Annotated in this window: 48 protein-coding genes, 2 tRNA genes and 1 other RNA gene (2 of these 51 cut by a window edge); 17 read left to right on the top strand and 34 right to left on the bottom strand. The window is 70.5% G+C overall.

The window, feature by feature from the left end; translation table 11 throughout:
• The 3 genes from ACWA15_RS02040 to ffs all read right to left on the bottom strand — a co-directional run.
• Positions 1 to 489, bottom strand: partial view of a methionine ABC transporter ATP-binding protein gene (locus ACWA15_RS02040; protein ID WP_464057760.1) — the 5' portion only. 606 nt of this gene lie to the left of the window's left edge; 489 of the gene's 1,095 nt are visible here — the first part of the coding sequence; it begins with the start codon at positions 487 to 489; its stop codon lies beyond the left edge, outside the window.
• 149 nt (positions 490 to 638) lie between these two features.
• Positions 639 to 1,550 carry a MetQ/NlpA family ABC transporter substrate-binding protein gene (locus tag ACWA15_RS02035; RefSeq protein ID WP_464057758.1) on the bottom strand — a complete coding sequence of 304 codons (912 nt, stop codon included), beginning with the start codon at positions 1,548 to 1,550 and terminating at the stop codon, positions 639 to 641.
• A gap of 425 nt (positions 1,551 to 1,975) precedes the next feature.
• Positions 1,976 to 2,072: signal recognition particle sRNA small type (gene ffs, locus ACWA15_RS02030), an RNA gene on the bottom strand.
• A gap of 203 nt (positions 2,073 to 2,275) precedes the next feature.
• On the opposite strand from ffs, the gene ACWA15_RS02025 reads away from it, so the two are divergent.
• From ACWA15_RS02025 to ACWA15_RS02010, 4 genes are all read left to right on the top strand, one after another.
• Positions 2,276 to 2,363, top strand: a tRNA-Ser gene (locus tag ACWA15_RS02025).
• 106 nt (positions 2,364 to 2,469) lie between these two features.
• Positions 2,470 to 4,518 carry an alpha/beta-hydrolase family protein gene (locus tag ACWA15_RS02020; protein WP_464057757.1) on the top strand — a complete coding sequence of 683 codons (2,049 nt, stop codon included), beginning with the start codon at positions 2,470 to 2,472 and terminating at the stop codon, positions 4,516 to 4,518.
• 57 nt (positions 4,519 to 4,575) lie between these two features.
• Positions 4,576 to 4,887 (top strand): type II toxin-antitoxin system VapB family antitoxin, encoded by a 312-nt coding sequence (locus ACWA15_RS02015; RefSeq protein ID WP_464057755.1) that lies wholly within the window; start codon positions 4,576 to 4,578, stop codon positions 4,885 to 4,887.
• Positions 4,888 to 4,896: 9 nt separating this feature from the next.
• Positions 4,897 to 5,577 (top strand): LytR C-terminal domain-containing protein, encoded by a 681-nt coding sequence (locus ACWA15_RS02010; RefSeq protein ID WP_464057753.1) that lies wholly within the window; start codon positions 4,897 to 4,899, stop codon positions 5,575 to 5,577.
• Between the two features lie 13 nt (positions 5,578 to 5,590).
• On the opposite strand, the gene ACWA15_RS02005 is transcribed toward ACWA15_RS02010, so the two are convergent.
• The gene (locus tag ACWA15_RS02005) at positions 5,591 to 6,922 is read right to left on the bottom strand and encodes a uracil-xanthine permease family protein (protein WP_464057751.1); all 1,332 of its coding nucleotides are present in this window, start codon (positions 6,920 to 6,922) and stop codon (positions 5,591 to 5,593) included.
• A 142-nt stretch (positions 6,923 to 7,064) separates the two neighbouring features.
• Here ACWA15_RS02005 and ACWA15_RS02000 point away from each other — a divergent pair, with 142 nt between their 5' ends.
• Positions 7,065 to 7,418, top strand: coding sequence for a DUF4190 domain-containing protein (locus ACWA15_RS02000; protein WP_464057749.1), 354 nt, complete (start codon positions 7,065 to 7,067; stop codon positions 7,416 to 7,418).
• Between the two features lie 19 nt (positions 7,419 to 7,437).
• Here ACWA15_RS02000 and ACWA15_RS01995 read toward each other — a convergent pair whose 3' ends face one another.
• From ACWA15_RS01995 to ACWA15_RS01965, 7 genes are all read right to left on the bottom strand, one after another.
• Complete coding sequence (locus ACWA15_RS01995; RefSeq protein WP_464057747.1) at positions 7,438 to 9,525, bottom strand: glycosyl hydrolase; 2,088 nt, start codon at positions 9,523 to 9,525, stop codon at positions 7,438 to 7,440.
• Complete coding sequence (locus tag ACWA15_RS01990; RefSeq protein ID WP_464057745.1) at positions 9,525 to 10,256, bottom strand: acyl-CoA carboxylase biotin carboxyl carrier protein subunit; 732 nt, start codon at positions 10,254 to 10,256, stop codon at positions 9,525 to 9,527. The genes ACWA15_RS01995 and ACWA15_RS01990 overlap by 1 nt, the downstream gene beginning before the upstream one ends.
• A complete protein-coding gene (locus ACWA15_RS01985) occupies positions 10,253 to 11,989 on the bottom strand; it encodes a glycosyltransferase family 2 protein (protein WP_464057743.1) in 1,737 nt (578 codons plus the stop codon). The genes ACWA15_RS01990 and ACWA15_RS01985 overlap by 4 nt, the downstream gene beginning before the upstream one ends.
• 519 nt (positions 11,990 to 12,508) lie before the next feature.
• Positions 12,509 to 13,426: an LLM class F420-dependent oxidoreductase gene (locus ACWA15_RS01980; RefSeq protein ID WP_464057741.1), complete on the bottom strand. Its 918-nt coding sequence runs from the start codon at positions 13,424 to 13,426 to the stop codon at positions 12,509 to 12,511.
• 95 nt (positions 13,427 to 13,521) lie between these two features.
• Positions 13,522 to 14,781, bottom strand: coding sequence for a hypothetical protein (locus ACWA15_RS01975; RefSeq protein WP_464057739.1), 1,260 nt, complete (start codon positions 14,779 to 14,781; stop codon positions 13,522 to 13,524).
• Between the two features lie 43 nt (positions 14,782 to 14,824).
• The gene (locus tag ACWA15_RS01970; RefSeq protein WP_464057737.1) at positions 14,825 to 15,406 is read right to left on the bottom strand and encodes an NADPH-dependent FMN reductase; all 582 of its coding nucleotides are present in this window, start codon (positions 15,404 to 15,406) and stop codon (positions 14,825 to 14,827) included.
• A gap of 375 nt (positions 15,407 to 15,781) precedes the next feature.
• Positions 15,782 to 15,871 (bottom strand) — tRNA-Ser (locus tag ACWA15_RS01965).
• A 176-nt stretch (positions 15,872 to 16,047) separates the two neighbouring features.
• On the opposite strand from ACWA15_RS01965, the gene ACWA15_RS01960 reads away from it, so the two are divergent.
• Complete coding sequence (locus ACWA15_RS01960) at positions 16,048 to 16,725, top strand: hemerythrin domain-containing protein (protein WP_464057735.1); 678 nt, start codon at positions 16,048 to 16,050, stop codon at positions 16,723 to 16,725.
• Positions 16,726 to 16,785: 60 nt separating this feature from the next.
• Here ACWA15_RS01960 and ACWA15_RS01955 read toward each other — a convergent pair whose 3' ends face one another.
• Positions 16,786 to 18,366 (bottom strand): peptide MFS transporter, encoded by a 1,581-nt coding sequence (locus tag ACWA15_RS01955; RefSeq protein ID WP_464057732.1) that lies wholly within the window; start codon positions 18,364 to 18,366, stop codon positions 16,786 to 16,788.
• A 65-nt stretch (positions 18,367 to 18,431) separates the two neighbouring features.
• Here ACWA15_RS01955 and ACWA15_RS01950 point away from each other — a divergent pair, with 65 nt between their 5' ends.
• Positions 18,432 to 19,250, top strand: a complete 819-nt coding sequence (locus tag ACWA15_RS01950; protein ID WP_464057730.1) for a Sir2 family NAD-dependent protein deacetylase — start codon at positions 18,432 to 18,434, stop codon at positions 19,248 to 19,250.
• 50 nt (positions 19,251 to 19,300) lie between these two features.
• Here the strand turns inward: ACWA15_RS01950 and tadA are convergent, their stop codons facing one another.
• Entirely contained in the window at positions 19,301 to 19,735 is a 435-nt protein-coding gene (gene tadA, locus ACWA15_RS01945) for a tRNA adenosine(34) deaminase TadA (RefSeq protein ID WP_464059374.1), read from the bottom strand.
• Positions 19,736 to 19,861: 126 nt separating this feature from the next.
• Here tadA and upp point away from each other — a divergent pair, with 126 nt between their 5' ends.
• Both upp and ACWA15_RS01935 read left to right on the top strand, forming a co-directional pair.
• Positions 19,862 to 20,500 carry a uracil phosphoribosyltransferase gene (gene upp / locus ACWA15_RS01940; protein ID WP_464057728.1) on the top strand — a complete coding sequence of 213 codons (639 nt, stop codon included), beginning with the start codon at positions 19,862 to 19,864 and terminating at the stop codon, positions 20,498 to 20,500.
• Positions 20,501 to 20,783: 283 nt separating this feature from the next.
• Entirely contained in the window at positions 20,784 to 21,353 is a 570-nt protein-coding gene (locus ACWA15_RS01935; protein ID WP_464057726.1) for a winged helix-turn-helix domain-containing protein, read from the top strand.
• An 18-nt stretch (positions 21,354 to 21,371) separates the two neighbouring features.
• Here the strand turns inward: ACWA15_RS01935 and ACWA15_RS01930 are convergent, their stop codons facing one another.
• Entirely contained in the window at positions 21,372 to 26,000 is a 4,629-nt protein-coding gene (locus ACWA15_RS01930) for a sigma-70 family RNA polymerase sigma factor (protein WP_464057724.1), read from the bottom strand.
• 188 nt (positions 26,001 to 26,188) lie between these two features.
• Here ACWA15_RS01930 and ACWA15_RS01925 point away from each other — a divergent pair, with 188 nt between their 5' ends.
• A complete protein-coding gene (locus ACWA15_RS01925) occupies positions 26,189 to 26,977 on the top strand; it encodes a hypothetical protein (protein ID WP_464057722.1) in 789 nt (262 codons plus the stop codon).
• 23 nt (positions 26,978 to 27,000) lie between these two features.
• On the opposite strand, the gene ACWA15_RS01920 is transcribed toward ACWA15_RS01925, so the two are convergent.
• Positions 27,001 to 28,209, bottom strand: a complete 1,209-nt coding sequence (locus tag ACWA15_RS01920) for an MFS transporter (RefSeq protein ID WP_464057720.1) — start codon at positions 28,207 to 28,209, stop codon at positions 27,001 to 27,003.
• 58 nt (positions 28,210 to 28,267) lie between these two features.
• Here ACWA15_RS01920 and ACWA15_RS01915 point away from each other — a divergent pair, with 58 nt between their 5' ends.
• On the top strand, positions 28,268 to 29,287 hold the full coding sequence (locus tag ACWA15_RS01915) for a LacI family DNA-binding transcriptional regulator (RefSeq protein ID WP_464057718.1): 1,020 nt from the start codon (positions 28,268 to 28,270) through the stop codon (positions 29,285 to 29,287).
• A 67-nt stretch (positions 29,288 to 29,354) separates the two neighbouring features.
• On the opposite strand, the gene ACWA15_RS01910 is transcribed toward ACWA15_RS01915, so the two are convergent.
• A complete protein-coding gene (locus ACWA15_RS01910; RefSeq protein ID WP_464057716.1) occupies positions 29,355 to 29,660 on the bottom strand; it encodes a DUF1540 domain-containing protein in 306 nt (101 codons plus the stop codon).
• A gap of 244 nt (positions 29,661 to 29,904) precedes the next feature.
• Here ACWA15_RS01910 and ACWA15_RS01905 point away from each other — a divergent pair, with 244 nt between their 5' ends.
• A complete protein-coding gene (locus ACWA15_RS01905; protein ID WP_464057714.1) occupies positions 29,905 to 30,681 on the top strand; it encodes a phosphotransferase in 777 nt (258 codons plus the stop codon).
• A gap of 54 nt (positions 30,682 to 30,735) precedes the next feature.
• On the opposite strand, the gene ACWA15_RS01900 is transcribed toward ACWA15_RS01905, so the two are convergent.
• The 10 genes from ACWA15_RS01900 to ACWA15_RS01855 form a co-directional block, all read right to left on the bottom strand.
• Positions 30,736 to 31,209, bottom strand: coding sequence for a heat shock protein transcriptional repressor HspR (locus ACWA15_RS01900; protein WP_464057712.1), 474 nt, complete (start codon positions 31,207 to 31,209; stop codon positions 30,736 to 30,738).
• A gap of 5 nt (positions 31,210 to 31,214) precedes the next feature.
• The gene (locus ACWA15_RS01895; RefSeq protein WP_464059372.1) at positions 31,215 to 32,213 is read right to left on the bottom strand and encodes a DnaJ C-terminal domain-containing protein; all 999 of its coding nucleotides are present in this window, start codon (positions 32,211 to 32,213) and stop codon (positions 31,215 to 31,217) included.
• Positions 32,214 to 32,332: 119 nt separating this feature from the next.
• Positions 32,333 to 32,887 (bottom strand): nucleotide exchange factor GrpE, encoded by a 555-nt coding sequence (gene grpE / locus ACWA15_RS01890; RefSeq protein ID WP_464057709.1) that lies wholly within the window; start codon positions 32,885 to 32,887, stop codon positions 32,333 to 32,335.
• Positions 32,884 to 34,737 carry a molecular chaperone DnaK gene (gene dnaK, locus ACWA15_RS01885; protein ID WP_464057707.1) on the bottom strand — a complete coding sequence of 618 codons (1,854 nt, stop codon included), beginning with the start codon at positions 34,735 to 34,737 and terminating at the stop codon, positions 32,884 to 32,886. The genes grpE and dnaK overlap by 4 nt, the downstream gene beginning before the upstream one ends.
• 210 nt (positions 34,738 to 34,947) lie before the next feature.
• Positions 34,948 to 35,817, bottom strand: coding sequence for an ANTAR domain-containing protein (locus ACWA15_RS01880; RefSeq protein ID WP_464057705.1), 870 nt, complete (start codon positions 35,815 to 35,817; stop codon positions 34,948 to 34,950).
• 88 nt (positions 35,818 to 35,905) lie between these two features.
• A complete protein-coding gene (locus tag ACWA15_RS01875; protein ID WP_464057703.1) occupies positions 35,906 to 36,607 on the bottom strand; it encodes a GAF and ANTAR domain-containing protein in 702 nt (233 codons plus the stop codon).
• A complete protein-coding gene (locus ACWA15_RS01870; protein WP_464057701.1) occupies positions 36,604 to 37,314 on the bottom strand; it encodes an ANTAR domain-containing protein in 711 nt (236 codons plus the stop codon). The genes ACWA15_RS01875 and ACWA15_RS01870 overlap by 4 nt, the downstream gene beginning before the upstream one ends.
• Before the next feature lie 268 nt (positions 37,315 to 37,582).
• Positions 37,583 to 38,623, bottom strand: a complete 1,041-nt coding sequence (locus tag ACWA15_RS01865) for a hemolysin family protein (protein ID WP_464057699.1) — start codon at positions 38,621 to 38,623, stop codon at positions 37,583 to 37,585.
• Positions 38,620 to 39,999: a hemolysin family protein gene (locus tag ACWA15_RS01860; RefSeq protein ID WP_464057697.1), complete on the bottom strand. Its 1,380-nt coding sequence runs from the start codon at positions 39,997 to 39,999 to the stop codon at positions 38,620 to 38,622. Before ACWA15_RS01860 ends, ACWA15_RS01865 begins: the two co-directional genes overlap by 4 nt.
• Positions 40,000 to 40,114: 115 nt before the next feature.
• Positions 40,115 to 40,627, bottom strand: coding sequence for a hypothetical protein (locus ACWA15_RS01855; RefSeq protein WP_464057695.1), 513 nt, complete (start codon positions 40,625 to 40,627; stop codon positions 40,115 to 40,117).
• 88 nt (positions 40,628 to 40,715) lie between these two features.
• On the opposite strand from ACWA15_RS01855, the gene ACWA15_RS01850 reads away from it, so the two are divergent.
• From ACWA15_RS01850 to ACWA15_RS01840, 3 genes are all read left to right on the top strand, one after another.
• Positions 40,716 to 41,132: a VOC family protein gene (locus ACWA15_RS01850; protein WP_464057693.1), complete on the top strand. Its 417-nt coding sequence runs from the start codon at positions 40,716 to 40,718 to the stop codon at positions 41,130 to 41,132.
• A gap of 9 nt (positions 41,133 to 41,141) precedes the next feature.
• Positions 41,142 to 41,723 (top strand): TetR/AcrR family transcriptional regulator, encoded by a 582-nt coding sequence (locus ACWA15_RS01845; RefSeq protein WP_464057691.1) that lies wholly within the window; start codon positions 41,142 to 41,144, stop codon positions 41,721 to 41,723.
• 156 nt (positions 41,724 to 41,879) lie between these two features.
• Complete coding sequence (locus ACWA15_RS01840) at positions 41,880 to 44,165, top strand: exo-beta-d-1,3/1,6-glucosidase (protein ID WP_464057689.1); 2,286 nt, start codon at positions 41,880 to 41,882, stop codon at positions 44,163 to 44,165.
• Here the strand turns inward: ACWA15_RS01840 and ACWA15_RS01835 are convergent.
• Positions 44,155 to 45,078: a diacylglycerol kinase catalytic domain-containing protein gene (locus ACWA15_RS01835; protein ID WP_464057687.1), complete on the bottom strand. Its 924-nt coding sequence runs from the start codon at positions 45,076 to 45,078 to the stop codon at positions 44,155 to 44,157. The two genes, ACWA15_RS01840 and ACWA15_RS01835, sit on opposite strands and share 11 nt — an antisense overlap.
• The gene (locus ACWA15_RS01830; protein WP_464057685.1) at positions 45,075 to 46,139 is read right to left on the bottom strand and encodes an SPFH domain-containing protein; all 1,065 of its coding nucleotides are present in this window, start codon (positions 46,137 to 46,139) and stop codon (positions 45,075 to 45,077) included. The genes ACWA15_RS01835 and ACWA15_RS01830 overlap by 4 nt, the downstream gene beginning before the upstream one ends.
• Before the next feature lie 98 nt (positions 46,140 to 46,237).
• On the opposite strand from ACWA15_RS01830, the gene ACWA15_RS01825 reads away from it, so the two are divergent.
• Complete coding sequence (locus tag ACWA15_RS01825; protein WP_464057683.1) at positions 46,238 to 47,032, top strand: NUDIX hydrolase; 795 nt, start codon at positions 46,238 to 46,240, stop codon at positions 47,030 to 47,032.
• Positions 47,033 to 47,041: 9 nt separating this feature from the next.
• Here ACWA15_RS01825 and ACWA15_RS01820 read toward each other — a convergent pair whose 3' ends face one another.
• Both ACWA15_RS01820 and ACWA15_RS01815 read right to left on the bottom strand, forming a co-directional pair.
• Positions 47,042 to 47,905, bottom strand: a complete 864-nt coding sequence (locus tag ACWA15_RS01820) for an NAD-dependent epimerase/dehydratase family protein (RefSeq protein ID WP_464057681.1) — start codon at positions 47,903 to 47,905, stop codon at positions 47,042 to 47,044.
• A gap of 89 nt (positions 47,906 to 47,994) precedes the next feature.
• Positions 47,995 to 49,758: a SpoIIE family protein phosphatase gene (locus ACWA15_RS01815; protein WP_464057679.1), complete on the bottom strand. Its 1,764-nt coding sequence runs from the start codon at positions 49,756 to 49,758 to the stop codon at positions 47,995 to 47,997.
• A 155-nt stretch (positions 49,759 to 49,913) separates the two neighbouring features.
• Here ACWA15_RS01815 and ACWA15_RS01810 point away from each other — a divergent pair, with 155 nt between their 5' ends.
• Positions 49,914 to 51,026: an N-acetyltransferase family protein gene (locus ACWA15_RS01810; RefSeq protein WP_464057677.1), complete on the top strand. Its 1,113-nt coding sequence runs from the start codon at positions 49,914 to 49,916 to the stop codon at positions 51,024 to 51,026.
• A gap of 145 nt (positions 51,027 to 51,171) precedes the next feature.
• Here the strand turns inward: ACWA15_RS01810 and narI are convergent, their stop codons facing one another.
• The 4 genes in view from narI to ACWA15_RS01790 are tightly spaced (each overlapping or abutting the next) and all read right to left on the bottom strand, a layout consistent with a single transcriptional unit that may run on beyond the window.
• Positions 51,172 to 51,987 carry a respiratory nitrate reductase subunit gamma gene (gene narI / locus ACWA15_RS01805; protein WP_464057675.1) on the bottom strand — a complete coding sequence of 272 codons (816 nt, stop codon included), beginning with the start codon at positions 51,985 to 51,987 and terminating at the stop codon, positions 51,172 to 51,174.
• A complete protein-coding gene (gene narJ, locus ACWA15_RS01800; protein WP_464057674.1) occupies positions 51,984 to 52,697 on the bottom strand; it encodes a nitrate reductase molybdenum cofactor assembly chaperone in 714 nt (237 codons plus the stop codon). The genes narI and narJ overlap by 4 nt, the downstream gene beginning before the upstream one ends.
• Positions 52,697 to 54,382 carry a nitrate reductase subunit beta gene (gene narH, locus ACWA15_RS01795; RefSeq protein ID WP_464057672.1) on the bottom strand — a complete coding sequence of 562 codons (1,686 nt, stop codon included), beginning with the start codon at positions 54,380 to 54,382 and terminating at the stop codon, positions 52,697 to 52,699. Before narH ends, narJ begins: the two co-directional genes overlap by 1 nt.
• A protein-coding gene (locus tag ACWA15_RS01790; RefSeq protein ID WP_464057671.1) for a nitrate reductase subunit alpha crosses the window boundary here: on the bottom strand, positions 54,382 to 56,006 show its 3' portion. The gene runs 2,152 nt beyond the window's last position; 1,625 of the gene's 3,777 nt are visible here — the last part of the coding sequence; the start codon falls outside the window, past its right edge; its stop codon occupies positions 54,382 to 54,384. The genes narH and ACWA15_RS01790 overlap by 1 nt, the downstream gene beginning before the upstream one ends.

Raw genomic sequence — 56,006 nt, 5'->3', positions numbered from 1 at the left:
CGCCAGGGCACGGGCGATACCGACACGCTGCTTCTGCCCGCCGGAGAGCACGGCAGGGTAGCGACGCGCCTTGTCGGAGATGCCCACGAACTCGAGGAGCTCGGCGACCCGCGCACGACGCTTGTCCGCCGGCCATCCGGCGACCTTGAGCGGATAGGCGACGTTCGAGGCCACGGTCCGGGAGCTCATCAGGTTGAACTGCTGGAAGATCATCCCGATCTTCGAACGCACGCTGCGCAGCTGCCCCTCGCGCAGCGTCGTGATGTCGACGCCATCGACCACGATGGACCCTGCCGTCGTGCGTTCCAGCGCGTTGATGAGCCGTACCAGCGTGCTCTTGCCCGCTCCGGAGTAGCCGATCACGCCGAAGATCTCGCCCGGCGCGATGTCAAGGGTCACGCCGTCGACGGCGCGAACCTCTTGTTTGCCGGTGACGAACACCTTGGAGACGTCACGGAACGTGACGATCGCATCGGGGGTCTCGCTCATCGGGCTCCTCAGCAGGCGGGGTCAGGTCGGGTGGGTCAGATCAGGCTGGTCAGGCGGGCCGGGCCGGGTCGTGCGGTCGAGCTGCGGACGTGCAGCGGGGCGGCACGGTCACTGCACCGTACCGCCCCACCCCGAGGTTGTCCGAGCGATCAGCTCGTCGCCTTGAAGTCCGCGACGATGCCGTCGAGGATCGTCTGCAGCTCTGCCGCGGTGTTGTCCTTGAAGACGGCCGTGCCGCCGGACTCCTCCAGGGCTGCGGCCTCGACCTCGGCCGAGTGGTAGATCTCGACGAGCTTGAGGTAGGTCGCGTTGTCCGCGTCGTCCGCGCGGGAGACCCAGATGTTGATGTACGGCTCAGCCGCCGACGCGTCCGGGTCGTCGGCGTAGAGGCGCTCGTCGGTGGTCAGACCGGAGGACGTCACATAGTCGTTGTTGATGACGGCACCGTCGAGGTCGGGCAGCGCCGCGGCAGTCTGGGCGGCGTCGACCGCGGTGACCTTGACGGTGGACTCCTCGGCGATGACGTCGGCGGTCGTCGAGAAGGCGCTCCCACCGTCGACCAGGCTGATGAGGCCGGCCTCCTGCAGCACGAGCAGGGCTCGGGCCTGGTTCGTGTCGTCGTTCGGGATCGCGATCTCGCCGCCGGCCGGGATGTCCTCGACCGACTCGTACTTGGTGGAGTACAGCCCGAGCGGGAACACCGCGGTCGCACCGATCGGGGTGAGGTCCTGTCCCGTCCCGACGTTGTTCTTCGCGAGGTACTGCAGGTGCTGGAACTCGTTGAGGTCGAGGTCGCCGTTCGCGAGGGACTCGTTGATGAGCGGGTAGTCGCTGAAGTTCACCAGCTCCACCTCGATGCCGTCCTCGGCAGCCGCCTTCGTGAACAGGCTCCAGGACTCCTCTGCGGAGTTCACGACACCGATCTTGATCGGGTCGCCCTTCTCCCCGGTCGCGCTCGTGTCGGTGGAGTCATCCGCACCGCACGCGGTCAGGGAGACGCTGAGGACAGCGGCGAGAGTGAGGGCGCCGAGGCCCTTGGCGGCATGGGTCTTGCGGATCATGAGGGGTTCCTTCCGGTGTGCGCCTGGGGCGGCGCATCGATCTCGGCGGTCAGCCGATGGACAGGTCGAGCAAGGGTGTGGGACGAGACCCGCCGAGGGCGGGTAGCTCACGTGCAGTCAGCACGGGCCAGGCAGGAGCGCCGCAGCAGCGGCAGGCACCGGGAGGAGATCCCGATCCGGGTGAGTCGCCAGGTCAGCGACAGCACCCGCCGGGCATGAGGCCCACACGGCAGCACATCATCGGGCGGCGCGAGGCGCGGGCCCGGATGTCGGCGGCGTGGGACGTGGTGAACATGGGATCAATCATGCGCAGCACCGATGGGATATCTCAACCTGAGAACCAGAAAGTCTCAAGGAGCGGACGATCGGCTGGTCACATCGCGAGATCGAGAGGGCAAAAGAGGGCAAATGCCCGTCCCGGACGCGCAAAGGACCCCCCGCACACCCATCAGAGCTCACCTGCCCTTGCTGCCTTCCGGCCCTGGGGGAGTTCAGTGAGATGACGCCGTACGAGGGGTCTGCCCACAGCGTAACGCAAGCAGGGTGCCCGACGTGAAACGCGCCGTCGGGCAGGTGGGAGCAGGTTCGCGGGAGCCGACGGCCCGCTCCGGACGCCGCGCTCCGAGCAGCGCCGAGCGCCGCCGGCTCACCCTCCCGGGCACCGGATTCGGTGGGACGCCATCTGTCGGCTATCCTCATCAGGCTGGGTTCAACCAGTGCTTGCTGGAGGATTCGCCTAGTGGCCTATGGCGCCGTCTTGGAAAGGCGGTTGGGTTAACGCCCTCGGGGGTTCGAATCCCCCATCCTCCGCCAGCTGCGAAGGGCTCGTGACGGTCACCGTCACGAGCCCTTCGTCATGTCCTCCCGTCACGAGCAGCGACACGAGCGGGGTCACGGGGCGCGCTCGCACGTGCGGTGCTTGAATGACGAGGTGGAAGCCACGTTCATCACGCCACTCCCACCCCGTCCCAGCTCCGCGCAGACGGGTCTGCTCATCGCGTCGGCGCTCGTGTCGGAGACCTTCGTCCCGTCCCTCGCCCCGCGCAGCTCCCTCGACCAGGGGATCATCACCGGGCTGTCCATCGGTTCGCACTACCTCCTCGCCGTGGTCGCCCAGGACCTGCTGTCCGACGCCGCACAGCGGCTCGTCGGCTCGACCTTCCTGCGCGGGGCGAGCTGGCTCGACGACGCACAGCGGGTCCGGTTCCTCGAAGGAGCCGTCGACCTGTGCGCCGTGCCGGCCGGCTGCGCGGTCGGGCTGGCCTTCTTCGCCCGGCCCGACGAGCGGCCGCTGCGAGCGGTCGCCCGCTTCACCGGCCGCCGCTTCGCGCTCGCCGGCGCGGGCGGCGCATCGCTGCTGATCGGACGCGCGCTGCTGACCGCGGTCGACGAGAACGTCGGCGCCCGGGGCACTCTCGCCCGGTTCCCCCTGTCCATCCCGCTCGGGGGTGCCGTGGCCTACGCGGTCGAACGTCGCCGCTCCCACCGCTCGCTGCCCACCACCGAGGTGCGAGCGTTGCGGGCGAACTCACGCCTGGCCTCGGTCGCGATCGCCGGGGGTGTCATCGCGACCCTGACGAGCTTCGCGGCCGCCGAGAGCCTGCTGACAAACCACCTCGGTGACGCCCTGGACCGGCGCCTGCCGGGGTCACGGAAGATGTGGCACCTGGCCGCCCGGGCCGCGAGCCTGGCGGGACTGGGCACGGCGATGGTCGGGGTCTGGGACGGCGCCATGCAACGCATCGAGGCCGCGGCCCAGACTGACGAGGTGCTGCTGCCCGGGCGCACCTCCTCCCATCTCGCGCGTCCGACGGTCAGCGGCAGCACCGGAAGCCTCGTGCCGTGGGAGACGCTCGGACGCGAGGGGCGTCGACACGTCCTCTCCCAGCTCCCGACGTCCCCCCAGCGCATCCACACGGTCCAGCCAGCCCTCCCCGACTTCTCCATCGAGACCGTGGTCGGTCAACCGGCCCTGGCCGAGCCGGTCCAGGTCTACGTCGGCCTGGACAGCGCGCCGTCGGCCCGGGAGCGGGTCGACCTGGCGCTCGCGGAGATGACCCGGCTGGGCGCCTTCGAACGCTCGCTGCTGGTGCTCATCTCCCCGACCGGGACCGGGTACGTCAACTACGTCGCCCTGGCGGCCCTGCAGTACCTCAGCCGCGGCGACGTGGCGACCGTGACGATGCAGTACTCCAAACGGCCCTCCCCGCTGTCCCTGGCCAAGGTGCCCGGGGCCCGGGAGCAGAACCGCCAGCTGTGGATGGAGATCCTCGTCCGGCTACGGGACATCCCCGAGGCCCGCCGTCCTCGGGTTGTCGTCTTCGGTGAGAGCCTCGGTGCCCACACCAGCCAGGACGTCTTCCTCAACTGGGGCACCCTGGGGCCCTCCGCACTCGGAATCGACCGCGCGCTGTGGATCGGGACGCCCTACACGAGCGGGTGGATGCACGAGGTGACGCGCAGCGACCAGCTCGACGTCGACCCGCAGGCCGTCGCCGTGGTCAACGACTTCGGTCAGCTCGAGGACCTCGGCCCCGAACGTCGCAGCCGGCTGCGGTACGTGCTGGTCAGCCACGACAACGACGGCGTGACCAAGCTCGGCCTCGACCTCGCCGTCAGCGAGCCGCGCTGGCTCGGTCCCGACGCCCTCCGCAGCACGGTGACCGCGCCACCGCCCCACACGCACGTCCCGATCAGCCCCCGCGGCACGCCGCCCTGGATGACCTGGCGGCCGATCACGACGTTCTTCCAGACCATGGTCGACATGAAGAACGCCCAGCAGCCCGGCACCTACCGGGCCTGGGCCCACGACTACCGCGCGGACCTCCCCCGCTTCATCAGCGAAGTCTTCGACCTGCCGACGTCCGCCGAGGTCATGAGCCGCCTCGACACCGTGCTGGCGGCCCGGGAGACGTTCCGCGAGGCGCTCTTCGCCGATGCCTACCAGCGCCTGGAGCCCGAGGGGTAGGTCAGGAACCCGGCGCCAGGATGCCGAGCAAAAAGGACAGCGGGTTACAGTGGCCCCATGATCTTCAAGCGCGTGGGTGACGGTCGCCCCTACCCAGAGCACGGGCTGGTGACGGCCAAGGACTGGGCGACGGTCCCACCCCGCCAGGTCCGCCTGGTCGACCTCGTCACGACCAAGGTGACGCTCAACCTCGACAACCTCCTCGCCGAGGACTCCACGTTCTACGGGGATCTCTTCGCCCATGTGGTCCAGTACGAGGGCGTGATGTACCTCGAGGACGGTCTGCACCGCGCGGTCCGGGCGGCCCTGGCACAACGCGCACTGCTCCACGCGCGCGTGCTCGTCCTCGACCCGCAAGAACAAGGGTAAATTTCTCGGATGACCACCCCGGAGGAAGCCAAGCGCGCTCGCGCAGCGCGTCGTCGTCACAAGCACGAGCGACAGGCGGTCGTCTTCGGCGTGCTCATCGCGTTCCTCGCGGTCACCGGGCTCGCTGCCGCCGCGGTCTACACCGGCGCGATCGACCCGCCCTTCGAACGCGACTTCTCCTCCAAGGAGTCCTCCGACGACAAGGTGACCCCGCAGCCCTGCCTGCCGGCCGAGACCCTGCCGGTGCCCTACTCCTCCATCACGCTCCGGGTGCTCAACAGCACCGACCGGGCCGGCCTCGCGTCCTCGGCGACCGAGGACCTCGTCACGCGCGGGTTCGTCGTGGAGTCGACCGGGAACTCGAAGAAGTCCTACTCCGGCGTCCAGGTCGCCTTCGGCGCCGCGGGGCTGTCCTCGGCGTACACCCTTGCCGCCCACCTGCCCGAGGCCCGGTTCATCTACGACGACCGTGAGGACGCCAGCCTCGATCTGTACCTGGGAGCGAGCTTCAGCGGTATCGCCGACATCGACTCCGTCAGCCTCGACCCGACCGTCGCGATGGCCTCGGTCGAGGGCTGCACGGTGATCGAGAGCCTGACCCCCACCCCGCGCACCACCACCGCCCCGCCGGTCGCCCCCGCCGAGGAGGCTCCGGCGGAGGCTCCCGTGGACGAGGCGCCGGCGGGCTGAGCAGGCCTGCCGCTCAGGGCTTCTGGGGCTCCGCGACGGTCGTCTCGAGCTCGGTTCCGGCCGGGGCAGACGCCGGTGAGGCGGCTTCCTGGCTCGTCCCGCGCCAGCGCGAGATCGTCCGCATGACGTGGTAGACGACGAGGGCCACGGTGGTGCCGATCGCGATGCCGGCGAAGGTCAGGTCCCCGACCACCCAGGTGAAGTCGGCGATGCCGACGACGAGCGCGATCGCGGCCGTGGTGAGGTTCACCGGGTCGGAGAAGTTGACCTTGTTCTGCACCCAGATGCGGGCGCCGAGCATGCCGATCATGCCGTAGAGGAGGGTCGCCGCGCCGCCGAGCACACCGAGCGGGACGGAGGCGATGAGCGCCCCGAACTTGGGGGACATGCTCAGCACGAGGGCGCCGCAGGCCGCCACCCAGTAGGCCGCCGTGGAGTAGACCCGGGTCGCCGCCATGACACCGATGTTCTCGGCGTAGGTCGTGGTGCCCGAGCCGCCGCCGACGCCCGCGAGCGTCGTCGCGATCCCGTCCGCGAGCAGCGCCCGCCCGGCCAGGTGGTCGAGGTTCTCACCGGTCATCGCGGCCACGGACTTCACGTGCCCGACGTTCTCGGCGATGAGCACGAGGACCACCGGGACGAACAGGCCGAGCACCGAGACGTGGAAGGTCGGCGTGACGAACTCCGGCAGGCCGAACAGGGAGGCGTCCTCGAAGGGCTTCAGGTCCACCTCGCCGCGGAGGTAGGCCGTGACGTAGCCGACGAGCACGCCGAGCAGGATCGCCAGACGCCCGATGATCCCGCGGAACAGCACCGTGATGAGAACGATCGCCGACAGCGTGACGACCGCGGTGACCGGCGCCTGGCTGAAGTTGTCCCAGGCAGCCGGGGCGAGGTTGAACCCGATCAGCGCGACGATCGTCCCGGTGACCACCGGCGGCATGATCGCGTTGATCCAGCGCGCTCCGGCGTAGTGCACGACGACACCGACCACGGCGAGCGTGACGCCCGCGACGAGCACACCGCCCACAGCCGCGGACTGCCCCCCGGACGCCGTCGCGGCACCGATCGGGGCGATGAAGGCGAAGCTCGACCCGAGGTAGCTGGGGAGCCGGTTCCCGGTGATGATCAGGAAGAGCATCGTCCCGACCGCGGAGAAGAAGAGCGTGGTGGCCGGGGAGAACCCGGTGATGAGGGGGACGAGGAAGGTCGCGCCGAACATCGCGACGATGTGCTGCAACCCGATCCCGATCGTCAGCGGCCAGATGAGCCGCTCTCCCGGTCCGACGACGTCGGTCGGCCCCATCGTCTTGCCGTCGCCATGAACTGTCCACCCAAGGTTCACCGTGCTGCTCCAGATCTGTGGCCCCACCGATGGCCCGCTGCTGCGGCCCAGGGAGCAGGATACTGCGGCGCTCCGCACCGGCTTCACCGGGTGTCACTACGATGACCCCAGACAGGGGTGACACCTCGACGAGGAGATGGCCGTGACCGGTCCCACGAATGAACCGTTCGCCGCGGCTTCCGGCTACCCGCAGCCCGGCTACCCGGCCGCGCCGAAGACCAACGACCTGGCCACCGCCTCCCTCGTCGCGGGGATCGTCGGCCTGAGCGTCGTCCCGGTGATCGGCGCGATCGTCGCGATCGTCCTCGGGCACAGGGCTCGTTGCCAGATCCGCCAGACCGGACAGCCAGGTAGCGGGATGGCCCTCGCCGGGCTGATCACCGGCTATCTCGGTCTCCTGATGACGACCGTGAGCATCGTCATCATCCTGCTCATCGCCAACTCGTCGGGGGAATGGCTCGCCACCTTCCTCGAGTCCGCCTTCGGCGCCGCGTGACCGGTCGGCGGACCGCTCCCTACCGACCGGCGGCCATCACCGAGGCCAGCAGGTAGCTGCGGGTGTTGCCGTCGTCGATACGTGACGTCGGCAGGGCGCGGGCCGCCACGAGGGCGTCCGCCGCATCCTGGGGACCGGCGAGCGCCGCGTACATGAGCAGGTAGTCACCGAACATCACGTCGTAGGACGCGTCGGCCCCCGCCCCGACGACCGCGGAGAGGTTCGTGCGGATCCGGTCCGGGTCTCCCGCCAGGTACCCGCTCACCGGGCTCATCGGCAGCACGAGGATGCCGAGCATCGCCGCCGGCTCCGCGCTGAACCACGTCGCGTAGTCGCGCTTGGCCCCCCAGTTGAGGCTGACGATCGTGTGGTCGAACCCGTCCAGGACCGGATCGGCCAGGTCGATGTCGGTCCAGTAGGTGCGGGCCGACGCCGCCTCGGCGGACAGCAGCCACGTCGCCTGCTCGGCCAGGCCGACGTTCCCGCTCGCCTGCGCCCACAGGCCTAGTCCGTTCCACGCGGTCACCGCCTCCGAGCTGGACTCCTGGTTGTTCCCGTCAGCGAAGGGCACGAACCCGGAGGCCCAGGAGTGGCCGGCGTAGGCGTCGAAGACGCGCAGCGCCGGGAGCTCGTCGGTGGTCGTCGGAGCGGCGATGTCCGCCGCGAGCAGGTCCATGAGCGGTCGCACCCGCTCCAGCAGCTCCGGATCGCTGGCGCCGAGCACCCCGGCGGCGTAGAGGAAGTAGCCGTAGTGGAAGTGGTGGTCGTTGAACTCCTCGGACCCGAAGGACGGCGTCAGCCCGACGACGCCCCGCACGGCGGCGTCGTACACGAAGCACCGCGCCTCGCGGCGGGTGCACCCGTCCGGTTCGCTCCACTCGACCAGCCGCTCGGTGAGCTGGGCGCGCAGCGGCCCGGCGACGTCGTCCAGCCCGAGCTCGGCGGCCAGGACCAGCAGGTTGGTGTCCCGGTAGAGGGCCTTGCCACCGAAGTAGGTGTCCGACGGCGCCGCGGGGATCGCGGCGACGTCGGCGCGGACCTGGGCGGAGAGCTCGGTGCGCTCGTCGTCGCTGAGACCGGTCAGGTCGAGCTCTCCCGCCGGCTCCAAGAGGGGCGCGGCCCACCCCAGGGTCGAGCCGCGGCACAGGTCGACGGTGCCGTACACCGTCCGGTAGGTCCCGAGGGAGCAGTCCACGTCGGGCGTCCCCGCCGCGGCGGAGCGCTGGTGCGCCATGCGGACGAAGGCGGTGTCGGAGGACCCCGCAGTCGTGTACGTCAGCGACGTCCATGCGCTCGCACCCGAGACCCCGTGGGCGAGCCCCGTGCTCGTCACCGGGTCGAGGGCGAGAGCGGCGAGCACGGCCAGCGCCTCCCCCTCGCCGGCCTCGGGGGCAGGCTCGGGGGCGGCGACGACCGCGGCGGTCTGCCCGGCGGTGAGGGAGAGCGTGTCTGACTCCACTGTCCCCTGGGTGGCGAGGGCGAACGTGTGCTCACCCACCGTGGCCGTCGGCACCTCGTCGGCGGAGAACGCGACGGACAACGTGACGACCTGATCGGCCGCGGCGGTGTACGCGACCCACGGGACCCCCTGCACGAGGGTGAGGGTGCCGAGGGCGACGGCGTCGTCGAACAGGGTCAGCGTGACGCTCGCGGTGTCGTAGGCGCTCACCTCGAACCTGCTCGCGCCGACGTCGAGGGCGACGTCCTGCGTCGCCGCACCGATGATCGCGTTCGTGCTCGTCACCGGGGTGGGCAGGCCGACTGCGACACCGGACCCGGTCAGGGTGACGGCGAGGGGCATCGGGAACACCGGCTGCGGGGTGTCGCCGAAGACGAGCCCCGCGAACCAGCGGTTGGTGGGCGGGAGCAGTCCGTCCCCCAGGCGCATGCTCGGCGCCGGCCCGACCTGACGGTGCGGCACCGCCGCGACGGTGGCCGCAAGGTCGTCGATCACCGCCGGACCGGCCACCGGCCCGGCGGGCGCGGGCGCCGCACCGTCCGTCGCCGTCGTGGTCGTCGTGGTCGTCGTGGTCGTCGCACCGCAGCCGGCGAGCGCCCCCAGGACGAGGACCACCACGCCGACCGCAGCGACCGCAGCGGACCTCATCAGCTCGTGACCTTCCTCAGGAAGGCGGTCGCCGACTGCTCGACGCCGGCCAGGACCCCGTCGTCGCGCAACGCGATGCTGGCCAGGACGGGGACCCCCGGGGCGATGAGGCCGTTCTGCTCACCGCGTTCGAGGTCGTCGCTGGCGATCGTGATGACGGACTCTGCGCGGTCGGCCGCGGTGCGCACCTCCACGCTCTCGACCGTGCCGGAGATCTCCCGCTGGTTGGGCAGGACGATCGAGACCGCTGCACCGGTCTCGATCCGCTCGTAGTCGCGCGGGTCGAGGGAGTACTCCGCGCTCACGTAGAGGGAGTCCGCGCGGTCGAGCGTGGCCAGCACGTCACCCGCCTGGACGAAGGTGCCCTCCTGGGCGACGAGGGAGGTGATGATCCCGTCCGCCGGAGCGGTGAAGATCATGGTCCCGTCCCCGGTCACCGTGAACGGTGCGGCGCTCGCGCTGAGCAGACCGATCGCGAGGTCGTGGGCGAGGGCCTGGCTCTGCACGACGACGATCGTCTGGCCCGCCGTGACCTCCTGGCCCACCTCGACGGAGGACCTCACGACGGTCCCGGCGTAGTCCGTCCCGATGTCCAGGTGCAGCGCCTGGATCGATGCGCTCGCGCTCGTCACCTGGGTGATCCGCCGGTTGAGGACGATCGTGAACGTTGCCACGAGCACCAGCACGAGCAGGAGCCCGAGGGACAGGCGAAGGCGGTTGGGCCAGGTCATGGTGTACCTCCGGTGGTGAGCTGCAGGTCAGCCCTGCGCTCGCGCGCCAGGCCGTGACCTTCCTTCAGAGCGGTGATGCAGAAGGCTCCGAGGATGGCGGTGTTGGTCGCGTTCCACGCGAGCGCCAGGCTGAGCGAGCCGTCGCCCCAGTCCTTCCACGCGCCCACGAGAGTCGTCATGGCCAGGAACCAGAAGAACAGCACCTGCGGGATCATGAAGTTGAAGGGTGAGGTCGCCCGCCCGGCCCGGCCGGTGACGTGCCAGCTCTGCTCCCTGCGGCAGATCGCGTTCCACAGCGCGCGGACGTAGATCGGGAACGACACGCTCGCGAGCATGAGCACCTCCCACCGGAAGGACCCCAGGGTGAAGAACGCGATCGCGATCTGGAGCACGTAGAACCCTGCGTAGTAGAGCAGCCAGGTCCCGGTCGAGATCGACAGGTTCATGGGTGTCAGGTCGAAGTAGATCTGCAGCGGGGGGACCAGGAGCAGCAGCAGCGGGCAGATCCCGGCGAGATAGTGCGTGGCCGTCACCGTGTACTGCAGGCGTTGGTCCGTCGTCAGCCTGCGGCGCGGGCTGAGCGGGTTGTGCTCGAGCATGATCTCGAAGCCGCCGGTCGCCCAGCGCAGCTGCTGCTTGGTGTACGCCTCGATGGTCTCGGGCGTGTCTCCCACGGCGAGGGTCATCGGGATGTAGACCGAGCGCCATCCGCGCTCGTGGAGCATGAGCGAGGTCCACACGTCCTCCGACTTGGAGTCTGCGTACATCCCGCCGATGTCGTCGATCGCCCCGCGCCGGAAGATGACGTTGGTGCCGACGCAGAACGCCGCGTTGAACCGGTTCCGTCCTGGCTGGATGAACGTGTAGAAGACCGCCTGCATGTAGCCCGCGCCGCGGGAGATGAGGTTGGTGAGATTGCCATAGGTCTGAGGCGTCTGCACGAACGCGACGTGGTCGTCGACGAAGAACGGCAGCGTCTCCACGAGGAAGCCGGGTCGGGGCACGAAGTCCGCGTCGAAGACGGCGAAGTAGTCCCCCTTCGCCAGGGCCAGGGCGTGGTTGATGTTGCCGGCCTTGGCGCCGTTGCTCGACAGCCGGCGCACATAGCGCGCTCCGAGCGCGGCGGCCAGCTCCTGCACCTCCCCGGACCGGCCGTCGTCGAGCACCCACACCCGGTGCCGGCCGCGGATCGCGAGAGCGGCCGTGACCGTCCGGCGGATGGTCTCGATCGGCTCGCCGTAGGTCGTGATGAAGACGTCGACGACGACCGGCTTGTCGTGCAGGTAGAGCGTCCAGTCCTGCGGGGCGCCCTCGGTCGCGTCGCGGATGATCTCCGCGACGTCGTGCAGACGGTCCTGGGCGTGGAAGAAGGCGAAGTTCCGGGGGTTGTGCCCGCTGGAGAGGATGGTCCACATCGCCAGCAGCGCCTGCAGCACGAGGATCGTCTCTGCGGTGATGACCATCGCGTACGGCAGCAGGTCGCCGATGTTCTTCGGGTTGAGCAGGAAGAACATGTAGGCGACGACCCCGAGGGTCGCCAGCAGCACGATCATCATGAGCGAGGGGGACTGGCCGACGGTGATGCCCGCCCGGTCGTCGGACGCCCGGGGGGAGCGGTCGGCGAGGGTGGGAGAGGGCGGGATCCTGAAGCCGTGGGGCCGGGCGCCGCCGGGGTCGACCTGGTCGGTGCGCCGGGGGTTGATGACAAGTCGTTCGAACTCAGAGACGGCCATGTGCATGGCCCCCTAACTGGTCAGTGCTCGTGGTGAGCAGGACAGCTGGTGGGACGGCGGCGGCTCTGGCGGCGTCTGGGGTGGGGCGGCAGGTCACACCTGGGGTGTCGGTGGTCGTGGACGGCGCGGGGGGTCGCCGTCAGGGGCGGTGCGGGGGGTGGTGAAGGGGTGGGACGGGGGGGTGGGGCAAGCATGCGGCGCACCCGCCCGGAGCCGTGTGTGAGATAGGTCACAGTACACGGCGGCGAGAAGTCGTCATACTCCTCCGGTCGCGGTCGATAGGACCGTGGAGATTCGTCGACGGGTGAGATCGGTATCAACTTTCCCGACCAGCACATATGGCCGACGGCGGGTCGGGGGCGCCGAGACGGGCGCCACGACCGAGATCGGCGCGCTGGTCCACCTCCGGCGGCTGGGTGCGACTGATGTTTACGCCGCGTTAACGTCGCCGACCCGCCGACTGTCCAGCTCGTGGACGATCGGCGGGTCGGCGGTGCAGCGTGACGGTGTCGGGGCTGGTCAGAGGCCCGGGACCACCTCGCGGGCGACGAGGTCCAGGTGGTCGAGGTCGGCCAGGTCGAGGACCTGGAGGTAGACGCGCCCCGCGCCCACCTCAGCGAGCTCGCCGAGACGCGCGACGGCCTCGCTCACCGTGCCGGCCACGCCGTGCTCACGCAGCTCTGCCGGCTCCCGGCCGATCGCGGCCGCCCGCTTGACGAACTCGGCCTCGTCGCGGCCCACACAGAGCACGAGGGCGGCGGAGTAGGTGAGCTCGTCGGCGTCGCGCCCGGCGTCGTCGCAGGCCGCGCGGACCCGGGAGAACATCGGGGCGATGTCGGCGATCTCGGGGAAGGCCGCGTTGAACTCGGTCGCGAACCGGGCCGCCAGCGCAGGGGTCCGCCGGGGTCCGTTGCCGCCCACGATGACCGGGACCGGCGACTGCACGGGCTTGGGCAGCGCGGGCGAGTCCTCGAGGGTGTAGTGCGTGCCTGCGAAGGAGTAGCGGTCCCCGACCGGTGTGCTCCACAGCCCCGTGATGATCTCGAGCTGTTCCTCGAGCAGGCCGAAGCGCTTGGCCGGGAACGGGACGCCGTAGGCACTGTGCTCCTGCGCGTACCACCCGGCGCCGAGACCGAGCTCAACCCGTCCCCCGCTCATCTGGTCCACCTGGGCCACCTGGATGGCCAGCAGCCCGGGGTGGCGGAAGGTCACCGACGTGACAAGCGTGCCGAGCTTGATCCGGGAGGTCTCCCGGGCCAGCCCGGCGAGGGTGAGCCAGGCGTCGGTCGGGCCGGGGAGGCCGTCTCCACCCATCGCCATGAAGTGGTCGGAGCGGAAGAATGCGTCGAAGCCGAGGTCCTCGGTGGCCTTGGCCACCGCGAGGATGTCGTCGTAGGTGGCGCCCTGCTGCGGTTCGGTGAAAATCCTGAGGTCCATGTCACCCAGGGTAGACACTGGCCATCGCGGCCTCGTCCGCGGTGACGGCCGGGCGGGACCGCGGGCGGGATCTCGGGCGGTATCGGGGGCGGAGGCTAGCGCGGGCCGGTCGTACCGGACCCGCGCCACCGGCGCGGCACCGCCATGTCTGCCACGCTGAGCAGCGCGGAGGCGGCGAGGGCCCACCCGGCTGCCCGGCGCAGTCCGGAGCGCTGCGAGGGGCGGAGCAGCACAGCGGCGCCCGCGGCGCAGGCGGCGGTCTCGGCGATCGAGAGCACCCAGTACAGGCGAGGCCGGCGGATCCACAGCCGCTGGAGGTCGTTGATCCGCCCCGGTTCGGTCGGCACGGTGGTGAGCGAGGACCACATGGCCCGCACGAAGGGCTGGGACTCCACCTTGCGGACGTCCGGCAGGTCGGACGGCGGCAGCCAGCCCTCGGCCACCTCGGCGGCCTCGACCGGCAGGTCGAGCAGGCGCAGCAGCGTGGTGAAGGGGTCGTCGGCGTCGGCGTCGGCGAGCAGATCCGCGAGGCGGTCGGTCTGGGCCGGACCCAGGCCGAACTCCTGGGCGACGTCGTCGGCGTCGGCGCTCGGCGCGTCGAAGTAGTCGTCGACGAGGGCGAGCACGTCCGAGGCGGGATCGGCCCCGCCGGAGGGGTCCACCCGGAACCACTGCGGGCCCCACTGGTGGGCGGTGACGATCGCGCCCGAGCGGACCAGGCCCATCCTCCGCCACGGACCGTTGCGCTCCAGGCCGATGTTCGGTACCGGGGACGGGCTGGTCACGACGGGTTCGAGGTCCGTGGTCGGGTCGACGCCGGCCACGATCGACGCCCCGTCGATCTGGGTGAACCACAGGTCGGAGGAGGCCAGGTGTGCCAGCCGCGGCAGGTCGGTCGAGCGCATGCCGCCGACCACGGCCCCGGACCGCTGCTCGATGACGAGCCCGACGGCGTCGTCGCCCGGGGTCTCCCCCGGGATCTCCAGGTCGCTGGCCACTCGGCAGCTCACGTCGATCGCCCGGGCCAGGTAGGTGGCGACGTCGTCGCTGGAGAGCGTCGGGTAGGGACCGTTGACCGGGTTCTCGTCGGGCGCCCAGCGCACGATCCGGCCGTCGCTCCAGCCCACCGTGCGCGCGACGATCCAGCCCGGCGCGCCGAGCACCGCGCCGTCGAGCAGGTCGGCGGGCACGCCCAGCTGGATGAGCACCTCCGCGACCTCGCCCAGGGTGGCGGCCGGGATGTGCTCGAGGGCCTCGCTCGACCGCAGTCCCTCACCGCGCGGATCGCGCGGTTCGACGGCGATGTAGAGCGGAACCAGGGCAAGTCGGTCGGTGTCTGAGGAGAGGTCGTGCATGTCTCGAGTCTCACACACCGGGGAAGGAGGGTGCGACGGGCGTTCACGCCCGCCCGCGGCGCTGCGGCAGGATCGTGTGCACCCGCTCGACGAAGTCGGCGTACTCCTGCATGTAGGTCGCCAGGAACTCCCGCGTGCCCGCGTCGGTCACCGTCCCGTCCGCCAGGAAAACCTCCGGGGTGAAGTGGATGTAGGCCTCCGGGGCGGTCATCTGCGGGGCGTTGCAGAACGCGAGCACCCCGCGCAGGCTCTGCTGCGCCAACGCCGTGCCCAGCGCACCGACCGAGGCGCCGATGACGCCCGAGGGCTTGTGGGTGAGCGAGTTGGTTCCCCACGGCCGGCTCGCCCAGTCGAGGGCGTTCTTGAGTGCACCGGGGATCGAGCGGTTGTACTCCGGCGTGACGAAGAGCAGGGCGTCGGCGGCCAGGATCGCGTCCTTGAGCGCCTGGGCCGACGGCGGGTAGTCGTCGTCGAGGTCCCGGTTGTAGAGCGGGAGGTCGCCGATCGGGATCTCGGTGAACGTCAGCTCGGGTGGGGCGAGGGCGATGAGCGCCTTGGAGAGCGTGCGGTTGATCGACTCCCGGGACAGGCTCCCGACGAAGTATCCGATGGTGTACGTGCTCATCTCCCACCTCCGTGGGGCGTTCGTCGTCATCGGCGAACGCCAGACGGCGAGCGCTCCTCTCGAAACTACGCCCACCCTCGCGCCGAGGCCAGACCGCCCCCACGCGGTCACTCCCCCCGCCCCCGCCGTCCCCACCGCCCGCCGAACTCGTGAGCGAGCCGCCCAACTCGTGAGCCAGCGCCGGCCGCCGAGGAGAAACCGGCCTGACTCACGAGTTCGGCGAACGGTTCACGAGTTCGGCGAGCGGTCCGGCGCGGTCCGGCGCCCGGCTCGGCCCGGCTCGGCCCCGGGGACGACAAAACCCCCCGGGGAGCCCTTGCGGGACCCTCGCGGGGGGTTCTGGCACTCACGAGCCCTGACCTGAGTCGGGGCATCTGGCGGTAGCGGTGAGATTCGAACTCACGGTGGACTTTCACCCACACACGCTTTCGAGGCGTGCTCCTTAGGCCGCTCGGACACGCTACCTCGCCCAGAACAGTACCTTCTGAACCGCCGATCAACGAAATCCCCTCCGCGCGGGCGGCTCGCGACTCACCCGACGATCACCCCCCGACCAGTTGCGAGGTCCGCAAAACAGGGCATTACTGGACGCAGAGCCCATGCGATGCACCCTCTGTCCGCCCGATCGACCTGGGGACCTCATGAACGACTACGCACCGTCGCAAGGATGCGACACCTCGAACATGGTCATGGTCCACAACCTCTTCCGGCACCTGTTCACGCAGGCCAGGCCGCTCATCCAAGCCGTGCCCGACGGCGACTGCCCCCAGGCCCGGGTGGTCGCCTCCCACCTGCGGGAGATCACCCACGCTCTGAGCGACCACCACACGACCGAGGACAACCTGCTGTGGGATGACCTCGAGGCCCGGGCGCCGGGGTGCGCGCTGCACGTGGGACAGATGCGGGCCCAGCACGCGGCCGTGGCCGTCCTCATCGCGGAGCTCGAGGACGTCCTGCCCGGTTTCGAGGCGACTGCGAGCGCGGACAGTCGACGGTCCGTGATGGCAGCCTTCGACACCATCCGCACCACTCTCCTCCTGCATGTGGGTGACGAGGAGAACGACATCCTGCCGGTCGCGTCGACCACCCTCACCCAGGCCGAGTGGGACCGGCTCGGTGAGGCTGGACGCAGCAAGATCTCCCCGGACCGGAGGTTCGTCCAGCTCGGCTGGATCCTCGCCTCGATGTCTGCTGAGGACGGCAAGCAGTGGATCAGGCAGAACCTTCCGCTCCCGGCCCGTCTGGCCTACTCCACCCTCGGGCGACGCCAGTTCGCGCACGAACGACGCCGGCTCGCGCCCCCGCCCACCCTCGCCTGACGGCGGGTCGGCGCCCCGAACGGCAGGCCTGTGCCCACATGACGGCCCCCATCGCGGCCGTCAGTGCCCCGGCACCGACCCCGCGAGCTGCTCACCCGCGGCGATGTGCCGGGTGATCCACGGCGCCAGCATGAAGAAGACCGCCGTGAGCCCCAACGTCACGAGCCCGATCATGCCGAAGTACGCACCGAAGTTGTCCGCGAGGTCCTCGGTGGCCGAGACGATCTGCGCGGTGATCGCCTGACCGGCGGCCTGGGCGAGGAACCACAGGGCCATCGCCTGGGACCGGAACGCCGCCGGCGCCAGCAGGGTGGTCGCTGCGAGCCCGACCGGGGACAGGCACAGCTCCCCGACGGTCTGCACGAAGTACGTGCCCACCAGCACCCAGGAGCTGACCTGCCCGTCCCCCGCGAGCAGGGTCATCCCGGACAGGAACAGGAAGGACAGCGACGCCATGCCCAGCCCGATGCCGAACTTCACGGCGGTGCTCGGCCCACGGTCGCCGAGCCGGATCCACAGCCACGCGAAGACCGGTGCGAGGAGGATGACCATCGCTGGGTTGACCGACTGGAAGAACTCCGGCTTGATGCTCACCCCCGCGAAGTCCAGCTGCGTCTTGCTCGCGGCGAAGGCGGACATCGACGACGCCGCCTGCTCGAAGATCATCCAGAACAGCATGGCGGCCACGAAGAGCGGGATGTAGGCCAGGACCCGTGAGCGCTCGGGCGCGGTCACCTTGGGAGAGCGGAGCATGACTGTGAAGTAGGCGACGGGTGCCGTGAACGCGAGGTAGGAGATGAGGTTGACGACGCCGGCCGCACCGAAGGACAGCTCGCCGGCCTGGGCGCTGGTCACCGCGAGCGCGGCGAGCCCGAGCACGACGACGAGCGCGCCGATGGCCAGCGCCCCACGTGCGAGCTGCGGGCGGTCCTGGCGGGTCAGCGGGTTCATCACCGTCTCGCCCGCACCGCGCAGCTGAGCCCGGCCCAGTACGAAGAACACCAGCGCGAAGGCCATCCCCACAGCCGCCACGGCGAATCCGGCGTGGAACCCGCCGACGCTCCGGGCCGCCCCGACCAGGAACGGTGCGGCGAGGGAGCCGATGTTGATGCCCATGTAGAAGATCGAGAAGCCGGAGTCGCGGCGGACATCACCCCGGGTGTAGAGCTCACCGACCATGCTCGACACGTTGGGCTTGAGCAGCCCGGTCCCGAGCGCCACCGCGGCGATCCCGGAGTAGGAGAAGCCCGGCCCGCCCGGCACCGCCAGGAGGACGTGGCCGGCCGCGATGATCACGCCGCCATAGAGGACGGATCGCCGCTCCCCGATCACCCGGTCGGCGCACCACCCACCGACCACGGACAGCAGGTACACCGAGGAACCGTAGATCGCGGTGATGGCCAGGCCCGTCTCGGGATCGAGCCCCAGTCCGCCCTCGGCGATCGTGTCCGTGAGGTAGAACAGCAGGATCGCGCGCATGCCGTAGTAGCTGAACCGCTCCCACAGCTCGGTGCCGAAGAGCGTCATCAGGCCGAGCGGGTGGCCGAAGAACCTCGTGTCGGTCGCGTTCGTCCCGGCGGCCGTCGGCGGCTTCTCGGGCTCCGCGAGGTGGTCCTCGGGCCGGTCTTCGGAAGGTGGCATGCGCCCAATCTAGGACTGAAACCCGGCATGCAGCCACCCTGCACCCGACGTCGTAGCCTGGAGGGGTGGATGCCCCCCTCCTCGACCTGCTCTCTCGGGGCCCGTTCGCCGTGCTCACCGGTGCGGGTCTCTCGACGGACTCCGGGATCCCCGACTACCGCGGTCCCGGTTCACCGGTCCGACGGCCGATGACGTATCAGCAGTTCATCGGCGACCCGGCCTTCCGGCGCCACTACTGGGCGCGCAACCACGTCGGCTGGCGGCACGTGCGCCGCGCCGAGCCCAACGACGGCCACCGTGCCCTCGCCGAGCTCGAGGCATCCGGCAGGGTCGCCGGCGTGATCACCCAGAACGTCGACACCCTGCACGCCGCCGCCGGCAGCTCACGCCTCGTCGACCTGCACGGCAGCTACGACCGGGTGGTGTGCCTGGGCTGCGCGGCTCTGGTTTCACGTGAATCGTTGGCCGTGCGCCTCGAGGCCGCGAACCCAGGTTTCACGGAGTCGGTGGGCCGGGTCGAGGACATCGAGATCGCCCCGGACGCCGACGCCGTCATCGAGGCCACCGCGCACTTTCGCCCCGTGGACTGCGAGAGCTGCGGTGGGCTCCTCAAGCCCGACATCGTGTACTTCGGCGAGATGGTCCCCAAGCACCGGGTGACCCGCGCCTTCGCGATGGTCGACGACTCCGCCGCCCTCCTGGTGGCCGGGTCCTCGTTGACCGTCCACTCGGGTCTGCGGTTCGTCAAGCACGCCGCCAAGACCGGCAAGCCGGTCGTGATCGTCAACCGCGGCGTCACCCGCGGTGACCACCTCGCCACCGTCGTCCTGGACGCGGGCACGACGACGACGCTGCGCGACCTCGCGGACGCCCTCACCTCCTGAGGCGGCCAGCTCCGCGTAGTTCAGCGCAGGTCAGCGCAGGTCAGCGCAGGTCAGCCACGTCGTTCAGCGAAGAAGGCGACGAGCTGCTCCGCGCACTCGGCCTCGCGCACCCCGCCCAGGACCTCGACGCGGTGGTTCATCCGGGGGTCACGCACGAGGTCCCACACGGACCCGGTCGCCCCGGCCTTGGCATCCCAGGCGCCGAGCACCAGCCGCGGCACCCGGGCGAGCAGGATCGCCCCGGCGCACATCGCGCACGGTTCGAGGGTGACCACGAGCGTGCATCCGGACAGCCGCCACTCCCCCACGACGCCTGCGGCCTCACGCAGCGCGAGCACCTCGGCGTGGGCGGTGGGATCCCCCGTGGCCTCCCGGGCGTTGTGCCCGCGGCCGATGATGGTCCCGTCCGGCCCGACGACGATCGCACCGACCGGCACGTCGCCGGTCTCGAGCGCGAGGGACGCCTCGGTGATGGCCAGCGCCATCAGTCGATCGAGATCGGCGCGCCCCAGGACGGGGGTGGGCTGCTGCGCGGCGGGCTCTGGCACGGCTTGAGCCTATCGCCCGCCCTCCCGGCACCTCGCCCGGCCTCCAGACGGTAGGTTGGGGGCATGCGCCTGCACGTCATCGACCACCCGCTGGTCGCCCACAAGCTCACCGTCCTGCGAAACAAGGAGACGGCGTCTCCGACGTTCCGGCTCCTCGTCGACGAGCTCGTCACGCTCCTCGCCTACGAGGCGACCCGTGAGGTGCGCACCGAACCGCACACGATCACCACGCCCGTGACGACCACGGTCGGCACCCGGATCGCGGACCCGCGCCCGCTCGTCGTGCCGATCCTGCGCGCCGGGCTGGGCATGCTCGACGGCATGACCCGCCTGCTCCCCACGGCCGAGGTCGGCTTCCTGGGCATGCAGCGCGACGAGCAGACCTTCGAGGCGGTCACCTACGCGAACCGTCTGCCGGACGACCTCACCGGTCGCCAGTGCTTCCTCATCGACCCGATGCTCGCGACCGGCGGGACGCTCGTGGCGGCGATCAACTTCCTCTTCGACCGCGGCGCCCGCGACGTCACCGCGGTGTGCCTGCTCGCCGCCCCCGAAGGGCTTGAGATCCTCGACAAGGCGATCGGGGACCGCATCGACGTCAAGGTCGTGGTCGCGGCCGTCGACGAGCGCCTGGACGAGAACGGCTACATCGTCCCTGGCCTGGGCGACGCCGGCGACCGGCTGTACGGCGTCGTCGACTGAGTCGCACCGCCACCATGTGAGACGTCTGGTGTCACCTCTAGGTGATCGGGAGATCACCTGCGAGTCTTCCCTGATGAACACCCCACGCCTGACTGACGCCGCCGCCTCGGTGCGCCTCGTCATGTCCGCGTGCGGTCGTGCGTGTTGTCGGTTCTGACTCTCCTCAGACCACCGACCTGTCCCGTGCCCGGGACCCCACGCATACCCGGAGAATGCCATGACGGCTCCCATCGATGTTTCCGCACCCACACGCCCCCAGCCCGGCTTTCTGCTCTGGGTCGGGATGGACCCCGCAGACCGTCGGCATCGCGCCGCCGAGATCATCGAGCTGGCCGAGACGCTCGGCGAGCTCGCCCGCGAGCTCCTTCCCACCGCCGAGACCTTCACTGCGCTGTCGCTGGGCGAGGCCAGCCCCCAGACCCCGCGCACCGAGGACCTCGGCGCGCTGCGCCAGCGGCTCACCGCGCTCCAGGTGATCGCCCACACGTCGCTGTTCGACGTCGACCTGTCACCGCGGGTGCGGATCGACCTCCCGGCACGCCGGGTGGTGGCCGACGGCGCGGAGCAGCGGCTCACGTACAAGGAGTTCGAGCTGTTGTCCCACCTCGTGACGTCCCCCGGGCGGGTCGTGTCGCGCTCGGAGCTGATGCTGTCCGTGTGGCGCTCGGAGGGCATGGGCTCCGCGTCCCGGACCATCGACGTCCACGTGCGCCGGCTGCGCGAGAAGCTGGGCCTGCAGCACCAGATCGTCACCGTCCGCGGCGCCGGCTACCGCTTCGTCCCCAGCGAGTACGTGGAGGTCATCGACGTCGGCGACATCGGCGACATCGGCGTCGTCACCCGGGCGGGGTGACCGGCGCCCACGTGCCGGTCAGTGCGTGGTGAAAGTGAGGACGCCGATCATGTACTGGTCGCTGGTGGTCTCGGCGGTGACGGTGTTCTGACCGGCCGTGACCGGCCTGGTCTCGAACTTCTTCGCGTCGACGCCGAGAGAGTTGCCGTAGCGGGCGGCCGATCCCCAGGCGGTCGAGTTGAACGCGTCCGCGGCCTGGCCGAGCAGGACCTTCCCGGCCGTGGATCCGTGCAGCACCGGGCTCATCGCGGCCCCGTTGAGCAGCAGCCGGTCACCGGTCACGCCGCGGTCACCCTCCCACGCGACGACCCCGACGGTCGCCGTCCCGGCGTCGTCGAAGAAGCTGAAGCTCGCCGTGGACTTGGTGGTCACCGCGAGCGCGCCGTCGAGCACGGTGACGGTCCCGGTGGGCAGCGCGGCGTCCTCGTAGACCACGACGAGGGACCAGCCCCCGTAGTAGGAGTCCTGGCCCCCGAACTTCTCGTCGTAGTCGATCGCGGGCAGCGCGACGTCGGCCACCGACCACTCGCCGGGCCCGTCCGCGACGACCAGGTCGGTGACGTCGGCGTAGGACTGGTAGGAGACGCGCCCGCCGCTGTCGGAGACCTGGCCGAGCACCTCACCGGCCACGGCCTGGTAGGTCCCGGTCCCCGGTCCGCGGACCTTCGCCACGGTGAGGTCCTGCGTGAACACCTCCCCGGCCTTGCGGTTCGCGGACCAGTAGAGCCCGGCGTGCTTGACGCTCGCTCCCGCCGGGAGGTCGACCGTGGCCGACGACGAGGACGTGGTACCACCCGCTGCGTTGAGCGGCTTCATGACGTGGTGGTTGTTCTGCGCGACGCCCCCGGCGACGTCGTCGGCCAGGGCGCAGGTGCGTCCGGCCGCGACGGACCCGGGTTCGCAGCGCAGGAGCGGTGCACCGACCTCGGTCACCGCAACCGATCCCAGCCAGGTCCCGCGGATCCCCAGCTCGCTCTGCGAGGTGACGGTGAACGTCCCGCTCGCCTGGGCCTGCGCCCCGGTGACCGGATCGGTCCCGGTCACCGTGTAGGCGATCTCCCCCGAGCTGACCAAGCCGTCGACGGCCGCCAGCGAGAGCGGGACGAGGCTGGCCTGCCCCGCGGACAGCGGGCCGATCACGCACCTCAGGGTGTCGTCGCAGCCCGCGGCGGAGACGGTCCCGGCGACCCCGTCCGGGAGGTCGAGGGTCAGCGTGACGTCCGTCAGGTCGAGGTCCGCGCCGTTGCGCAGGGTCACCGGGACGGTCACCCCGTCTCCGATCGCGACGGTCGCGACGGGGTCGACGCCGAGCGTGGGAGCCGCACGCTGAGGCTGGGGCTGGTCGAGCACGCCCGACAGCTCGGGGCCGGGGTCTTCCCACCCGGTCGAGGAGTGAACGACCAGGACGTCGAAGCTGTTCGCGCCGGGGCCGATGGTCAGCGCGAGCGGTGCGTGCCGGCCCGGTGAGACGGCGAGCAGGCCCGCGGAGCGGAAGGTCGCGACGTCGGGCAGGGCGACCGGGAGCGGCGCCAGGAGGGAGCCGTTGACCGCGAGGTCGGTGGCGCCCCGGGCCACCCCGGTGGCGGCGACGCGGACCGGGCCCGTCGCGGGCAGCAGGACGGAAGGCGAGACGGGCGCCGGGGCCGCCGGCGATCCGGCGACCGGGGGCGCGAGCGCGGCCGGCGGTCCGTGGAGCACGGTCACCGTCGCGGCGGGCAGGTCGGCGCGCTCGTAGACGACCGTCAACGACCATGTGAGGTCTGCCGGGAGCGCGGCGCCGGCGATCGGGGCGACGAACCACCGGCCAGCCCCGAGATGATCGGTCACGAGCGCGGTGACGTCGGCGGCTCCCCAGTAGGAGGAAGTTCCTCCGGGCGCGGAGGGCAGGACCGTCGAGCGCCCGGTGACCGTCTGGCGGGCGAACCCGCCGGCGTCGGTACGGACCTCCACCTCGGTGAGGTCGGCGGTCTCGAAGCCGGCGGCGTCCTCACCGGACCAGACGAGCGTGGCCTCGCGCACCGTGACGGCGTCGGGCAGCTCGAGGGTGAGCGGGGCCCCGAGCGGGCCGGCGACGTGGGCGACCTGCAGGTGACCCTGCAGGATGCTCGCGGCGGACAGCCCTGTCGGCGCGACGGACACCCTGGACGCGACCGCGGCCGGGACCGGGTCCGGCGACCCGGTGAAGGTCGTGGCGGGCTCGAGCGCCCCGACGAAGGTCGATCCGTCGCCCACCTGGACGGGCACGATGACCGTGGCTCGCCCGTCCCCGTGGACCGCCGGCCCCCCACAGGTGAGGACCTCGCCCCCGAGGGCGCACGTCCATCCCGGGGTGCTGCCCGGCGCAGGAAGGACACCAGCCCCGCCGGCGGCGACCCGCCAGCTGATCCCGCTGTCGACCGGCAGGGTGAGCGAGACCTGGGCGTCGGTGGCCGTGACGTGGCCTCCGTTCGCGACCGTCACGGCGACGTGACCGGGCTGACCGGAGACCAGGGCCGCCACCGGCGTCACGGTCGCGGACAGCCGCGCCGGTGCTGGGTCGACCTGGGAGGTGAACGGCCACGGCGCGCCGATCGGGACCTGCCCGACGAACACCTGGGCGGTCAGGTTCGCCGTGACAGCGTTCTCGGCGTAGAAGGCGAGGGCAAGGGTCACGTCCGCGCCGGGGGCGATCTCGTCGACGAGACAGCGCACGACGTGCGTCCCGGTGCTGGACCCGACGTCCGAGCACGACCAGCCGTCCGCCGCGGTCACGGCCAGACGCGGTCCGAAGACCCCGCTGCTCGAGCTGGACTCCGGGACGAAGCGCAGCGAGTCAGGGACGGTCAGGGACACGGCCACGTCCGTGGCGGCGGTGCCTCCGGTGTTGCTCACCGCGAGCTCGACCGTGTTGGCCTGACGCGCCACCATCGTGGCGCCGTCGAAGACGACCTGCAGGTCGGCCGGGGAGGCGGGTGGGGATGTGGGATCGCTCGTCGGGTCGGCCGTGGGATCGGTCGGCGGGGCGAGAGTCGGGGCAGGCGTGGTGGCGGTCGGACCGCGGACCGGGCTAGAAGTCGGGTCAGGATTCGGCGTCGTCGCCTGGCTCAGGCTGGACGGGTTGCCGGCGGGAGCGGCCCGGTCAGGGGCCGACGACGGTGCGCTCGGCACCGGGGACGGTGCGCCGTCTCCGCGGGCGGGTGGGGTGACGTCAGCGTCGGTGAACGGGGTGCCGTCCGGCACGAGGGTGTTGGCCGGATCCGTCGGATCGGCCGACGGGTCCAGGAGGGGGGGCTGCGGGGCAGGATCGGTGCCGTCGGTGCCGTCGGTCGCGAGCGGGCCGGGAGGTGCGACGGCTTGGGGCGGGGCTACGGGCTCGTCCGAACCGGGGAACACCCCGAGGGCGGCCGCGACCGCGACGCCCGCGCCCACGACCAGGACCGCCGCCGCACCGACGAGCAGAGCAGGCACGCCCGCCAGAGCCGCGCCGATTCCGGATGCGGCACCTCCCGCGGCGACCGATGACGCTGCGGCGGAAGCGACCCCCGTCGAGGTCGCCGCTCCTGACGCTCCAGCGGCAGCGCCTCCGCCGCTCGCGGCGGCGCCTCCGCCGCTCGCGGCGGCGCCTCCGCCGCTCGCGGCGGCGACCGCCGCGCCCGCGACCACGGACGCACCCGTGATGCTCACGGCAGCAGCGACGCTCGCCGCGGTGCCGGTCGCTGCGGTACCTGTCGCTGCGACGGTCGCGGTACCGGTCACTGTGGACCCGGCGGCTGCTCCGGCGGACGTCCCGGCGCCACCCGCGGTCGATGCCGTCGACGCCGTCGCTGCCGTCGCTGAGGTCGCCACGGCGGTCCCCCACAGCGGCAGCCCACCACCGATGACGCCGACGCCGGCGAGGCCGAGCACCAGCGGTGCGATGATCGCGCGCATACCGTGCGAGACGTCTCCGAGCTCGACGAGCAGCCCTCGGCACTCCCCGCAGGACTCCAGGTGGGCTTCGACGAGGATCGTGTCGCGCTTGGACAACGCTTCGCGCACGTAGCCGGCCAGCAGCGGGTTGGTCCTCGCACAGTCCTCGGTGGGCGCCGACGTCAGGTGCTGCTGCAGATACTGCTGGCGCAGGCCCTCGCGGGCACGGTAGGTCAGCGCCGCTGCGCCGTTGGCGGTGAGCCCGAGGCTCGGGGCGAACTCAGCCGGTGCGAGCCCTTCGACCTCGGAGTACCACAGCGCAGCCTGCCACCGCTCAGGGAGCGCCCGGTAGGCCCTAGCCACGGTCGACCGTTCGAAACCTTCGAGGGCAGGCTCCTCGCTCGAGGCCGAGGGGCCGAAGGCGGACTCGAACCCGGCGTCGTCGGTCGGCTGGACCCGTCGGCTCTGGTTGACGGCCACATAGGCGAGGCGGCGCACGACGGTGAAGAGATAGGCGCGGAAGGCCGTGTCCGGCCCGCCCCCCCGGCGCAAGATGGTCAGCACCTTGGTGAATGCGTCGGCGACCACGTCGTCCGCGCCCGCGGTCGAGGACATGTACTGTCGGGCCACCGTGCGCGCCGCGCCCGCATGCCGTTCGTAGAGCGCGCCAAAGGCAGCCGTCGCACCGTTGCGGACGGCTGTGATCAGTTCTGTGTCGGGAGAGGCTGCGTCCCACACGGAGATCTGGTCCTGGGTCACTGCACCACCTTCACCTGTTGCCCCCTGAATCCTGCCTGACACAACCCCGTACGTCTACGGGTGGGCAGGCAGCACCCGAGCACCCCGGCCTGTCGTGCTCGTCCACGATGTGCCCTTTCTCCTGGACCGGGAGAAAACCGCCGCGCGGTCTCGCGTCATGAACGCCACCCAGAGGTGTCTCTCTTGACGTGAACGTCCTCGCTCCGGGTGCCCTGCCACCCCTGGAAACTCTTCGCAGCCAGTGGCGATCCGCCAGCCTCGCCTCCACCTGGTTGCACCCTGACGACTGGTACCACCCCAGCATCGACGTGCTGCTGGAGGCACTCCCCCGCACCGGCCACGCCGAGTCCGCGTGCGAGGCCCTCGGGTCCGCCCGCGCCGAGGCTGGCTGCGGCGTCGGCGAGACGATCGACGACCTCACCTGCCTCTTCGGCACTCTCAACCGCCCCGCCCCGGGCGCCGCGATCCGCGCGTTGACCATCGGCTGGGTCGGCAGCCAGACGGCTACCTCGCTCTCGATGAGCTGCGTGGACGCCAGCTCAGGCCTGCACACCCTCGAGTACTTCTCGGTCCGGCTCCGTGAGGTGTACGGCGCCCTCGCCCGCGGACGGGTCGTTCCCAGCGCGGGCCATTCGCTGTTGTTCGTCGACGTCGGGCTCGAGAACCTCTCCCTGCTGGACAGTGCGGGCTGCTCGGCCGGGATGGGGCACGCCCTGCTCAACGCGTTCGAGCCGGGCCACCCGATCGCCGTCCTCGGTGGCTGCTTCTATGTCACCCTGGTCGAGCCGCCGACGGACCTGGCACTCTCGGCAGACGCAGACGCACTCTCGCTCTCGCTCTCGAAGCGGATCGAGCAGTCCGCGTCCGACCTGGGGTTCATCGAGTTCCTGCGCCGCCCCCCGCGGGTGTGGTGCGAACCGCTTCCCGACACCCACGAGGACGTCATGGCGCTGCTCCACGGTCGACGTCGTCGCTAGGATCACTCCGGGCCACGACGCCGCTACGGTGCAGCGCTCTCGATTTCGACGGGTCTCCGGGCGTATCCGAACCCCTTGAGCAGAGGACCAGCGAGAACGGCCAGGATCACACCGAGGCCCGCAACCGCGACCATCGCTCCCCGCAACCCGGTCCCTTGAGACCACAGACCGACATAGACCGGACCTAGAAGGAAGCCCACGTAGGAGACGGTCGTGACGATCGCAGTCGCCCGCCCCCGATACGCCTCGTCGACAGTGCGAGTGGCGATGCTCAGCATCATCGGGTAGAGCGCAGCCGTGCCGGCTGCGGCGAGAGCGAGCCCCAGGATAGCGACCGGAAGGCTGGGGGACACGGCGATGAGCAGGGCGCCGGATGCCGCGGCCATCGCACCCAGGAGGACCACCGTCGGCTCGTGCCCCCGCCGGACGGTTCCTAGGGCGAATCGGGTGACGGCGACGACCGAAGCGAAGACGGCGGGCCCGACAGAACTGAAGCCGGGGCCGGCGCCGAGCTCGTCTTCGAGGAAGACGGCACCCCAGCTCTGGTGCGCATTCTCGCTCGCGAAAGCCAGTGCTCCCAGCACCCCAATGAGCAGGAGGGGCGCGTACTGCGGTCCCAGTCGAGAATCAGTGTCTCCCCGAAAGGTCACGGGGGGACGCGTCAGGGCACCTCGTGAGAGAACCCGCAGTGTGCTCACCGAGGCGACCGCGGACAGAACCGCCACCAGGAGAAACGCAGCGAACGTCGGCAAGTCGAGCCACGAGAAGAATCCCGTGGCGAGACTGGACAGCACGACAAAGGTCGAGAACACACCTCCCGAACGGAGGATGATGGGCTTGCCGGTGCTCTGTTCGGCGCGCCCGGCGATCGAGTTCATGGCGACGTCTGTGGCACCGCTTGTCGCCCCTACGACCGTGAGCCCGACACACAGGGCGATGAAGCTGTGAGCAGTCAGGGCGACGCCGAGTCCCGCCGCGCCGAGCGCGACGACTGCGGCGACCACGAACCGAAGCCCCAGCCGATCCATCGCCCTCCCCGCCATCACCATCGCGGGTAGGGCACCCAGCCCGATGAAGAGCAGCGCGAGGCCCAGTTGTCCGTCGTCGACACCTGCCTGCGCACGGATACGGGGGACGCTAGCGCCCCACCCGCCCCAGAAGGAGCCGAAGGTGGCGGCAGCGAGGTAGGCGGCAGAGACCAGGCCTTGTGCGTCCGAACGGGCGAATGGCATGTGTGTGACGTTACACACGTAGACTCGTCCTATGCAATCGGAATCGCGAAGAGCCACGATGACTCAGGTCGCCGCACGTGCCGGAGTGTCTGTGATGACGGTGTCCTATACGTTCGGTCGACCAGAACGTGTATCGGACGAGACTCGGGGGAAGGTCCTGCGGGCGGCTGCTGAGCTGGGATATGCAGGCCCCGACCCCGCCGCGCGATCCCTCCGCTACGGCAGCACACGCACGCTGGGCGTGATCCTTGGCGAGCACCTGACCTATGCGTTCGACGATCCACAGGCAGCCGCTTTCCTTGCCGGGATCGCAGAGGTCTGTGCGGAACGTGGCTATGGAATGCTGATCGTTCCCGTCACGGGCGCAGACGACGACGCCCGACGGGTAGCCGGTGTGCCCGTCGATGCCTTCGTCGTCTGGACCACGACCGACGACGACGACGTGCTCGACGCTGTGGCCCTGTCCGGTCGTACCGCCGTTGTTCACGGTGGGCCCTCTCGGGAAGGATTCACACTAGTGAGCATCGACAACCGTGCCGCGGCCTTCGCCATGGGCATGCAGACGTTCGCTGGAGCGACCCACCCCGCGATCCTCAGCTTCCCGCTTGACCGTCAGCGCAGGACGGTCCTGGCGTCGGGGATCGACCTCGATACGGTGCGGTTCCCCGTCACCCGTCAGCGGCTGCAAGGGTACAAGGACGCGCTCGAGGCATTGGGGCACGACTGGTCGAACGTGCTCGTCGGCGTCGCGGCAACGAATGACGACGACGAGGCGCGCTCGCTCGCGATGAAGATGCTCGCGTCCGATCTGCGTGTTGATGCAATCGCAGCGATGAGCGATGAGCTGGCGTTTGGAGTCCTTCAGGCAGCAGCGGCATCGGGGGCGCCCGTCCCTGCGAAACTCCTGGTGAGCGGCTGGGACGATTCAAAGGCCGCCTCGGCACAGGGACTCACCTCGGTGGCTCAGGATCTGCGTGCACAAGGTGCGACAGCTGCGCGGCTCGCTCTTGGCAGCCACGCCCCGTCCCACGCCGATCAGTGGTCGGTCGTCGTCAGGGCTTCGACGACCAGGTCCTGACCACCGGGCGCAGCCCGCTCAAGGTGCGGCGGCACGACGACAACACCTGGTGTCGCAGGACGCGGTGTCAGCGGGGGCTGTAGGTCAGGCAGTCGGCCAGCTCGTCGGCCGAGGACCCGGCGCCGATCCGGATGGAGGAGGCCGAGCACTCCAACGAGACGTTGTGCGTGCACTCGCTCCGCTGGCAGGCACCGACATGACCGATGACCTTGTCGAGGCCGCCCTTGTGGGACAACGGGATGAAGGTGACGCACTCAGCCACCCCAGTGTGTCCGGCGACGGTCACCGCGCCGGCGTGACATCCGTCGTGGTTGTAGCCGCAGGTCGCGACGGAGCACTCGCTGACGTGAGGCAGGTCGAGAAGTGCACTCATGGTTCCTCCAACAGTTGTTCGGTGCACCCGGGACGTCGGCGTACCGTGACTTCCACCGTAAACCCCACAAGGCAATTGCGCCGAGGAATCATGGACCATGCGCAGCGCATTTGATTGCAGCAATACGAGAGCACATTGTTGCGTATTTGATGTTCTTACCGGTCAGCGGTCCCGGGCGCTGTCGGCGATCGATGAGGGCACCTCTATGAGTGCACAGGAGCGCCACGGGGGCTACCGTGAAACCATGAGCGCCCACGTTCACAGCTCGTTGGACGACGACCACCCAGCCCGCCCTCACTCCTCGGCGCGCGAGGCCGCCGCGCCCTATGACCCGCTCACCTTCGTCCCCGACTCCGCGCACCTGCTCGCGCGTGGCCGCAACGCCGACGTCTACCTGATCAATGACACCCAGGTGCTGCGGCGCCTGCACACGGGTGCGACGAACTACCCCAACGTCGACCTCCTGCGCCACCTCAACGCCCACGGCTATCCCACCGCCCGGCTGATCGCGGTCGAGGGGACGGACCTCGTCATGGAGCGCCTCCACGGACCGACGCTGCTCCAGGCCCTGGATACCGAGGACGTGACGATCCCGGAGGGAGTGCGGATCCTGCTCGACCTGCACACCGCGCTGCACGCCCTCCCGCTCCCACCAGGGACCGAGGCGCCGGCCGGAGCGTGCATCCTCCACCTGGATCTGCACCCGGGGAACGTCCTGCTCACCTCGACCGGGCCCCAGGTCATCGACTGGGAGGCGGCACGTTTTGGACCTGCAGAGCTCGACCTCGCGACGACGGCGCTGATCTTCGCGGAGGTGGTCGTCGACGGGAACGAGTACGCCCACGCCGCCCACTCCATGCTGCGCCACTTCAACGACGCGACCGGACCGGGCTACGGGCCGCACGTCACCGAGGCCGCAGACCTCCGGGCCGCACACCCCACCTTGGACCCGGCAGAACGCGAGCTGCTGCCCGAGGCGTGCAACGTCGTCGCGCGTGAGCTGGAGCGCATCACCGGATAGCCGCCTGGCGTCCTGTGTCAGCGCTGCGGTCGTCAGCGGTCAGCGCTGCGGTCGTCAGCGCTGCGGTCGCCAGAGCACGAGGGCACCGCTCTCGGGCAGGCCCTCGCTCGGGCCCGGGTCCCCGTGTCCCCACCCTCGGCGCCGGAACCGCTGCCCCCTGCGCACCGCGACGACGTCGCCCGACGCCCCCGCGGTGAACACCCGGGAGCCAGGGTCGGCGGCCGCAGCGAGCAGGTCGACCCGGTGCTGCAGGAGGCGGACCTGCGACTCCAGGTCGAGGATCCGTTTGATCCCGGCGAGGTTGATGCCCTCGTCATGGCTGAGGCGCTGCACCTCGACGAGCTGGTTGATGTCTCGCAGGGAGTACCTGCGCCCGCGGCCACTGGTCCGCTGCGGGGACACGATCCCCAGCCGGTCGTACTGGCGCAGCGTCTGGGGGTGCATGCCGGCGAGCTCGGCGGCGCGGGAGATCGCGAAGACAGGCTCGTCCTCGCGGGGTCCCCCCTCGAACACCACCTCGACGCGCATGGCTGCTACTCCTTCGCCCGCGCGAGCAGATCGGCGCGGATGTCGTCACCACCGGTCGCCGCCGCGAAGGCCTCGACCGCCTCACGGGCTGCCTTGGACAGCTTCTGCGGGACCGCGACCTGGACAGAGACCAGGAGGTCCCCGGTCTGCTTCGCCGTCTTGACGCCGTGCCCCTTGACCCGGAGCACACGGCCGGCCGGCGTCCCTGCGGGGACCTTGACCTTGACCGTCGCCCCGCTCAGCGTGGGCACCTCGATCTGGGTACCCAGGGCCGCCTCGGCGAAGGTCACCGGCACGGTCATCCGGAGGTTGACGCCGTCGATCGTGAAGACCGGGTGCGGGGACACCGCGACGGTGATCGAGAGGTCACCGGCCGGTCCGCCGGCGATGCCGGGGCGGCCCTTGCCGCGCAGCCGGATCTTCTGCCCGTCGCGCACCCCGGCCGGGATGCGCGCGGTGACGGGGCGTCCCTCGACGCTCAACGTGACCGTGCAGCCCTCGACCGCGTCGCGGAACGGAAGCGTCGTGGTCGCCGAGATGTCCTGGCCGGTCTGGGCCCGGGGGTTGGGACGGAAGCCTGACTGGCCACCACCGGCACCGCCGCCGCCGAACATCGAGCTGAGGATGTCGTCGAAGCCGTCGGGCATACCGCCACCCCCGCGGGTGGAGTACTGGGTGCGACCGCCGCCGCCGAACATCCCGCCGAACATGTCCTCGAAGCCTGCGGAGCCGCGGGCGCCCGACCCGGCCGAGAACCGCGCGCCACCGCCGGCCATCGCGCGGATGGCGTCGTACTGCTGGCGCTGCTCGGAGTCGGAGAGCACCGAGTAGGCCTCGCCGATCTCTTTGAACTTGGCCTCAGCCTTGGGATCACCGGAGTTCTGGTCCGGGTGGTACTTGCGGGCGAGCTTGCGGTACGCCTTCTTGATCTCGGCGTCGTCCGCGTCCTTCGAGACGCCGAGCGCGGCATAGAAGTCCTTCTCGATCCAGTCCTGACCGGTCAAGGCGCCTCCTTTCATGTGCTGGACTCCTCTCGCGAGGGGCCCAGGGGTGAGCTGTCTGCTGTTCTGGTGCTGCGAGCCCGGACCCGGGCGGGTCCGGGCTCGCAGGATGCTCCGGGGTGTCAGGCCTCCGGGCCGGTGACGGCCACGCGCGCGGCGCGCACGATGCGGTCACCGATCCGGTAGCCGGTCTCGATGACGGCCGTGACCGTCGTCGTCGTGGCGTCCGGAGACGTCTGGTGCATGAGCGCCTCGTGGACGGCCGGGTCGAACTCTTCCCCGGCCTCCCCGTAGGACTCGACGCCGAACCGCGTGAGCGTAGCCGTGAGCTTGTCGGCGATCGTCTCGAACGGCCCGGTGAGGTCGCCGGCATGGCGTGCGCGGGCGACGTCGTCGAGCACCGGGAGCAGCCCGACGAGCAGGTCCTCGATGCCGCGGTTGCGTGCCAGCTCCTGCTCGCGCTTGGCGCGCTTGGAGAAGTTCACGTACTCCGCGTTGACGCGCTGCAGGTCACCGAGACGCTCGGCCGACTCGGCCTGAGCCTTCTCGAGCTCGGTCAGCTCGACCGGGGCAGCCGGGGTCGCGTCGACGTCGAAGGCCTCCGTGGAGGGCTCGAAGTCGAGCCCTTCCAGGGGGTCCGTCCCGTCGGCGCTGGGCGAACCGTTGGGGTTGGTCACTTGGCCTCCTCTTCGTCATCGACGATCTCGGCGTCCACGACGTCCTCGTCCGAGGCCGTCGCCTCTTCGGGTGCGCCGGCGCCCTCGGGCGCGTCGTTCTGCGCGGCGTAGAGCGCCTCGCCGATCTTCTGCGCGACCGTGTTGAGGGTCTCCTGCTTGGCCTTGACCTCGGCGATGTCCGTCCCCTCGAGGGCGGTCTTCACCTCGTCGATCGCGGTCTGGACCTCGGAGCGGATCTCCTCGGAGATCTTGTCCTCGTTCTCCTTGAGCAGCTTCTCGGTCGAGTACGCGAAGGACTCGGCCTGGTTGCGGGTCTCGGCCTCCTCGCGGCGGGCCTTGTCCTCGGCGGCGTGCTCCTCCGCCTCGCGGACCATGCGGTCGATGTCTTCCTTCGGCAGCGCGGAGCCACCGGTGATCGTCATCGACTGCTCCTTGTTCGTGCCACGGTCCTTGGCGGAGACGTGCACGATCCCGTTCGCGTCGATGTCGAAGGTGACCTCGACCTGGGGAACCCCGCGCGGGGCCGGTGCGATACCGGTCAGCTCGAAGGTGCCCAGCGGCTTGTTGTCCCGGGCGAACTCGCGCTCACCCTGGAAGACCTGGATGAGGACGGAGGGCTGGTTGTCGTCAGCGGTGGAGAAGATCTCGCTGCGCTTGGTCGGGATGGCCGTGTTGCGCTCGATGAGCTTGGTCATCACCCCGCCCTTGGTCTCGATGCCCAGGGACAGCGGGGTCACGTCGATGAGCAGGATGTCCTTGCGCTCACCCTTGATGACGCCGGCCTGCAGGGCGGCGCCGACGGCGACGACCTCGTCCGGGTTGACGCCCTTGTTGGGCTCCTTGCCACCGGTGAGCTCCTTGACGACCTCGGTCACCGAGGGCATCCGGGTCGAGCCACCGACGAGGACGATGTGGTCGATGTCGGAGATCGAGACACCTGCGTCACGGATGACGGCGTGGAACGGTGCCTTCGTCCGGTCGAGGAGGTCCTGGGTCATCTGCTGGAACTGCGCGCGGGTGAGCTTGGAGTCCAGGTGGATGGGGCCGTTCTCGCTCATCGAGAGGTACTGCATCGAGATGTTCGTGCTCGTGGCCGAGGAGAGCTCCTTCTTGGCCTGCTCCGAGGCCTCGCGCAGGCGCTGCAGGGCGATCTTGTCCTTGGACAGGTCGACACCGGAGGAGTTCTTGACCTCCTTGATGAGGTGCTCGACGATGCGGTTGTCCCAGTCGTCCCCGCCGAGGCGGTTGTCACCGGAGGTCGCGCGGACCTGGATGGTCGAGAAGTCGTCCTCGTCCTTGCCCACCTCGAGGAGGGAGACGTCGAAGGTTCCGCCACCGAGGTCGAAGACGAGGATGAGCTCGTCCTCCTTGCCCTTCTCCAGGCCGTAGGCCAGAGCCGCAGCGGTGGGCTCGTTGACGATCCGCAGGACGTTGAGTCCGGCGATCTGGCCGGCGTCCTTGGTGGCCTGGCGCTCTGCGTCGTTGAAGTACGCGGGGACGGTGATGACGGCGTCGGTGACGGGCTCGCCCAGGTACTCCTCGGCGTCACGCTTGAGCTTGCCGAGGATGCGCGCGGAGATCTCCTGCGCGTTGTACGTCTTGTCATCGATCGCGACCGACCAGTCGGTCCCCATGTGACGCTTCACCGAGGAGATGGTGCGGTCGACGTTGGTGACGGCCTGGCGCTTGGCGATCTCGCCGACGAGGACCTCGCCGGTCTTGGAGAACGCCACGACGGACGGGGTGGTGCGGGCGCCTTCGGCGTTCGCGATGACGGTGGGCTCGCCACCTTCGAGGACCGAGACGACCGAGTTGGTGGTTCCGAGGTCAATTCCGACTGCACGTGCCATGTGTGTTGCCTTCCCTTGCCTGCGCCGGCGAGTCTCCTCGCGGCGGCCTGCGCCCGACGGCGCGGAGCCGCTCGGCGTGCTGGTTGAGTCTGTTCCACTCAAGTCTGCTCCTCAGGTCTGCGATGCGCAAACTCGGAGGCTCAAACTTGAGTCTGTCTGGCTCAACCTTGAAGTCGTGGGATCTATTCCCCGTCCTGGAGGACGAGGAATCTACTCCACCGACCGCAGTCGCCAGCCCTGCTCGCCTCGACGCTGCTGGATGAACACCTCGCGGCCGTCACGCATGGGCAGGCCGGAGCCCTTGACCACGTCCACGATGTCGTCGAGGGACTTGCTGGGACGCAGCAGCTCACGGCCGTCGGAGTCGACGAGCCGGTACAGAGTGGGCTCGCCCGGTTCCCCTGGGCGCGGGGGTGCGAGGGGATCGGGCCGGCGGGCCTGGGACGGGGACCGCAGGTAGCGGTCGACCGCGCCGGAGCTCAGCGCCTTCGTCTTCGGTGCCCGCTGGAAGAAGTCCAGGAGTCGGAAGGAGAGGTCGTGCAGGTGGAGGTCAGAGGCCACCGCCCGAGAGTGCAGCAGCTCTGAGGCGTCCGGCTCGCCCATCTGGTGGGACATCATGATCAGGCCCTTGGCCTGCTCGATCGAGGTGCGCCGGACGGCGGACGCGCTCGCGTCGGCGGACGACGTCCGCGCCGCGACATCCTCCTGGACGTCGGAGAGATCGATGAAGTACCCGGTGACGATCTCGACTCCGGTGGTCAGGTCGGTCGTGACCTGGCCCGTGACGAGAACGGTCCGGACCTCGCCGTGACCGGCGATCACCTGCCGCGAGAAGCTGAAAGGGTGCCCGACCGACCGGAGCTCGGCTTCGGCCTCGGCCTCATCCACGTCCGCGCCGCGCAGCCGGGCGATCAGCAGGTCGGTCGTGGGAATCGCATCACCCGGGTTGAATCCGTGGATCCGGTAGGCGTCGTCCGACCACCACCAGGTCCCGCTCGCCACGTCCAGGCGGTAGATCCCCACCATCGGCCGATGGTGGACCGCACGCTTCTCGCCGTCGCGCGAGTCGTCGTGGTCCACGGCACCTCCCGCTCCGCGCGGGGATCCCCTGATCCCCGCAGCCACCATCCACTCTAGCCACGGCCCCCCTCGTGGGCGCGGGGAATGGTCAGCGGGCTGTTCCCGCATCCTCGAGGACCCCGCGCGCGGTCTCGGTCAGCGAGAAGCCGCTCTGCTCGGCCAGGCTGAGCAGGGCCTCGAAGGCAGCCGCCATCGAGAGTTCGCCGAAGTACGCCAGCACACCCTTGGCCTGCTCGATGAGCACCCGACCGCTCAGTGCCTCCTGGACGCGGGTATGGAGGTCCTCGTCGGAGACCACCGCGGGCCGGGCGAGGGCGAGGGCGGCGAGATCGGCGAAGCTGCGTGCCAGCACGAGGGAGCGCTCGTCGAGCATCTCGGACGCGCTCGAGAAGAGGTTGAGCCCGCCGATCGACTCCCCGCGCCACTGCAGCGGGAAGGCGAAGACCGACTGGAAACCGGCCAGGTGCGCGGCCTCGCCCACGGACGGCCACAGCTCACGGACGGTGTCCAGGCCCACCGCGAAGATCGGGGTGAGCGTGGCCATCGCATCGATGCACGGACCGGTGTTGTGGAGCACCTGATAGAGCTCGAGGTCGTTCGCCTCGTGCGAGGTCGAGGCCAGCAGCTCGGCCCCGACCCCGGGGTCCTTGACGAGCAGCCCTGCCGCGCGGATGGGCAAGAACTGCACGCAGTCGCGGAGCAACCGGGCGAGGAGGTCCGTCACGTCGTGGTCCTGGACAAGCAACGAGGTCATCTCGCCGATGGCCTGCGCGGAGGTCTGCGGTCTCATGGTGTGTCGGTCCCCCTGCTGTCGTCGTTGCCCTGGTGATGGTGGTCGTCAGTCCGATGCTGCTCGTCGGTCCGTTGCTGCTCGTCAGCATGATGGTGCTCGTCAGTCCGGCCGTTGCTGCGGTCTCGCCTGGAAAAATCGAGCTCGCGTTCGACGAGCTCGGCGGACACCGCTTCCACCGTCGTCGACTGAGCGTAGGCGTGCGCCCGGATGAGCGTGAGGGCGTCCTCCGGTGTCAGCCCCAGCTGCGCCACGACCATGCCGGTCGCCTGATGCACCTGGGCCCGGCTGGCCCACACTCCTTGCGATGCGCCGTCGTGCTCGTCGGTGTCGCGCAGCAGCGCGCCACCGAGGATGTTGGCGAGCACCTGGGCGTCCGCAGCGGACCGCCCCAGCACCCGCGGAGCGGTGCAGTACACGGTCAGCACGCCTAGGACGCTCGAGCCGATCCGCATGGGGAAGGCGTAGACCATCATGGCCCCCATGGCTTCGCCGGCCGACTGTGCGAACGTCGGCAGCCCGCTCCCGTCCCGATCGACCAGGAGGACGACCGCGCCGTTCCTCAGGTATGCCTGCTGCGTGGGCCCGTCCCCGAGGACCTCTTCGAGCTCGTCGATCCGTGCGGCTGTCTCGTTGGTCGTCGACACCGTGAAGCGCTGCATGGGCGTCGGCGTCAGCGCGACAGCGCCGCCATCGGCACCGAGCATCCTCACGCTGGCGCGGCACAGGCGCTGAGCGAGTGATTCCTCAGGCGGTTCCTGAGAGATGTTCAGAGCGAGTTCCGCAAGGATGCTCACGTTGTCGTGCATCGCACCCTCCGACCTGGCGCACGTTGTTCCTGCATAGTGTGCCCCATCCGGGGTGCGGCACAACCTGTCCCACTTCTCCTATCGTCCCACCATGTGGGGTCGTCGCGGTGTTCGAACGGCGAAGTTCTTGGACACGTCCGTTCGACTGCTGATGTCGAGGCCCGCGTCACCGGCTCGTCGCGTCGTCGACCTCGCCGACGAGCACCTCGATGATGTCCTCGAGGAAGAGCGCACCGAGGATCTCGCCGGACGCGCCGACCGAGGCCGCCACATGGGACCCGGTGCGACGCATCGAGGCAAGGGCGTCCTCGAGCTCGGCCGTCGCGGGCACGGCGCCGAGCGGACGCACCCGGTCGACCGGGATGGGCTGGCCGACGACGGCCGGGCCGGTGAGGTCGAGCACGTCCTTGAGGTGGACGTAGCCCGAGGGCGCACCCGAGGGGTCCGCGAGCAGGTACCGGGAGAACCCGTGCTCGACGACCGCCCGGTGCAGGTCGTCCGGGGTGGAGTGATCAGGGAGCCGGACCAGTCCGACGAGGGGCACCTGCACGTCCGCGACCGTCTTGGTGGTGAACTCGAACGCCTTGGCCAGCGTGCCCGAGGCGTCGGCGAGCACCCCTTCGTGGGTGGACTGCTCGACGATCGTGGCGACCTCGTCCAGGGTGTACGTGCTGGTCGCCTCATCCTTGGGCTCGACCCCGCACAGGCGCAGCACGCCGTTGGCGAGCCAGTTGAGGGTGGCGATGATCGGGTTGAACACCCGGGCGACGACGACGAGCGGCGGCGCCAGCAGCAGTGCGGCCTGGTCCGGCACCGAGAACGAGAGGTTCTTCGGGATCATCTCCCCGAACACCACGTGCAAGAAGGTGACCAGCGCGAGGGTGATGGCGAAGGCGATCCAGGTGATCGCCCCCTCGGACAGGGCGGTCAGGCCGAGCGGGATCTCCAGCAGGTGGTGGATCGAAGGTTCGGCGACGTTGAGGATGAGCAGCGAGCACACGGTGATCCCCAGCTGGCTCGTGGCGAGCATCAAGGTCGCATGCTCCATCGCCCACAGCGTCGTCTTGGCCGCCTTGCTGCCGGCCTCGGCCCGCGGCTCGATCTGGGAGCGACGGGCGGAGATGACCGCGAACTCCGCTCCCACGAAGAAGGCGTTGACGGCCAGCAGGACGACGAGCCAGACGATTCCGGGCAGGTACTCGCTCATCGGTCGGCGTCCTCGTCAGGAAGGTCGCCGCGCAGCCGCGAGACGATCGCGTCGTGGTCGCTCGCCACGCTCGGGTCGTTCACCGGGTCGTCGGGGACGTAGGTGATGTGCTCCACCCGACGACCGTCGACCGAGCGCACGCGCAGCATGCCGCTCTCGATCCGGACCTCGTCGCCGACCTCGGGCAGGCGGCCGAGCTCGGCGGTGACAAAACCGGCGACGGTCTCGTAGTCGGCGGAGTCCGGGACGATGATGTGCGCCCGGTCGGCGAGCTCGTCGGGACGCAGACCCGCGTCGAAGGTCACGGAGTCCCCCTCGCGCTCGAACCCGGCGGCGGTGTGGTCGTGCTCGTCCTGGAGCTCACCCACCAGTTCCTCGACGAGGTCTTCCAAGGTCACCAGGCCCGCGGTGCCGCCGTACTCGTCGGTGGCGATCGCGATCTGGAAGCCGGTGCGGCGCAGCTGGCCGAGCAGCGTGTCGATGCCCATCGACTCCGGCACGAGGAACGGCTCGGCCATGATCGCCGAGACCGGCGTCGTGGCCTGGGCGTCGAAGGCCACCGCGAAGGCGTGCGTCACGTGCACCACCCCGACGATGTGGTCGATGTCGTCCCCGGTCACCGCGAAGCGGGAGTGCCCGGACTCGTGCGCGAGGGCGAGGACGTCCGCTGCGGTGTCGGTCTCGCTCACGGTGTCCATGCGCACGCGGGGGGTCATGACCTCGGAGGCGGTGTGCCCGGAGAACTCCAGGGCCTTGCCGAGCAGGGTCGCGTGGTCCTTGTCGAGCATGCCCTGCAGCGCCGAGCGCCGCACCAGGGAGCTGAGTTCCTCGGCCGAGCGCGCGCCGGAGAGCTCCTCCTTGGGTTCGATCCCCATCATCCGGATGATCGCGTTGGCGGTGTTGTTGAAGGTGAGGATCACCGGCTTGAACACCGTGGTGAAGGCGCTCTGGAACGGGATGACGACCTTGGCGGTGGCCAGCGGGAGCGCGAGGGCGAAGTTCTTCGGCACGAGCTCACCGATGACCATCGAGAACAGGGTGGCCAGGGCGATGCCCAGGATGCCGCCGACGGCGCGGACCGACCCCTCGGGGATCCCCAGGTTCGTCAGCGGATCGGTGAGCAGCGAGCTGATCGCCGGCTCGAAGGTGTACCCGGTGAGCAGGGTGGTCAAGGTGATGCCCAGCTGGGCGCTCGACAGGTGGGTCGAGGTGATGCGCAGTGCGTTGATCGTCGGGCGGAGGCGTTTCTCGCCGCGGCGCTCGCGGGCCTCGAGGTCCCTGCGGTCAAGATTGACCAGCGCGAACTCGGAAGCGACGAACAGCCCGGTGCCGACCGTGAGCAGGAGGCCGATGCCGACCAGAGCCCATTCGTTCATCGGATGCCCCCTGGCGAGCGTAGACGCGGGCCTGAGCCGGTCATGTCGTCACAAAGGGGCGAGGGTCTGTGCGAGGGAGGGTCATCCATGGTGAGAGAAGTGTACGTGGGCCGGGTCAGTCCGTGACGACGAACGCCGAGAACGGGGCGTCCAGGTCGAGGGTCTGCCCGGTCAGGGCGTGGGCCACCGAGAAGATGTAGTCCTCGTCCACCCCGTCGGTCCCCACCGCGACCCCGAGCTCGGCGGGGAGCGGCTCCCCTTCCTCCTCGACCCGCTCACCTTCGGAGTACACGACGCACCGGGTCAGCGAGCCGTCCTCGTAGTACCAGAAGCCGTAGGTCTCGGAGGTGGAGAACACCAGCGCGACGAGGGCGACCGTGCCCAGCAGCACCTCGGTCGCCTCGATGGACTGGAGCGCGTCCGGGTCGAGGACCACGTGGGCGGAGGGGTCCCACAGCTGGGCCCAGGACCCGTCGCCCTGCAGGTACACCCGGTCCGCCGGGAAGCTCGATGTCGCCTCCTCCGCGCTGACCTCGCCCACCGCCTCGGTCTCCCTGCCGCCGAGCAGGGAGAGCAGGCTCTCGGGGGCGCGGTCGCGGACGAAGAGTGCAGACGTGTTCCAACCCATGAGGAGATTCTCCCCCACCGGCGCGCAGGCCGGGACACGTCTGCTGTGTTCACGGCCCAGCCGGCGGGTGTGACCTACCGTGGCAGGCATGACACCTCGACTCGACCTCGTCGGCTTCGTCGTCACCGACATGGCCCGCACCCTGGACTTCTACCGCCGCCTCGGCCTGGAGATCCCCGGATCGGCCGACGCCGAGGCGCACGTCGAGCACGTGCTGCCCGGTGGGCTGCGCCTGGCCTGGGACACGAGGGAGGTGGTGCTGTCCTTCGAGCCCGGCTGGACCGCGCCGTCGGGCGGGCACCGGATGGCCCCGGCCTTCCGGTGCGAGACCCCCGCAGAGGTGGACACGACGTTCGCGGCGCTGGTCGCCGCCGGCTTCGCGGGGCACCGGGAGCCGTGGGACGCGTTCTGGGGCCAGCGCTACGCGACCGTGCTCGACCCGGACGGGAACACCGTCGACCTGTTCGCAGACCTCGCGACGGAGGAGTCGACGGAGTCCGCCTAGGATCGGTCGATGGCCACCGACGGCAGGTACCCCAAGGGCGTGCTCAAGCGCGAGCAGATCCTCGACACCGCCCTCAAGGTGTTCGCCGACGAGGGCTACCGCGGCACGAGCCTGCGCACGGTGGCCACCCGGTGCGGGCTCAGCGTCGCCGGCGTCCTGCACTACTTCGACTCGCGGGAAGACCTGCTCGCCCAGGTGATCACCCGTCGTGACCTCATCCCGCGTCCGGCCGGCACGGCGAGCGTCGAACCGTACGCTCTCGTGGACGGGATCCGGGCCAACATCGACCAGCCCGGCCTCGTCGAGCTCTTCGTCTCCCTCACCGCGGCGGCCCGCGACCACGACCACCCGGCGCACGCGATGCTCGCCCGGCGCTACACGTCCATGCGACTGCGGATCCAGGGAGCGATGCGCGACCTGCAGGACGCCGGCCGGGTCCCGGCGCACCTCGACCCGGATGCCCTCGCGCGGCTGATCATCGCCGCGGCCGACGGCGCCCAGATGCAGTGGATGGTCGACGACGAGGCCACCCTGGACGGCCCGCTGGCCACCTTGATCTACGACGTCCTGGGACTGACCCGGCCGGAGTGAGCGGATGGAGGTGCACCGCTGGGCCCGCCGGAGATCGCGGTGTGGGATCGCTTCCATCTGAAAACCTAGCGGTGTATGGTTTCACAGACGCGCACCGCTGCGCGTCCCGATCGAATCGATCCGATCCGCGCCCGCCAGCCCCGAAAGGACGCTCAGATGAGCTCCCTCCCCGCATACCGCGACGCACACCTGCCCACCACCGAGCGCGTCGCCGACCTCGTCAGCCGGATGACCCTGCCCGAGAAGGTGGGACAGATGCTGCAGCTCAACGCCAAGGACGGCGTCGGACCGCTCGTCACCGAGATGCATGCCGGCTCGATCCTGCACACCTCCCCCGAGCGCGTCCTGGAAGCCCACCGGCTGACCGCGACCACGCGCCTGCAGATCCCGCTGCTCATCGCCGAGGACTGCATCCACGGCCACTCCTTCTTCAAGGGCGCCACGATCTACCCCACCCAGCTCGGCCTGGCCGCGACCTGGGACGCACCGCTCGTGGAGCAGACCGCCCGCGCCACCGCGGTCGAGGTCGCCGCGACCGGCATCCACTGGACCTTCTCCCCCGTCCTGTGCATCGCCCGGGACCTGCGCTGGGGCCGGGTGTCGGAGACCTTCGGGGAGGACCCCTTCCTCATCGGCGAGATGGCCTCGGCGATGGTCCGCGGCTACCAGGGCGACGGGCTGTCCGACCCGACCGCGATCCTGGCCACGGCCAAGCACTTCGCCGGATACTCCGAGACCCAGGGTGGACGCGACGCGAGCGAGGCGGACATCTCCCGGCGCAAGCTGCGCTCGTGGTTCCTGCCGCCCTTCGAGCGCGTGGCCCGCGAGGGCTGCCACTCGTTCATGCTCGGCTACCAGTCGATGGACGGCGTGCCGATCACCATCAACAACTGGCTCCTCAACGACGTCCTGCGCGGAGAGTGGGGCTACACCGGGACCCTCATCACCGACTGGGACAACGTCGGTCGGATGGTCTGGGAGCAGCACATCCAGCCCGACTACACCCACGCCGCGGCCGCCGCGGTGCGCGCCGGCAACGACATGATCATGGCCACCCCGAAGTTCTTCGAGGGTGCGCAGGAGGCCGTCCGCCTCGGCATGCTCGACGAGACGCTCATCGACGCGGCGGTCGGGCGCATCCTCACCCTGAAGTTCGAGCTCGGCCTCTTCGAAGACCCCCGCAACCCCGACCCCGAGCTCCAGCGCACGGTGATCGGCCGCGCTGAGCACCTCGACCTCAACCTCGAGGTGGCCCGGCGCTCCCTCGTCCTGCTGACCAACGACGGCACGCTGCCCCTCGCGGGCGGGCTCACCGCCGGGCCGGACGGCCGTGCCGCGACCTCGGCCGCACCGCGCACCGTCGCCGTCGTCGGCCCCAACGCCGACGACCAGCACAGCCAGCTCGGGGACTGGGCCGGAGCCTCCGGCCAGGCGGACTGGATGCCCGAGGGCCACCCGCGCGAGCTGACCCAGACCGTCCTGGACGGCTTCCGCGAGCACGCACCCACCGACTGGACCATCACCCACGCCCGCGGCGCGGACATCCTCACCACCGGGATCGACCCCGAGGGCGAGTTCATGCCCGACGGCCAGCCGCGCCCGCTCTTCGCCTACGCGGCCGAGCCGGACGAGGCGATGATCGCCGAGGCGGTCGCGAACGCCCACGCGGCCGACTACGTCGTGGCCGTCGTCGGCGACCAGATCGAGCTCAACGGCGAGACCCTCTCCACAGCGACCCTCGAGCTCTTCGGCGCGCAGATCGCCCTGCTCGACGCGCTCGCCGCGACCGGAACGCCGATGATCGTCGTGATCATCGCCTCCAAGCCGCTCGTCCTGCCGAAGTCTGCCCGCAACGCCGCCGCGATCGTCTGGGCGGCCAACCCCGGCATGGCCGGCGGCCGGGCGATCGCCGAGCTCGCGCTCGGGCTGATCGAGCCGTCCGGGCGCCTGCCGATCTCCTTCGCCGAGCACGCAGGCCAGCTGCCGATCTACTACAACCAGCTCCCCGGCCAGCACGGCACCCGGTACGCCGACCTCACCCAGCGCGCGCCCTTCGCCTTCGGCGAGGGCCTGAGCTACACCACGGTCACCTACTCCGACCTCACCGTGCTCACCCCCTCGGTGACCCTGGGCGAGGACGTCCGCGCCCAGGTCACCCTGCACAACACCGGCACCCGACCGACCCGGGAGACCGTCCAGGTCTACCTCCGCGACACCGTCACCTCGGTGACCTGGGCGGAGAAGGAGCTCAAGACCTACCGCCAGGTCGACGTCGCACCGGGTGCGACCGTGACGGTCGACCTCACCCTGCCCGTCGCCGACTGCACGCTGGTCGACGCCGAGGGTCGCCGGGTGGTCGAGCCCGGGGAGTTCCAGCTGCGGGTGGGCCCGTCCTCCCGCGACGAGGTGCTGCTCGACGCGGTGTTCACCGTCAAGGCCTGACCGCCCTACCCGCACCGACCACCAGCCGCAGCGTCTTCGACGACCGGCTCACCCGGATCTCCTGCCCCCAGGCCGCGGTGAGCCGGTCGTTCTCCATCCCGTCCCCGAAGACGACGAGCGACTCCGACTCCACGACGATCCGCAACCCCTCCCCCGCGAGCAGCCCCTCGGTCAGGGACGTGCCGGTCGCGACCGAGGGCCAGGCCTCGCGGACGAACCAGGCGAGCGTCGCGTCGTCGGGCGCGGGGAGGGCGCCCGGGGCGTGCCCGCGCTCGCCGACGATCGAGGCGCACCACCCGGTCACCCCCGTGCCGGTCGCCACGACGAGGCCCGACGACGACTGCCGCTCCCACGGCGTGCCGGTCGCGCCGGCCTGGACGCGGTAGCGGGCCGACTGGTGGCTGGGGTGCCCGACGAAGATCTCGTTGAGCGCGTCCAGGTGCTGGCCGTCGTCGAGGTCCGCGGCCACCATGGTGAGCCCGAGGATGCGGGCCTGGCCGGTGGCGGCCGGGGCGAGCAGCGCGGCGACGTCGGCCGGGGCGTGCCGCACAAGCACCCCGGGGTTGGCGCGCGGGTCGGGGTTGACCCCCACGACCGGCTGGCCGTCGAGGTACTTAGCGACGTTCGCCACCAGGCCGTCCTGCCCGACGACGACCACGACGTCGAGCGGGTCGACGAGAAAGCGGTCGAGGTCCTCGCGGTCGACGCCGGCCCGCCGCCACTCGGCCGGCACCGCCGCGGCGGCCCGGGCGAGGGCGTCGGCGACGAGGTCGTGGCGGTCCTGGACCTCGGCGAGGGTGCGCCCGCGGGTGCGCAGGAAGAACTCGACCTGCCCGCGGGTCCCGTGCCGCTCGACCAGCTCGTCGAGCTCGGTGCGCCGGCGCACGATCACGGCCCGCGGCTGGAGGGTCATCGCCCGGCCCTGTCCGGGGCACCCTGGCCGGGTGCGACCCTGGTCGCGTCGCCCAGCGCCGCCGACCCGCCGCCGAGCAGCTGGCCAAGGACCCCGGTGAGGAGGTCGGGAGTGACGGTCAGCGATCCGATCGCGGGCAGGTTCTGGGCGAGGTCGCGCAGCGCGAGAGCCATGAGCACCGTCTGCTCGACGCCCTCGAAGGCCGCCAGCGCAGCCCGCTCCCGCTCCCCCTCGGCCGCACCGATGTCGCGGATGCGCGCGGCGTCGGCCACGGTCGTCACCTGCTTGCGCTCCGCGGCCGCGGTCGCCCGGATCGCCTCGGCCGCGGCCTGCTCCTGCGCCGTGCGGCGGGCGTTGGCACCTTCCTGGATGACCAGCTGCTGCTCGCGGGTGGCGAGCTCGATCTTGTTGCCCAGCTCGTTCTCGGCGATCGCCCGCTCCATGTCCACCGCGGTCGCCCGCCGGTCGTAGGTGGCACGGTCCGCCTCCGACTGCAGGGCCTCCCGGGCCGGGGTCTGCAGCGCACGCTCGACGTCGCCCTCCGGGCGGATCGAGAGCACCCGCACCCCTAGCACGGCCAACCCGGTCGCGGCCAGCCGTTCCTGGCCGGCCAGGCCGTTCGTGATGGCCTCACGCACAGCGCTCAGCCCTCCGGTGAGGGCGGCTGCCAGGGGCGCCCCGGCCAGGACGTCGACCGCGTGTCCCTGGGCCAGCTCGGTGAGGATCTGGGTGACCTGGTCCAGGCCGGTGGTCGAGGCGGCTCCGGTGTCCGGGTCGATCCCGAAGTCGAGGCGGGTGCTGGCCACGGCCGGGTCGGCGAACCGGAAGGTGAGGGTGGCCTGGACGGTGACGTCCTGGAAGTCGCTGGTGCGGGCGTGGAACAGCATCGGGATCTCGCGGTCGTCGATGGGCAGCTCGCTGAGCACCGAGGTGAGCGGGCGGTACCAGAACGACAGCCCGGTCCCGGCGTTGCGCACCTGCCCGCGCGAGAGGTGGATGACGTGCCGGGTGGGAGCTCCGCGGAAGTGGCGGATGCCGGGGTAGCGCTTGATGTCAGCCATGTCGGTCTCCTCGGTCAAGGCGGGCGACGGGTTTTCTCGTCACTTAGACGATAAACCCTGACGATGGTTCTCGTCAATGTGACGCATATGATGGGGGCATGTCGACGCCCCTCCCGGTCCCCGCTTCGGAGCCGCTGCGCACAGAGTTCGCGGTGACCGTGGACCTCGTCGTGCTCACCGTCCGCGCCGAGCGCCTGCACGCGCTCGTCATCACCCGCGGCCTCGCACCCTTCCACGGCCAGCCGGCGCTCCCCGGCGGATTCGTGCTGCCCGGGGAGGACCTGCCCGCCGCGGCGGTCCGCGAGCTCCGGGAGGAGTCCGGGGTCGTGCCCAGCGCAGGCCACCTCGAACAGCTCGCGACCTACGGCGCACCGGGACGCGATCCCCGGGGCCGGGTCGTCTCGGTCGCCTACCTGGCCCTGGAGCCCGACCTCCCGGTCCCCGTCGCCGGGTCGGACGCCTCGACCGCGCAGTGGGTCCCGGTCGACGACGTGCTGCCCGGGGAGGGCCGGCTCGCCTTCGACCACGCCCAGATCCTCGCCGACGGCGTCGAGCGGGCCCGGTCCAAGCTCGAGTACACCCAGCTCGCCACGGCTTTCTGCCCGCCCGAGTTCACCGTCGGCGAGCTCCGCCAGGTCTACGAGGCGGTCTGGGGTGTGCGGCTGGACCCGCGCAACTTCCATCGCAAGGTCGCCGGGACACCCGGGTTCATCGAGGCCACCGGCGCGGTGAGCGAGGGCGGCCGGGGCCGCCCGGCCGCCCTGTTCCGGCGCGCGCAGTCCGGCAGCGCGCGGTCTGGCAGCGCGCAGTCTGGCAGCGCGCACGGCGCCACCCGGGGCGAGGGCGCCGGCAGCGTCGCCCTCACCCCGCCCATGATGCGACCGGCGGGCTGACCGGCCGCGCTACGCCTGGACCGGCGCGCGCCAGCTGTGCTGCGGCTCGAAGCCGAGCATCCGGCGAGCCTTGTCGATGCTCAGCAGCGTCTCGTGCTCCCCGACCTCTCGGGTGAGACGGACACCGGGGAACTGGTCGGCGAGCAGCTCGGCGTTCGGCGTCGTCATGACGGTGTCCGCGTTGGCGACGATGAACACCTCGACGCCGGTCAGCTCGACCTCGAGGGCCCGGCGGACCGCCTGGGCGCCGTCGCGCGCGTCGATGTAGCCCCACAGGTTCCACCTGCGCCCGGCCCGGTCGGCCTCGAAGGACGGGAAGGCAGCGTAGTCGCCGGGCTCCATGACGTTGGAGAACCGCAGGCCGATCGCCTTGAGCGCGGGGTTCCACCGGGCGAACTGGTGGGCCATCTCCTCCTCGAGGGTCTTGGCCAAGGAGTAGGCGGACTCCGGTCGCGGGTGGTACTCCTCGTCGACGGGGACGTAGGGCGGCGGGGTCTGGAAGGGCAGCCCGAGCACCGTCTCGCTCGACGCCCACACCACCGTGGTGATCCCGGCGGTACGCGCAGCCTCGAAGACGTTGTACGTGCTCGTGATGTTGTTCGTGAACGTCGCCGCGTTGGGCGAGCGCCCGGGTGCCGGGATCGCACCCAGGTGCACGACGGCGTCGACCGGGCCCCCCGTGCGGTCATCGATCCCGGAGAGCGCACCGAGGACCTGGCCGTAGTCGGTCAGGTCGACCTGGGTGAAGCGCTCCAGGTGGTCGGCGGGGGCCACCCGGTCGAGGATCACCACGTCGTACCCGTGCTCGAGCAGGTCTCGGACGACAGCGCGGCCGAGCTTGCCGCTCCCACCGGTGACAGCGACGACGGACATGGTGAACCTCCTGGTCGAGGACGAGCGTGACCCGGCCGTGGTCAGGCCGCGGTACCCGTCTGGGACCACAGTGCCACGGACGCGGCTCCTCAGGCGACGGCAGGCACGTCCATGCCGGGGCTGAGGTCCCTGGGTCCGGCCTCGGACGGGCGGGGCCGGTCCTCGGGGAAGGTGCGCACGAGGACCAGGGCGACGTCGTCGGCCTCTGCTCCCGGCGCCAGGACGCTCAGCACGTGGTCGCTGAGCTCGTCGAGGGTGAGATCGTGGGAACCCTGCAGGGACCGGGTGAGCATGTCCATGCCCTCCGAGAGCGGGACTCCTCGGCGTTCGATGAGCCCGTCGGTGTAGAGGAAGAAGGTGTCGTTGTCCTCGAGCTCGACGGTGTGGTCGCTTCGACCGACCGTGGGGAGGACGCCGAGCAGCAGGTCGTTGCCGCGGTTGAGCACCTCGACCTCACCGTTGGCGCGGATGATGACCGGGTAGGGGTGACCGGCGTTGGACCATCGCACGGTGCGGGTCCCGTTGAGCTGGTCGGCGGTCCCCTGCTCGATGCGCGCGACGATCGCCGTCGCGGTCGCTCCCTCCCCCAGGCCCAGCCCGACGATCGCGCCGTCCGCCTCGGCGAGGACCGCGGAGGGCGGCGCGCCGGTGATGTAGGCCGTGGTGCGGATGAGCCCGCGCAGCTGGCCCATCATCGCGGCCGCGTTGTGGTCGTGGCCCGTGACGTCGCCGACGACGATCGTCGCGGCTCCGTCCTTGGTGAGGAAGGCGTCGTACCAGTCGCCACCGATCTCGAGGTCGTCCCCGGCCGGCTGGTAGCGCACGACGATCTGGAGGTGGTCGGGCTCCGGCGGCGGAGTGAGCAGCGACTGCTGGAGGGTGATCGACGCCTCACGGACCCGGCTCTCGCGCAGCTCGGCGAGCTCGGCGTGCGCACGGACGTAGTCGAGCTTGGCCTTCTGGGTCTCTGCCGAGCGCAGGGCCGCGCTGACGGCTGCCGCGACGAGCGTCATGAAGGATTGGTGAGCCCCGTCGATGGGACGACCCGACGGCGCCTCCATGACGAGCACCCCGGTGTGCATGGCCGCGCTGTTGGAGACGAGCGGGACGAGGAACGCTCTGCCCTCGACCGTCGCCTCACCGGTCCGGCAGACCTTCTCGATGACGGCGGCATCGAGGTGCTCGGGCAGGTCTGCGTCGCTCGATGCCGCGAGCACGAACCCGTCCGGGGCCGTGAGGTAGACGGCGCAGCGCCCGATGTCCTCGGTGTCGGCGAGGGCGCCGACGACCAGCTCCATGAGCGCGGACGAACTGCCCTGGTGCTCCTGCAGCACGAGGTGCAGCAGCGCGATCGCGGTGAGCCGCCGGTGCGAGACCACGCGGTCGGTCGTCTCGGTGGCGATGTCGAGGACTCCCATGATGTGCCCGGCGTCGTCGACCAGCGGGCTGTAGGAGAAGGTGAAGTACGCCTTCTCCTCGAACCCCGACCGGTTGACCACGAGCGGGGCGTCGGTCGTCCACGTCGGCACGCGCGTGCTCATGACCAGGTTGAACTGCGGGCTGATCTCGTCCCAGATCTCGCTCCACACCTCGCGCACGGACGCCCCGAGCGCTGTGAGGCGCTTCTTGGTGCCGAGGATCTCCCGGTAGGAGTCGTTGTAGATCATCGTCAGGTCGGGGCCCCAGGCGATCATCACCGGGAACCGGGTGCTGAAGCATGTGCGGGCGACCTGGCGCAGGGACTCGTCCCACGTCGAGATGGCGCCCAGCGGCGTCGTCTCCCACGGGAAGGCCAGGGCTGCAGCACCCATCTCGCTGCTGGCGGCAGTCTTGGCGAACCACTCGGAATCCATCGTGCAATCTCACCCTCGTACAGGCCGGCGTGTCCTACCGGTGGCAGGGCACAGACACTACCCTCGCGAAGCGCGCCGGTGGAACCCGGTGCGCCAGCCGTCCGCCGGGGCGATATTCCGTTGCCGCGCTGGTCTGGGGCTGCGACGCTCAGGGTATGACCTCATGGACCATCACCCCCATGCCGCTCCCCGAGAGCATCAACTCCCCCGACGCCTGGGCGGTCCGCGGCGCCCACCGGATCTCGGCCGCGACCGAGCTCGCCACGTGGGGACACGCCGACCTCGCCTCCCCTCCCGACATCCTGCTCGCGGGGCTCCGCGACCAAACCCACAGCGCCCGGGTACCCATGGTCGCGACCGTGAGCCCCGCCCCGGCCGAACCTACCGCCCAGGACGTGCTCGGCGTCGCTCACGTGACCCTCGACCGTGCCGGCAACACGCACCTGGCCTCGGTCAGCGTGAGCGTCGACGCCGAGCACCGGCGCCGTGGGATCGGCTCTGCGCTGCTGGTCGCAGCCGAGCAGGTCGCGACCGAGCACGGGCGCACGACCGTCATCCTCGACAGCTCCCACGACCGGGAGAGCGCGGCGGACGACCCGCACGCGCTCGTCCCGCCCACCGGGAGCGGCCGGATCAGCGCCGACGACCCCGCCGCCGTCTTCGCCCTGAGCCACGGCTACACCCTCGAGCAGGGTGAGCGGTACTCGATCCTGCACCTGCCGCTCGAGGATGCGCACGTGGACCGCCTGCACGCGGAGGCGCTCGCCGCGGCCGGGGACGCCTACCGCATCATCAGCTGGACTGACCGCTGCCCCGACCATCTCCTCGACCAGTACGCGACCCTGGCCACCCGGATGTCCACCGCACTGCCCCTCGCCGGCCTCGACCTCGTCGAGGACCCCTGGGACGCGGCCCGGATCCGTGACTCCGAGCGCACCCTGGCCGAGACCGGGCGCGGCTACCTCCTGTGCGCGGCCGAGCACGTGGCCACGGGCGAGCTGGTCGGGTACACCGAGATCGTCGTGACGCGCGGCGACCCCGAGCCGGCCTTCCAGGACGACACCCTCGTGCTCCCGGGCCATCGTGGGCACCGCCTCGGGATGCTGCTCAAGACGGCGAACCTGCGCGAGCTGCAGCGGCAGCGACCGGGGCTGCGGCGCATCCACACGTGGAACGCGGAGGAGAACGAGCACATGCTCGCCATCAACGTCGCGCTCGGCTTCCGCCCCACCGGCGTGATCGGCCTCTGGCAGAAGAAGCTCCCCTGACCCCACCCGCGAGGCCGACCGGACCCGGGTCCCGGGTCCCGGGTCCCCCTCGGCTCGGGTGCACGGTTTCGGCCCCGTTTCACCCATGAAACGGGGCCGGATTCGTACACCGGGCGGCGGGGCGGGGGCGGGGGGCGGCTGCGGGTTATAGGCGGCGGAGCTTGTCCGGGTCGGGTTGCTTGATCTCTTCCCAGCCGCGGCGCTTCTTCCGGGACCCGGTGCGCTCGTCACGCGAGCGGTAGACGATGTAAGGCCGCACGAGGTAGCCGACCGGGGCGGAGAACACGTGCACCAGGCGGGTGAAAGGCCACAGGATGAACAGGGCCGTCGCGGACAGCACGTGCAGCTGGAACATCAGCGGCACCCCGGCCATGAGCTCCGGCTCCGGCTGCAGCGACCACAGGCTGCGCACCCACGGCGAGATCGTGCCGCGGTACTCATACCCCTCACCGAAGAGCTGCAGCATGACGGTCGCCGCGGTCCCGAACAGGATGGTCCCGCCGAGGGCGAGGTACATGACCTTGTCCATCCGCGTGGTCGCGAGGAACACCGGCCCCACCGTGCGGCGCCGGTAGATGAGGATCAGCAGGCCGGCGATCGTGAGGATCGCGGCGGCGGTGCCCATCCACGTCGCTCCCAGGTGGTAGGCGTGCTCGGTGATGCCGATCGCGTACAGCCACTCCCGCGGGATGAAGAGCCCGACGACGTGCCCTCCGATCACCATGAGCATGCCCACGTGGAACATCGGCGACCCGAGACGCAGCAGCCGGTTCTCGTACACCTGGCTCGAGCGGGTGGTCCAGCCGAACTTGTCGTACCGGTACCGCCACAGGTGCCCGACGACGAACACCGCCGCCGCCGCGTAGGGCAGCGCCACCCAGAGCAGCACCCCGAGCGTGCCCACCGACGCCGAGCCGGTCTCGGCCAGGACAGCCACCGCCGCCAGACCCGACGCCGTCATCGCCGGGCCTCCTCGGGTGCGGCGCCGCCGGCGGCGAAGGGCTTGAGGTCGCCCAGGAAGGTCAGCCCGACCGTCTCGGTCGGCGGTCCCTCGTTGACCAGGGCGAGGTAGCGGTCCCGGGTCGCGTCGTCGATCTCCGGCAGGGACATGCAGACGGCCTCGATCACCCCGGCGTAGGGGCTGGACACCGCGAGCAGGGCGGCGCGCAGCACCTCGATGCCCTCACGGTGCGCGGCGAGCAGCTGCTCGGCGACGGGCGACTCGCTCACCGCGGAGAACTCCAGCACGGCCGGGAGGTAGTCGGGCAGCTCGGCGGCGTCGAACTCCCACCCCGCGGCCCGGTAGGCCTCCATGAAGGTCACCAGCGCCTGCCCGCGCCGCCGGGTGTCACCGGCGGCGTAGTAGCTCAGGTACAGGCAGCACTTGCGCTTGAGGTCGAAGGTCCCCACGTAGGCCTTCTCGAAGTCCTGGGCGTCGGTCGCCGTCGCGGTGGCGAGGAAGGTCTCCAGGACTCCGCGGACGGCGTCGGGCAGGGTGCCCAGCGCGGCGGCGACCTGCTCGGTACGGATATGGAAGTCCGGGTCGGGGTAGTCGAGCAGCAGGGAGGCTGCCATGTGGGTCAGCGCCCGCTGCTCCCGGGTCATGGCGATCGACGGCGTGGGCTCGGGCATCACGTTGAGCGTGATGTGCGGGGGTGGACGCAGGGCCATCAGTTCTCCTCGGCCGTGGGGTCGCGCAGGGGGTCGCTCGTCGTGGGGGTGGACCGGGGTGGGAACAGGCCACCGGCGGTGCCGTTGCCGTCCCAGTTGAGCAGGTTGACCCGGCCCGGGGTGGAGGGCCGGTCCGCCGTCTGGCGGTCCTGCAGCACGTGGAAGTTCTCGACCGCGACCGGGACCGCGGGTCCGCTCGAGGACCCGAAGGGCCCCGCCCCGCCCATCCCCGGACCGTCCTCGTAGTCGAGGGAGCACGCAAGCTCTTCGAGCTCGGCGGCCTGCTCGGAGTGCGCCGAGGGGATGACGTAGCGGTCCTCGTACTTGGCGATGGCCAGCAGCCGGTACATCTCCTCGATCTCGACCCCGGTCATGCCGACCGCGGCCGCGATGGACTCGTCCCGACCCTCGTCGCCGAAGAGGTTGATGCCACGCATGTAGGAGCGCATGGCCGCGAGGCGGCGCAGCACGGCGTCGACCGGGGCCACGTCGCCCGCGGTGAACAGCCCCGCGAGGTACTCGATGGGGATGCGCAGCTTGTCGATCGCGGCGAACAGGGTCCGGGCGTCCTCGCCGTCGTTGCCCGAGTTCGCCACGACGTCGACGACGGGTGAGAGCGGCGGGATGTACCAGACCATGGGCATGGTGCGGTACTCCGGGTGCAGCGGCAGGGCGACCTTGTACTCCTGGATGAGCTTCCAGATGGGGCTCTTCTGGGCGGCGTCGATCCAGTCCTCGGGGATGCCCTCGGCGCGGGCGGCCTCGATCACGGCCGGGTCGTGGGGGTCGAGGAAGACCTTGCGCTGGGACTCCAGCAGGTCCTTCTCGTCCTCCACCGCCGCGGCCTTGGCGACCTGGTCGGCGTCGTAGAGCACCAGACCGAGGTAGCGCAGCCGGCCGACGCAGGTCTCCGAGCAGACGGTCGGCAGGCCGACCTCCAGGCGCGGGTAGCACATGGTGCACTTCTCGGCCTTGCCGGTCTTGTGGTTGAAGTAGACCTTCTTGTACGGGCAGCCCGAGACGCACATCCGCCAGCCGCGGCAGGCGTCCTGGTCGACGAGCACGATGCCGTCCTCGGCGCGCTTGTACATCGCCCCCGACGGGCACGAGGCCACGCAGGACGGGTTGAGGCAGTGCTCGCAGATGCGCGGCAGGTAGAACATGAAGGTCTTCTCGAACTCCATGGCCACGTGCTCGCTCATGTGCGCCAGGATCGGGTCGTCCTGGATGGTCTCCGGGGACCCGCCGAGGTTGTCGTCCCAGTTGGCCGACCAGGCGATCTTCATGTCCTTGCCGGTCAGCAGGCTCTTGGGCCGCGCGACCGGGGTGTGCTCCCCCGCCGGGGCGTTGAGCAGCATGTCGTAGTCGTAGGTCCACGGCTCGTAGTAGTCGTGGATCTCGGGCAGCTTGGGGTTGGAGAAGATGGTCGCGAGCTTGGCGAACCGGCCGCCGCTGCGCAGCTTGAGCCGGCCGCGCCGGTTGCGCACCCAGCCGCCGCCCCACTTGTCCTGGTCCTCGTAGCCGCGCGGGTACCCCACGCCGGGGCGGGTCTCGACGTTGTTGAACCAGACGTACTCCACGCCGGTGCGGTTGGTCCACGCCTGCTTGCAGGTGACCGAGCAGGTGTGGCACCCGATGCACTTGTCGAGGTTCATGATCATCGACATCTGGGCCATGACCTTCATCAGTACTCAACCTCCTGGCTGCGGCGACGGATCACGGTGACTTCGTCTCGTTGGTTCCCGGTCGGGCCGAGGTAGTTGAAGGCGAACGCCAGCTGGGCGTAGCCCCCGATGAGGTGGCTCGGTTTGAGCAGCACCCGGGTGAGGGAGTTGTGGATCCCACCGCGCCGGCCGGAGGTCTCGGTGCGGGGCACATCCACCGTGCGGTCCTTGGCGTGGTACATGTACACCGTGCCCTCGGGCATGCGGTGGGAGACGATCGCCCGGGCCACCACGACGCCGTTGCGGTTGTACGACTCGATCCACTCGTTGTCCCGGACCCCGATCTTGTCGGCGTCCTGGGGGCTCATCCAGATAGTCGGCCCCCCTCTCGACAAAGACAGCATGAAGAGGTTGTCCTGGTACTCGGAGTGGATGGACCACTTCGAGTGCGGGGTGAGGTAGCGGACCGCGACCTCGGCGTGGCCCTCGCTGCCGGGCGCCCCGGTCGGGTCCATCGACCCGACCTTGGAGTCCCCGAACAGCCGGTGCAGGTCGAGCGGGGGCCGGTAGACCGGCATGTTCTCCCCGAGCTCGCTCATCCAGTCGTGGTCGAGGAAGAAGTGCATCCGCCCGGTGAGGGTGTGCCACGGCTTGAGGTGCTCGACGTTGATCGTGAAGGCGGTGTAGCGCCGGCCGCCGTGCTCGGAGCCGGACCACTCCGGGGAGGTGATCACCGAGACCGGCCGCGCCTGGACATCCGGGAAGGTGATCCGGGTCCCCTCGTGGTCGGTGGCCAGGCTCGCGATCTCCTGCCCGGTGCGCTTCTCCAGAGCCCGGAAGCCCTGCACGGACAGCCGACCGTTGGTGGTCCCGGACAGGGCGAGGATCATCTCGCAGACCTTGACGTCGGTGTCCAGGCGCGGCAGCCCCGCCGTCGGGCCTGTGGTGACCGTGCCGTTGACCTTGGCGAGCTTGGCGACCTCGGGGGTGGGGTCGAAGGTGATGCCCTTGGTGGTCATCCCCAGCTTCGTGGTCAGCGGGCCGAGGGCTGCCATCCGGGCCGCGAGCGCCGGGTAGTCCCGCTCGACGACGATGAGCTTGGGCATGGTCACGCCCGGGATCATCGGCAGGTCGTTCTCGACCGTGCCGTGCGGGGTGGCCATCGCGTCGGGGGTGTCGTGCAGCAGCGGCGCGGCGACGAGGTCCTTGCGCACCCCGAGGTGCTCCACGGACATCTGAGAGACCTTGCCGGCGATGACGTGGAAGAGCTCGAAGTCGGTCTTGGTCTGCCACGGCGGCTTGATCGCCGGGTTGAAGGAGTGCACGAACGGGTGCATGTCCGTGGAGGACAGGTCGTGCTTCTCGTACCAGGTGGCCGCCGGCAGCACGACGTCGGAGAAGAGGGTGGTGCTCGTCATCCGGAAGTCTGTGGTGACCAGGAGGTCGAGCTTGCCCTCGGGGGCGTCCTCGCGCCAGTCCATGGTGCGCGGACGGCGGTCCCCTTCGCACTGCTCGGCGCGGACGGAGGAGTCCGTGCCGAGCAGGTGCTTGAGGAAGTACTCGTTGCCCTTGCCCGAGGACCCCAGGATGTTGGCCCGCCACACGTTGAGCACGCGCGGGAAGTTCTCCGGGGCGTCGGGGTCCT

The organism is Sanguibacter sp. TS_SC_8 (assembly GCF_055361235.1).
The sequence above is the reverse complement of the archived record's forward strand: the minus strand, read 5'-3'. Positions and strand labels throughout refer to the sequence as shown.

What these genes read in the sequence shown, in the direction of transcription:
- ACWA15_RS02035 (WP_464057758.1), bottom strand. Translation starts at nt 1,550, where the DNA reads ATGATCCGCAAGACCCATGCCGCCAAGGGCCTCGGCGCCCTCACTCTC.
- ACWA15_RS02015 (WP_464057755.1), top strand. Translation starts at nt 4,576, where the DNA reads ATGATCTTCAAGCGCGTGGGTGACGGTCGCCCCTACCCAGAGCACGGG.
- ACWA15_RS02010 (WP_464057753.1), top strand. Translation starts at nt 4,897, where the DNA reads ATGACCACCCCGGAGGAAGCCAAGCGCGCTCGCGCAGCGCGTCGTCGT.
- ACWA15_RS01995 (WP_464057747.1), bottom strand. Translation starts at nt 9,525, where the DNA reads ATGAGGTCCGCTGCGGTCGCTGCGGTCGGCGTGGTGGTCCTCGTCCTG.
- ACWA15_RS01990 (WP_464057745.1), bottom strand. Translation starts at nt 10,256, where the DNA reads ATGACCTGGCCCAACCGCCTTCGCCTGTCCCTCGGGCTCCTGCTCGTG.
- ACWA15_RS01985 (WP_464057743.1), bottom strand. Translation starts at nt 11,989, where the DNA reads ATGGCCGTCTCTGAGTTCGAACGACTTGTCATCAACCCCCGGCGCACC.
- ACWA15_RS01980 (WP_464057741.1), bottom strand. Translation starts at nt 13,426, where the DNA reads ATGGACCTCAGGATTTTCACCGAACCGCAGCAGGGCGCCACCTACGAC.
- ACWA15_RS01975 (WP_464057739.1), bottom strand. Translation starts at nt 14,781, where the DNA reads ATGCACGACCTCTCCTCAGACACCGACCGACTTGCCCTGGTTCCGCTC.
- ACWA15_RS01970 (WP_464057737.1), bottom strand. Translation starts at nt 15,406, where the DNA reads ATGAGCACGTACACCATCGGATACTTCGTCGGGAGCCTGTCCCGGGAG.
- ACWA15_RS01960 (WP_464057735.1), top strand. Translation starts at nt 16,048, where the DNA reads ATGAACGACTACGCACCGTCGCAAGGATGCGACACCTCGAACATGGTC.
- ACWA15_RS01955 (WP_464057732.1), bottom strand. Translation starts at nt 18,366, where the DNA reads ATGCCACCTTCCGAAGACCGGCCCGAGGACCACCTCGCGGAGCCCGAG.
- tadA (WP_464059374.1), bottom strand. Translation starts at nt 19,735, where the DNA reads ATGGCGCTGGCCATCACCGAGGCGTCCCTCGCGCTCGAGACCGGCGAC.
- upp (WP_464057728.1), top strand. Translation starts at nt 19,862, where the DNA reads ATGCGCCTGCACGTCATCGACCACCCGCTGGTCGCCCACAAGCTCACC.
- ACWA15_RS01935 (WP_464057726.1), top strand. Translation starts at nt 20,784, where the DNA reads ATGGACCCCGCAGACCGTCGGCATCGCGCCGCCGAGATCATCGAGCTG.
- ACWA15_RS01920 (WP_464057720.1), bottom strand. Translation starts at nt 28,209, where the DNA reads ATGCCATTCGCCCGTTCGGACGCACAAGGCCTGGTCTCTGCCGCCTAC.
- ACWA15_RS01915 (WP_464057718.1), top strand. Translation starts at nt 28,268, where the DNA reads ATGACTCAGGTCGCCGCACGTGCCGGAGTGTCTGTGATGACGGTGTCC.
- ACWA15_RS01910 (WP_464057716.1), bottom strand. Translation starts at nt 29,660, where the DNA reads ATGAGTGCACTTCTCGACCTGCCTCACGTCAGCGAGTGCTCCGTCGCG.
- ACWA15_RS01905 (WP_464057714.1), top strand. Translation starts at nt 29,905, where the DNA reads ATGAGCGCCCACGTTCACAGCTCGTTGGACGACGACCACCCAGCCCGC.
- ACWA15_RS01900 (WP_464057712.1), bottom strand. Translation starts at nt 31,209, where the DNA reads ATGCGCGTCGAGGTGGTGTTCGAGGGGGGACCCCGCGAGGACGAGCCT.
- dnaK (WP_464057707.1), bottom strand. Translation starts at nt 34,737, where the DNA reads ATGGCACGTGCAGTCGGAATTGACCTCGGAACCACCAACTCGGTCGTC.
- ACWA15_RS01875 (WP_464057703.1), bottom strand. Translation starts at nt 36,607, where the DNA reads ATGAGACCGCAGACCTCCGCGCAGGCCATCGGCGAGATGACCTCGTTG.
- ACWA15_RS01870 (WP_464057701.1), bottom strand. Translation starts at nt 37,314, where the DNA reads ATGCTCGGTGCCGATGGCGGCGCTGTCGCGCTGACGCCGACGCCCATG.
- ACWA15_RS01865 (WP_464057699.1), bottom strand. Translation starts at nt 38,623, where the DNA reads ATGAGCGAGTACCTGCCCGGAATCGTCTGGCTCGTCGTCCTGCTGGCC.
- ACWA15_RS01860 (WP_464057697.1), bottom strand. Translation starts at nt 39,999, where the DNA reads ATGAACGAATGGGCTCTGGTCGGCATCGGCCTCCTGCTCACGGTCGGC.
- ACWA15_RS01855 (WP_464057695.1), bottom strand. Translation starts at nt 40,627, where the DNA reads ATGGGTTGGAACACGTCTGCACTCTTCGTCCGCGACCGCGCCCCCGAG.
- ACWA15_RS01850 (WP_464057693.1), top strand. Translation starts at nt 40,716, where the DNA reads ATGACACCTCGACTCGACCTCGTCGGCTTCGTCGTCACCGACATGGCC.
- ACWA15_RS01845 (WP_464057691.1), top strand. Translation starts at nt 41,142, where the DNA reads ATGGCCACCGACGGCAGGTACCCCAAGGGCGTGCTCAAGCGCGAGCAG.
- ACWA15_RS01840 (WP_464057689.1), top strand. Translation starts at nt 41,880, where the DNA reads ATGAGCTCCCTCCCCGCATACCGCGACGCACACCTGCCCACCACCGAG.
- ACWA15_RS01835 (WP_464057687.1), bottom strand. Translation starts at nt 45,078, where the DNA reads ATGACCCTCCAGCCGCGGGCCGTGATCGTGCGCCGGCGCACCGAGCTC.
- ACWA15_RS01830 (WP_464057685.1), bottom strand. Translation starts at nt 46,139, where the DNA reads ATGGCTGACATCAAGCGCTACCCCGGCATCCGCCACTTCCGCGGAGCT.
- ACWA15_RS01825 (WP_464057683.1), top strand. Translation starts at nt 46,238, where the DNA reads ATGTCGACGCCCCTCCCGGTCCCCGCTTCGGAGCCGCTGCGCACAGAG.
- ACWA15_RS01820 (WP_464057681.1), bottom strand. Translation starts at nt 47,905, where the DNA reads ATGTCCGTCGTCGCTGTCACCGGTGGGAGCGGCAAGCTCGGCCGCGCT.
- ACWA15_RS01815 (WP_464057679.1), bottom strand. Translation starts at nt 49,758, where the DNA reads ATGGATTCCGAGTGGTTCGCCAAGACTGCCGCCAGCAGCGAGATGGGT.
- ACWA15_RS01810 (WP_464057677.1), top strand. Translation starts at nt 49,914, where the DNA reads ATGACCTCATGGACCATCACCCCCATGCCGCTCCCCGAGAGCATCAAC.
- narI (WP_464057675.1), bottom strand. Translation starts at nt 51,987, where the DNA reads ATGACGGCGTCGGGTCTGGCGGCGGTGGCTGTCCTGGCCGAGACCGGC.
- narJ (WP_464057674.1), bottom strand. Translation starts at nt 52,697, where the DNA reads ATGGCCCTGCGTCCACCCCCGCACATCACGCTCAACGTGATGCCCGAG.
- narH (WP_464057672.1), bottom strand. Translation starts at nt 54,382, where the DNA reads ATGAAGGTCATGGCCCAGATGTCGATGATCATGAACCTCGACAAGTGC.